The organism is Campylobacter sp. LMG 7929 (assembly GCF_024723595.1).
Classification (GTDB): domain Bacteria; phylum Campylobacterota; class Campylobacteria; order Campylobacterales; family Campylobacteraceae; genus Campylobacter_D.
In genome coordinates this window covers 1-57671 of sequence record NZ_JANQCY010000007.1, presented here as the reverse complement: position 1 = coordinate 57671, position 57671 = coordinate 1, and the positions used below count along the sequence as shown (strand labels likewise).

Annotated in this window: 54 protein-coding genes, 2 tRNA genes and 4 pseudogenes (1 of these 60 running past the window's edge); 23 read left to right on the top strand and 37 right to left on the bottom strand. The window is 29.3% G+C overall.

Features of this window, described 5'->3' with window-relative positions; translation table 11 throughout:
• Window positions 1–45, top strand: the 3' portion of a protein-coding gene (gene ciaB / locus CAMP5118_RS04695) for an invasion protein CiaB (RefSeq protein WP_263679087.1). It extends 1791 nt beyond the left edge of the window; only the last 45 of its 1836 coding nucleotides appear in the window; its start codon lies off the left edge, out of view; its stop codon occupies window positions 43–45.
• An 18-nt stretch (window positions 46–63) separates the two neighbouring features.
• Here ciaB and CAMP5118_RS04690 read toward each other — a convergent pair whose 3' ends face one another.
• From CAMP5118_RS04690 to CAMP5118_RS04595, 20 genes are all read right to left on the bottom strand, one after another.
• Entirely contained in the window at window positions 64–258 is a 195-nt protein-coding gene (locus tag CAMP5118_RS04690) for a hypothetical protein (RefSeq protein ID WP_263679088.1), read from the bottom strand.
• Window positions 251–1720, bottom strand: coding sequence for a Y-family DNA polymerase (locus CAMP5118_RS04685; protein WP_337216741.1), 1470 nt, complete (start codon window positions 1718–1720; stop codon window positions 251–253). Before CAMP5118_RS04685 ends, CAMP5118_RS04690 begins: the two co-directional genes overlap by 8 nt.
• Before the next feature lie 83 nt (window positions 1721–1803).
• Window positions 1804–1893, bottom strand: a tRNA-Ser gene (locus CAMP5118_RS04680).
• A gap of 49 nt (window positions 1894–1942) precedes the next feature.
• Complete coding sequence (locus tag CAMP5118_RS04675; protein ID WP_263679090.1) at window positions 1943–2497, bottom strand: PepSY-associated TM helix domain-containing protein; 555 nt, start codon at window positions 2495–2497, stop codon at window positions 1943–1945.
• A 62-nt stretch (window positions 2498–2559) separates the two neighbouring features.
• A complete protein-coding gene (pssA, locus tag CAMP5118_RS04670; protein WP_337216740.1) occupies window positions 2560–3270 on the bottom strand; it encodes a CDP-diacylglycerol--serine O-phosphatidyltransferase in 711 nt (236 codons plus the stop codon).
• The gene (locus CAMP5118_RS04665; RefSeq protein WP_337216739.1) at window positions 3267–3884 is read right to left on the bottom strand and encodes a phosphatidylserine decarboxylase; all 618 of its coding nucleotides are present in this window, start codon (window positions 3882–3884) and stop codon (window positions 3267–3269) included. The genes pssA and CAMP5118_RS04665 overlap by 4 nt, the downstream gene beginning before the upstream one ends.
• Window positions 3884–5806 (bottom strand): ATP-dependent zinc metalloprotease FtsH, encoded by a 1923-nt coding sequence (gene ftsH / locus CAMP5118_RS04660; RefSeq protein WP_263663426.1) that lies wholly within the window; start codon window positions 5804–5806, stop codon window positions 3884–3886. Before ftsH ends, CAMP5118_RS04665 begins: the two co-directional genes overlap by 1 nt.
• Entirely contained in the window at window positions 5806–6642 is an 837-nt protein-coding gene (locus tag CAMP5118_RS04655) for a 50S ribosomal protein L11 methyltransferase (RefSeq protein ID WP_337216738.1), read from the bottom strand. The genes ftsH and CAMP5118_RS04655 overlap by 1 nt, the downstream gene beginning before the upstream one ends.
• Before the next feature lie 12 nt (window positions 6643–6654).
• Window positions 6655–7032, bottom strand: coding sequence for a chemotaxis response regulator CheY (locus tag CAMP5118_RS04650; RefSeq protein ID WP_039619063.1), 378 nt, complete (start codon window positions 7030–7032; stop codon window positions 6655–6657).
• Between the two features lie 113 nt (window positions 7033–7145).
• Window positions 7146–8909 carry a UDP-N-acetylglucosamine 4,6-dehydratase (configuration-retaining) gene (pglF, locus tag CAMP5118_RS04645; protein WP_337216737.1) on the bottom strand — a complete coding sequence of 588 codons (1764 nt, stop codon included), beginning with the start codon at window positions 8907–8909 and terminating at the stop codon, window positions 7146–7148.
• 1 nt (window position 8910) lies between these two features.
• Window positions 8911–10071 carry a UDP-N-acetylbacillosamine transaminase gene (pglE, locus tag CAMP5118_RS04640; RefSeq protein WP_337216736.1) on the bottom strand — a complete coding sequence of 387 codons (1161 nt, stop codon included), beginning with the start codon at window positions 10069–10071 and terminating at the stop codon, window positions 8911–8913.
• Complete coding sequence (pglD, locus tag CAMP5118_RS04635; protein ID WP_337216735.1) at window positions 10068–10664, bottom strand: UDP-N-acetylbacillosamine N-acetyltransferase; 597 nt, start codon at window positions 10662–10664, stop codon at window positions 10068–10070. Before pglD ends, pglE begins: the two co-directional genes overlap by 4 nt.
• On the bottom strand, window positions 10651–11253 hold the full coding sequence (gene pglC / locus CAMP5118_RS04630; protein ID WP_039626890.1) for an undecaprenyl phosphate N,N'-diacetylbacillosamine 1-phosphate transferase: 603 nt from the start codon (window positions 11251–11253) through the stop codon (window positions 10651–10653). Before pglC ends, pglD begins: the two co-directional genes overlap by 14 nt.
• Window positions 11246–12373 (bottom strand): N,N'-diacetylbacillosaminyl-diphospho-undecaprenol alpha-1,3-N-acetylgalactosaminyltransferase, encoded by a 1128-nt coding sequence (gene pglA, locus CAMP5118_RS04625; protein ID WP_337216734.1) that lies wholly within the window; start codon window positions 12371–12373, stop codon window positions 11246–11248. Before pglA ends, pglC begins: the two co-directional genes overlap by 8 nt.
• Entirely contained in the window at window positions 12370–14508 is a 2139-nt protein-coding gene (pglB, locus tag CAMP5118_RS04620) for an undecaprenyl-diphosphooligosaccharide--protein glycotransferase (protein ID WP_337216733.1), read from the bottom strand. The genes pglA and pglB overlap by 4 nt, the downstream gene beginning before the upstream one ends.
• A gap of 1 nt (window position 14509) precedes the next feature.
• Window positions 14510–15610 carry an N-acetylgalactosamine-N,N'-diacetylbacillosaminyl-diphospho-undecaprenol 4-alpha-N-acetylgalactosaminyltransferase gene (gene pglJ / locus CAMP5118_RS04615; protein ID WP_337216732.1) on the bottom strand — a complete coding sequence of 367 codons (1101 nt, stop codon included), beginning with the start codon at window positions 15608–15610 and terminating at the stop codon, window positions 14510–14512.
• 1 nt (window position 15611) lies between these two features.
• Window positions 15612–16676 (bottom strand): GalNAc-alpha-(1->4)-GalNAc-alpha-(1->3)-diNAcBac-PP-undecaprenol alpha-1,4-N-acetyl-D-galactosaminyltransferase, encoded by a 1065-nt coding sequence (gene pglH / locus CAMP5118_RS04610; RefSeq protein WP_337216731.1) that lies wholly within the window; start codon window positions 16674–16676, stop codon window positions 15612–15614.
• The gene (pglK, locus tag CAMP5118_RS04605; RefSeq protein WP_337216730.1) at window positions 16673–18367 is read right to left on the bottom strand and encodes a BC-type lipopolysaccharide transporter PglK; all 1695 of its coding nucleotides are present in this window, start codon (window positions 18365–18367) and stop codon (window positions 16673–16675) included. Before pglK ends, pglH begins: the two co-directional genes overlap by 4 nt.
• The gene (galE, locus tag CAMP5118_RS04600) at window positions 18361–19347 is read right to left on the bottom strand and encodes a UDP-glucose 4-epimerase GalE (protein WP_039626879.1); all 987 of its coding nucleotides are present in this window, start codon (window positions 19345–19347) and stop codon (window positions 18361–18363) included. The genes pglK and galE overlap by 7 nt, the downstream gene beginning before the upstream one ends.
• 58 nt (window positions 19348–19405) lie before the next feature.
• Window positions 19406–20185 (bottom strand): 3'-5' exonuclease, encoded by a 780-nt coding sequence (locus CAMP5118_RS04595; protein ID WP_337216729.1) that lies wholly within the window; start codon window positions 20183–20185, stop codon window positions 19406–19408.
• 66 nt (window positions 20186–20251) lie between these two features.
• Here CAMP5118_RS04595 and waaC point away from each other — a divergent pair, with 66 nt between their 5' ends.
• The 4 genes from waaC to CAMP5118_RS04575 are packed head-to-tail and all read left to right on the top strand — an operon-like array spanning window position 20252 to window position 24748.
• Complete coding sequence (waaC, locus tag CAMP5118_RS04590; protein WP_337216728.1) at window positions 20252–21271, top strand: lipopolysaccharide heptosyltransferase I; 1020 nt, start codon at window positions 20252–20254, stop codon at window positions 21269–21271.
• Window positions 21268–22140, top strand: a complete 873-nt coding sequence (locus tag CAMP5118_RS04585; RefSeq protein WP_337216727.1) for a lipid A biosynthesis lauroyl acyltransferase — start codon at window positions 21268–21270, stop codon at window positions 22138–22140. The genes waaC and CAMP5118_RS04585 overlap by 4 nt, the downstream gene beginning before the upstream one ends.
• 8 nt (window positions 22141–22148) lie before the next feature.
• Window positions 22149–23696 carry a glycosyltransferase family 2 protein gene (locus CAMP5118_RS04580; protein WP_337216726.1) on the top strand — a complete coding sequence of 516 codons (1548 nt, stop codon included), beginning with the start codon at window positions 22149–22151 and terminating at the stop codon, window positions 23694–23696.
• Window positions 23693–24748 (top strand): glycosyltransferase family 4 protein, encoded by a 1056-nt coding sequence (locus CAMP5118_RS04575; RefSeq protein WP_337216725.1) that lies wholly within the window; start codon window positions 23693–23695, stop codon window positions 24746–24748. The genes CAMP5118_RS04580 and CAMP5118_RS04575 overlap by 4 nt, the downstream gene beginning before the upstream one ends.
• Here the strand turns inward: CAMP5118_RS04575 and CAMP5118_RS04570 are convergent.
• The gene (locus tag CAMP5118_RS04570) at window positions 24737–25942 is read right to left on the bottom strand and encodes a glycosyltransferase family 8 protein (RefSeq protein WP_337216724.1); all 1206 of its coding nucleotides are present in this window, start codon (window positions 25940–25942) and stop codon (window positions 24737–24739) included. The genes CAMP5118_RS04575 and CAMP5118_RS04570 overlap by 12 nt on opposite strands.
• Complete coding sequence (locus CAMP5118_RS04565) at window positions 25923–26882, bottom strand: glycosyltransferase family 2 protein (protein ID WP_337216723.1); 960 nt, start codon at window positions 26880–26882, stop codon at window positions 25923–25925. The genes CAMP5118_RS04570 and CAMP5118_RS04565 overlap by 20 nt, the downstream gene beginning before the upstream one ends.
• Window positions 26883–26955: 73 nt before the next feature.
• Here CAMP5118_RS04565 and CAMP5118_RS04560 point away from each other — a divergent pair, with 73 nt between their 5' ends.
• Both CAMP5118_RS04560 and CAMP5118_RS04555 read left to right on the top strand, forming a co-directional pair.
• Window positions 26956–28692 (top strand): glycosyltransferase, encoded by a 1737-nt coding sequence (locus tag CAMP5118_RS04560; protein ID WP_337216722.1) that lies wholly within the window; start codon window positions 26956–26958, stop codon window positions 28690–28692.
• A gap of 13 nt (window positions 28693–28705) precedes the next feature.
• Window positions 28706–29746 (top strand): beta-1,4-N-acetylgalactosaminyltransferase, encoded by a 1041-nt coding sequence (locus CAMP5118_RS04555; RefSeq protein ID WP_442863228.1) that lies wholly within the window; start codon window positions 28706–28708, stop codon window positions 29744–29746.
• Here CAMP5118_RS04555 and CAMP5118_RS04550 read toward each other — a convergent pair.
• From CAMP5118_RS04550 to CAMP5118_RS04540, 3 genes are read right to left on the bottom strand one after another with little or no spacing between them, the layout of a single operon-like run.
• On the bottom strand, window positions 29743–30909 hold the full coding sequence (locus CAMP5118_RS04550) for a nucleotide sugar dehydrogenase (protein WP_337216720.1): 1167 nt from the start codon (window positions 30907–30909) through the stop codon (window positions 29743–29745). The two genes, CAMP5118_RS04555 and CAMP5118_RS04550, sit on opposite strands and share 4 nt — an antisense overlap.
• Window positions 30910–30913: 4 nt before the next feature.
• The gene (locus CAMP5118_RS04545; RefSeq protein WP_337216719.1) at window positions 30914–31657 is read right to left on the bottom strand and encodes a glycosyltransferase family 25 protein; all 744 of its coding nucleotides are present in this window, start codon (window positions 31655–31657) and stop codon (window positions 30914–30916) included.
• A complete protein-coding gene (locus tag CAMP5118_RS04540; RefSeq protein ID WP_337216718.1) occupies window positions 31654–32460 on the bottom strand; it encodes a glycosyltransferase family 2 protein in 807 nt (268 codons plus the stop codon). Before CAMP5118_RS04540 ends, CAMP5118_RS04545 begins: the two co-directional genes overlap by 4 nt.
• A gap of 52 nt (window positions 32461–32512) precedes the next feature.
• Here CAMP5118_RS04540 and waaF point away from each other — a divergent pair, with 52 nt between their 5' ends.
• From waaF to CAMP5118_RS04520, 4 genes are all read left to right on the top strand, one after another.
• Window positions 32513–33427: a lipopolysaccharide heptosyltransferase II gene (gene waaF / locus CAMP5118_RS04535; protein WP_337216717.1), complete on the top strand. Its 915-nt coding sequence runs from the start codon at window positions 32513–32515 to the stop codon at window positions 33425–33427.
• Window positions 33428–33519: 92 nt separating this feature from the next.
• A complete protein-coding gene (locus CAMP5118_RS04530; protein WP_337216716.1) occupies window positions 33520–33822 on the top strand; it encodes an HU family DNA-binding protein in 303 nt (100 codons plus the stop codon).
• A gap of 96 nt (window positions 33823–33918) precedes the next feature.
• Window positions 33919–34821, top strand: a complete 903-nt coding sequence (gene cysK, locus CAMP5118_RS04525) for a cysteine synthase A (protein ID WP_337216715.1) — start codon at window positions 33919–33921, stop codon at window positions 34819–34821.
• A 12-nt stretch (window positions 34822–34833) separates the two neighbouring features.
• Window positions 34834–36219 carry a replicative DNA helicase gene (locus tag CAMP5118_RS04520; protein ID WP_337216714.1) on the top strand — a complete coding sequence of 462 codons (1386 nt, stop codon included), beginning with the start codon at window positions 34834–34836 and terminating at the stop codon, window positions 36217–36219.
• Here the strand turns inward: CAMP5118_RS04520 and tpx are convergent.
• Genes tpx through CAMP5118_RS04505 form a run of 3 tightly spaced genes read right to left on the bottom strand, consistent with a single transcriptional unit; the run spans window position 36216 to window position 39249 of the window.
• Window positions 36216–36734 carry a thiol peroxidase gene (tpx, locus tag CAMP5118_RS04515; RefSeq protein ID WP_263663449.1) on the bottom strand — a complete coding sequence of 173 codons (519 nt, stop codon included), beginning with the start codon at window positions 36732–36734 and terminating at the stop codon, window positions 36216–36218. The genes CAMP5118_RS04520 and tpx overlap by 4 nt on opposite strands.
• Window positions 36735–36746: 12 nt before the next feature.
• Window positions 36747–38090, bottom strand: a complete 1344-nt coding sequence (gene mgtE / locus CAMP5118_RS04510) for a magnesium transporter (RefSeq protein WP_337216713.1) — start codon at window positions 38088–38090, stop codon at window positions 36747–36749.
• Window position 38091: 1 nt separating this feature from the next.
• The gene (locus tag CAMP5118_RS04505; RefSeq protein WP_337216712.1) at window positions 38092–39249 is read right to left on the bottom strand and encodes a peptidoglycan DD-metalloendopeptidase family protein; all 1158 of its coding nucleotides are present in this window, start codon (window positions 39247–39249) and stop codon (window positions 38092–38094) included.
• 125 nt (window positions 39250–39374) lie between these two features.
• Between CAMP5118_RS04505 and CAMP5118_RS04500 the strand changes: the two genes are divergently transcribed.
• Genes CAMP5118_RS04500 through CAMP5118_RS04490 form a run of 3 tightly spaced genes read left to right on the top strand, consistent with a single transcriptional unit; the run spans window position 39375 to window position 42279 of the window.
• Complete coding sequence (locus CAMP5118_RS04500) at window positions 39375–40085, top strand: plasminogen-binding N-terminal domain-containing protein (protein WP_442863227.1); 711 nt, start codon at window positions 39375–39377, stop codon at window positions 40083–40085.
• On the top strand, window positions 40085–41467 hold the full coding sequence (locus tag CAMP5118_RS04495) for an FAD-linked oxidase C-terminal domain-containing protein (RefSeq protein WP_337216711.1): 1383 nt from the start codon (window positions 40085–40087) through the stop codon (window positions 41465–41467). The genes CAMP5118_RS04500 and CAMP5118_RS04495 overlap by 1 nt, the downstream gene beginning before the upstream one ends.
• On the top strand, window positions 41467–42279 hold the full coding sequence (locus CAMP5118_RS04490) for a YihY/virulence factor BrkB family protein (RefSeq protein WP_087685400.1): 813 nt from the start codon (window positions 41467–41469) through the stop codon (window positions 42277–42279). The genes CAMP5118_RS04495 and CAMP5118_RS04490 overlap by 1 nt, the downstream gene beginning before the upstream one ends.
• On the opposite strand, the pseudogene CAMP5118_RS04485 reads toward CAMP5118_RS04490, so the two are convergent.
• From CAMP5118_RS04485 to CAMP5118_RS04470, 4 genes and pseudogenes are all read right to left on the bottom strand, one after another.
• Window positions 42226–43484, bottom strand: a pseudogene (locus CAMP5118_RS04485) (ComEC/Rec2 family competence protein). The gene CAMP5118_RS04490 and the pseudogene CAMP5118_RS04485 sit on opposite strands and share 54 nt — an antisense overlap.
• Window positions 43481–44044, bottom strand: a complete 564-nt coding sequence (locus CAMP5118_RS04480) for a DedA family protein (protein ID WP_039668721.1) — start codon at window positions 44042–44044, stop codon at window positions 43481–43483. Before CAMP5118_RS04480 ends, CAMP5118_RS04485 begins: the two are co-directional and overlap by 4 nt.
• 8 nt (window positions 44045–44052) lie before the next feature.
• Complete coding sequence (gene rny, locus CAMP5118_RS04475; RefSeq protein ID WP_039628788.1) at window positions 44053–45606, bottom strand: ribonuclease Y; 1554 nt, start codon at window positions 45604–45606, stop codon at window positions 44053–44055.
• Window positions 45530–46159 carry a 5-formyltetrahydrofolate cyclo-ligase gene (locus CAMP5118_RS04470; RefSeq protein ID WP_263663456.1) on the bottom strand — a complete coding sequence of 210 codons (630 nt, stop codon included), beginning with the start codon at window positions 46157–46159 and terminating at the stop codon, window positions 45530–45532. Before CAMP5118_RS04470 ends, rny begins: the two co-directional genes overlap by 77 nt.
• Window positions 46160–46226: 67 nt before the next feature.
• On the opposite strand from CAMP5118_RS04470, the gene CAMP5118_RS04465 reads away from it, so the two are divergent.
• The 8 genes from CAMP5118_RS04465 (at window position 46227) to CAMP5118_RS04430 (ending at window position 54830) form a co-directional block, all read left to right on the top strand.
• Window positions 46227–46772, top strand: coding sequence for a TlpA family protein disulfide reductase (locus tag CAMP5118_RS04465; protein WP_337216710.1), 546 nt, complete (start codon window positions 46227–46229; stop codon window positions 46770–46772).
• Window positions 46772–47638, top strand: a complete 867-nt coding sequence (gene ftsY, locus CAMP5118_RS04460; protein ID WP_220517071.1) for a signal recognition particle-docking protein FtsY — start codon at window positions 46772–46774, stop codon at window positions 47636–47638. The genes CAMP5118_RS04465 and ftsY overlap by 1 nt, the downstream gene beginning before the upstream one ends.
• 3 nt (window positions 47639–47641) lie before the next feature.
• Complete coding sequence (gene radA / locus CAMP5118_RS04455) at window positions 47642–48982, top strand: DNA repair protein RadA (RefSeq protein ID WP_258108000.1); 1341 nt, start codon at window positions 47642–47644, stop codon at window positions 48980–48982.
• Window positions 48973–50481, top strand: coding sequence for a phytoene desaturase family protein (locus tag CAMP5118_RS04450; protein ID WP_337216709.1), 1509 nt, complete (start codon window positions 48973–48975; stop codon window positions 50479–50481). The genes radA and CAMP5118_RS04450 overlap by 10 nt, the downstream gene beginning before the upstream one ends.
• Before the next feature lie 62 nt (window positions 50482–50543).
• Complete coding sequence (locus CAMP5118_RS04445; protein WP_039668715.1) at window positions 50544–51224, top strand: F0F1 ATP synthase subunit A; 681 nt, start codon at window positions 50544–50546, stop codon at window positions 51222–51224.
• 122 nt (window positions 51225–51346) lie between these two features.
• On the top strand, window positions 51347–52765 hold the full coding sequence (gatB, locus tag CAMP5118_RS04440) for an Asp-tRNA(Asn)/Glu-tRNA(Gln) amidotransferase subunit GatB (RefSeq protein WP_337216708.1): 1419 nt from the start codon (window positions 51347–51349) through the stop codon (window positions 52763–52765).
• A 2-nt stretch (window positions 52766–52767) separates the two neighbouring features.
• Window positions 52768–53670: an NAD(P)H-dependent glycerol-3-phosphate dehydrogenase gene (locus tag CAMP5118_RS04435; protein ID WP_263724944.1), complete on the top strand. Its 903-nt coding sequence runs from the start codon at window positions 52768–52770 to the stop codon at window positions 53668–53670.
• Window positions 53667–54830: a metal-dependent hydrolase gene (locus CAMP5118_RS04430; RefSeq protein ID WP_337216707.1), complete on the top strand. Its 1164-nt coding sequence runs from the start codon at window positions 53667–53669 to the stop codon at window positions 54828–54830. The genes CAMP5118_RS04435 and CAMP5118_RS04430 overlap by 4 nt, the downstream gene beginning before the upstream one ends.
• Window positions 54831–54841: 11 nt before the next feature.
• Here the strand turns inward: CAMP5118_RS04430 and cetZ (CAMP5118_RS08085) are convergent.
• From cetZ (CAMP5118_RS08085) to CAMP5118_RS04410, 5 genes and pseudogenes are all read right to left on the bottom strand, one after another.
• Window positions 54842–55267 (bottom strand): annotated as a pseudogene (cetZ, locus tag CAMP5118_RS08085) (energy taxis response protein CetZ); the annotation flags it as partial.
• Between the two features lie 102 nt (window positions 55268–55369).
• A pseudogene (gene cetZ, locus CAMP5118_RS08080) lies at window positions 55370–56035 on the bottom strand (energy taxis response protein CetZ); the annotation flags it as partial.
• Window positions 56036–56202: 167 nt separating this feature from the next.
• Window positions 56203–56637, bottom strand: a complete 435-nt coding sequence (locus CAMP5118_RS04420; protein WP_337216705.1) for a hypothetical protein — start codon at window positions 56635–56637, stop codon at window positions 56203–56205.
• A gap of 18 nt (window positions 56638–56655) precedes the next feature.
• Window positions 56656–56741: transfer RNA gene (locus tag CAMP5118_RS04415), tRNA-Leu, on the bottom strand.
• Between the two features lie 27 nt (window positions 56742–56768).
• Window positions 56769–57092, bottom strand: coding sequence for a F0F1 ATP synthase subunit C (locus CAMP5118_RS04410; RefSeq protein ID WP_012661906.1), 324 nt, complete (start codon window positions 57090–57092; stop codon window positions 56769–56771).
• 197 nt (window positions 57093–57289) lie between these two features.
• Between CAMP5118_RS04410 and CAMP5118_RS04405 the strand changes: the two are divergent.
• A pseudogene (locus tag CAMP5118_RS04405) lies at window positions 57290–57671 on the top strand (sodium-dependent transporter); the annotation flags it as partial.

Below are 57671 nucleotides of genomic sequence, written 5' to 3'. Positions count from 1 at the left end.
ATTGATGAAAGTGGAGAGTTTGAAAAATACTCTAATACAAAATAAAATTTTATCAAGAAGAACTTAGCTTTCTTCTTGATATTTGCTATTTTCTAATGCTTTTTCCATATCTTTTTGCGTTTTTAAAATCGCTTTACTAAAACCATTTAGCACTGAAAATGGAGCAAATTGCGCCGCTCTTTTTTCTCTTGGTATTGGTGGGAATTGTTTTGATTTTTGATATTTTATATTTATTATATCTTTATAATCATCATGCATTATGTCCTCCTATTAAAGAAGTAATTTCTTTGGTTTCATTATCTAAGCTTGAAGCTTTTAAAATAGCCTTTTTACCAAATTTTTGCATGATTTGAAGTCTTGCTTTTTGAAGTTTTTCTTCTTTTTCAAGTTGATTTTTTTCTTGCAAAATTGCATTAAAATCACTAAATAAATTTAATTCTTGGAAATTTTCTTGTGCTTTGTCTGTGATATTATTTAAACTTAAGCTGATTTTTCTAATGCTTAAGTTTTTATTGCTGATTTTATAAAAAAGTTCCAAGGCTTTTTTATTGATGATTTTTAAAGAATGGGTAAAATTTTCTAAATTTATACTTCCATGAGCATTTTTAGGTATAGTTCTTCCATAATTATCTTTAGCAATAGCTCCTTTATAAGAAGCTAAAAGGTTTGAATTTTCTAAATTGCTTTTATCATATTGTATATCTAGCGTGATATGGTTTGTTTTAAGGTTATTTTGTATAAGTTCAAGCACTAAATGATCGACAAGTTCTTTTAAAACCTTTATTGTTTGATTATTATCATATGCAAAAGGTAAAACCTTAGCCATGACTTTAGAGTGATTTTGTGATTTGTAATTTTTAATATCTTTCATCGTGCAAGTTTCAATACCCCATGCATGATCGATTAATAATTCAGCATTAACACCAAAGTGTTTATAAAGCAAAGCTTCGTGTTTTAAAGAAAATCTTGCAAGATCTCCCATAGTATGAATGTTTAAATTTGCAAGTTTTAAGGCAATGCCTTTACCTATACGCCAAAAATCTTTTAAAGGTTTATGCTGCCATAATTTATATCTGTATAATTTTTCATCTAAAAAGGCTATAAGCAAGCCATTTTCATCTACTTGTTGTCTTTTAGCAAGTATATCCATAGCAATTTTAGCTAAGTATAAATTTGTGCCTATACCTGCTGTTGCAGTGATTTTACTTGTATGTAAAATATCAAGTAAAACCTTAGTAAGTAACTCATAAGCTGATAGTTTGTATTTTTCAAGATAAGAACTAAGATCAATAAAAACTTCATCAATAGAGTATATATGAATATCTTTAGCATCAAAATACTTCAAATAAATGCTGTATATTTTTGTGCTAAATTCTATATAAGTAGCCATTCTGGGCTTGGCGATGATGTAATCTAGTTCTAAATTTAAATCATTTTTAAGTTCTAATGTATCAAAACTTTTAGCTTTAAAGCAGTGTTTTTGAGTTTGTTTTAATCTTTCTTGGTTGATTGAGTGGATTTTTTGTTTAAACTCAAAAAGCCTTAATCTACCAGGTATATTGTAAGTTTTTAGTGCAGGTGAAACTGCTAGTATGATGGTTTTATCTGTTCTTGATTTATCTGCTACAATAAGATTAGTTGTTAAAGGATCTAAATTTCTTAAAACACACTCAGCTGAAGCGTAAAAAGATTTCAAATCAATAGAAGCATAAATTTGCATAGTATGTGAGCTTGCCTTTAAATTTATTATAATTATAACAGTAAAATTATTAAAATAGATGAAAGGAAATGGATTTTATAAGGTGGCGGACAGAGAGGGATTTGAACCCTCGAGACCCGTTAAGATCTGCACCCTTAGCAGGGGTGTGGTTTCAGCCACTCACCCATCTGTCCGTATTAAAAGGGAAAGTATATCTTATTGTTTATAAGATATACCTTAAATTTATACACTAAGATAAGCTATGATTAAAGTTATAACAAAACCAGCGCTTAAAACTGCGATTTGTTTACCCCTGTCTTTGCGTATAGCTATGATAGTGATTAAAAGTCCTGAAATATAAAGGATTATCATAGCAAGTGCAAAAGCTAGTCCAAGAACAGAAAAATACCACATGCCTTTATCTTTGTGAAGTAAAATCATATTTCCAAGTAAACTTCTTTCTTTTGTGATAATTTCATAATTATTTTCATCTATTTTGACAATACTTGCAGTATAGTTTATAGTGCCAAGCTCTATTCCATCGCCTTTTTTGTTAAGTTTTGGTTCCAAAGATGAAGGAAGTTTTAAGTTATTTTTCTTTAAAAAATCAATTAAAAATTCAGCTTCAGCGCCTTCTTGGACAATGGCTTGAACTTTTTGAGTTTGAATTTTAGCTCCACTTTCCCCATCAAAACCAGCTATATAAGCAAAACCAGTAACAGCATATAAAAATGCTAGTGGTAAGAAAAATAAGCTAATGTAAATGTGAATTTGTCTGAATAATTTGTTTTTATTCATTTTTACTCCTTTTTGAAAATAATGAGAAGTATATTGTTAAAAAGTGAAGTGAAAATAAAATTTTAATCTTTTTTAAATTTACGAGCTAGAGTAAAAAAACTTCGAATGATTCCATAAAGTACATATAAGCTTGCGACGATTAACGCACTTTCTAAAAAATACAAATAAAGCATGGAAAATAAGATTACTAAAAGGATTAATACTTTTAAAACATTTGCCCGTTTTAAATCAATTTTTTTAAAACTTGGATATCTTATATTGCTTACCATTAAAAAAGCTAAAAGCATTTGAATACATACTATCATCAAAGAAAAATCACGTAAAAAATCATAATATAAATAAGCACTTACCCATAAAGCACTTACAATTGCAGCTGTTGGTATAGGAAGTCCTATAAAAACTGAAGGTTCATAAGTACCTGTGGTGACATTAAATCTTGCTAAGCGTATAGCGCCAAAAACTACAAATAAACCGGCTATTAAGGAGCCAAAACGATCATATTCATAACCTATACTCATATAAAAAAGCATAGCAGGTGCAACACCAAAGGCTATTAAATCTGCTAGTGAGTCAAACTCAACTCCAAATTTAGAAGTAGAATTAGTAGCTCTTGCAACGCGTCCATCCAAGCCATCACAAATTAATGATAAAATGATATAAATTAATGCCTTATCAAAATTTTGATTAATAGAAGCAATCACTGAAATAATGCCTAAAAATATGGAAGCAGCTGTAAAAAGATTAGGTAAAATATAAATTAGTTTAAAATTCATGGATTTAAATACCCTATCAATGCACCAATGCGTACTTTATCGTTTTCATTTACGCAAATTCTAGTATCTTTTGGAAGCAATAAACTCACACTGCCATCAAACATAAAACCTATATTTTGTCCATGGTTTAAATGATGACCAAAATCATCAATATGAACTTTTCTATTTAAGGCGCCAAAAATGATGCGTAATGCCCATTGTTTGCCTTTAGAATGTGCTAAAAATAGCATTCTTTCGCCCATTAAATTTGTATTTTTCATAAATGGACATAAAAAAAGTCCGTGTCTTGGTCTAGTTTCTTCTATATCCATATTAAGTGGAGCTATGATGCTGCCTTGATGGGTGATATTGTTTATAATTTGCACTTCTATGCATTCGCCAAGCTCTTTATATGAGCTTGTTTTAATGCATTTTATTTTTCCTTCTATAGGAGCTATGATAGTATTTGGATCTGCTATATAATCGATTTTACTAGCTCTAAAAAGGCAAGCAAAAAGTATAAAAATACACCATAAAAGCCAAGAAAATCCCCATATAAATTGAGCTATTGCAAAAACTATAGCTAGAACTATGAGTAAATTCCAGCCAGCCTTTGCAATAAAATTTGTTTTCATTAGTTATCCTTAGTAACTTCTTGCTCTTTTTCTTCTAAGCGCGTTGGAAGATTGTTTTCTTCTTCATAGTTTTTAATAATCTCTCTTACTTTAGCACCATCAATAGTTTCTTCTTCATAAAGTGCTTGTACCATTACTTCTATAGCACCGCTATAAGTTTTTAAAATTTCTTTTACACCCGCATAGCGTTCATCTAAGGTTTTCTTCACATACTCATCTAAATCTTGAGCCATTTTATCAGAATAATCTTTGATAGTTTGTCCACCACTTAAGAAAGTATTTCTTTGTTTTTCAAGCACCATTAAACCTGCAATTTCACTCATACCATACATAGAAATCATAGCTTTTATGATGTCAGTTGCACGTTCAAGGTCATTGCTTGCACCAGTTGAAATTTCTTTAATGAAAATTTCTTCAGCTGCACGTCCACCTAAAAGTACATCAACTTCAGCCAAAAGCTCATGTTTTTGCATTAAAAATTTATTTTCTTCAGGAGTATTGAGCGTATATCCTAAAGCTGCTAAACCACGCGGTATAACAGAAACTTTACTTACTTTTTTAGCACCTTTTGTGGTTTCAGCGATTAAAGCATGGCCACATTCATGATAAGTTACGATTTTTTTCTCTTTATCATTAATTCTACGTGATTTTTTCTCAAGTCCTGCTATAGCTCTTTCTACTGCTTCAACTAAGTCTTTTTGTTCTACATGTTTTTTAGAATCTCTACCTGCAAGTAAAGCTGCTTCGTTAATGATATTTGCTAAATCAGCACCCGCAAGACCTGCTGTTAATCTTGCGATATCTTCTACTTTTACTTCAGGTGAAATTTTAACATCTTTCATATGAACTTTTAAAATATCACATCTGCCTTTAAAATCAGGCTTATCTACTAAAACTTGTCTATCAAAACGTCCTGGTCTAAGTAATGCTGCATCTAAGACTTCAGGACGGTTTGTCGCTGCTAGTACTATTACTGGCGAGCTTTCAGTACCAAAGCCATCCATTTCTGCTAGAAGTTGATTTAAAGTTTGCTCTCTTTCATCATTTCCACCCATCATGCCACTTGCTGCGCGTGATTTGCCTATAGCATCAATTTCATCTATAAATACAATAGCTGGAGCTTCTTTTTTAGCATTTTCAAATAAATCTCTAACCCTACTAGCTCCAACACCCACAAACATTTCTATAAAAGATGAACCTGAGACGCTAAAAAATGGTACATCAGCTTCGCCTGCCACTGCTTTTGCAAGTAAAGTTTTACCCGTACCTGGAGGGCCTACAAGCAAAAGTCCTTTTGGAATTTTTGCTCCAAGATTGATATATCTTTCAGGATATTTTAGAAAATCAACTATTTCTTTAACTTCTTCTTTTGCTTCCTCAACACCTGCAACATCATTGAATTTAACTTTTGGTTTTTCTGAATTTACAAGTTTTTTAGAGCTTCCTATACCAAGTATAGATCCGCCCATATTTTTTTGCATACGAGAGGCTAAAAACATCCATATACCAAAGAAAATAAATACCGGTAAAACCCAAGAAAGCAAGATATCTATAAACCAATTACTCTCGTTAAAAGCTCCATAAGAAACGCCTTTTGAATCAAGTAAAGGCACAAAAGTAGCATCATTTGGAACTTTTTTAGTAATATATACCATATTTCCTGCTTTAGACACAGCTTTTATGGTGGTTTGGCCTATATTAACTTGGGCAATTTGATTATTTTCAATTAGAGTTTTTAATTCAGAATAAGTAACTTTTTTGGTATTTTCTCCGCCCATAATACCCATGCTACCATCATCTGAAAATCCTTTAAATAAAAGAATCATCACAATGGCAAAAATAGCGAAAATAAAAATAGGGTTTTTATTGAAAAAGCTATTATTGTTTGGATTATCTTTTGGTTCGTTTGGTTTTTTATTCATTATTTTGTTTCCTTTTTGTAAGCTAAACTCAACCACTCTCCTTTGTGTTTACATTCTAACAAAGTCAAATTTTTGAATTTATCTTTAATTCTTTCTTCATATTTGTTTAAAATACCAGATAAGATTAAAATTCCACCTTCTTTGGTTTTTTCTTTAAGATCTTTTTCTAGTATGATTAAAATATCAGCAATGATATTTGCCACAACTATATCATATTTATGTAAGCTTTTATTAATAGAACCTACCCAAATATCATCAAAACTAACTTGATTTAATTTTGCATTTTCCTTGCTTGCAACTATGGCTAGCTCATCTGTATCACAAGCTTGCACTTTAGCTCCAAGCTTTGCCATGATGATACTTAAAATCCCACTTCCACAGCCTACATCTAAGCAAAATTTAGAATCATTTGTGTATTTTTGTAAAAATTCTATACAAGTGTAAGTGCTTTCATGATGTCCTGAGCCAAAAGCTAGGGCAGGGTCTATAATGATATTGATTTTATCTTGTATAGCTTCTTGCCAAGTGGTGTGAATGTGGATATTGTCAATGGTTAAAGCTTGTATGCCTTTTTTATACTCTTCTATCCAGTTTTTATTTTCTTTTTTTTCTAAATTAGAATGAAAATAAATCTTAGTATTAAATTTTTCACATAATTTTTGATGAAAGCTTTGCAAGGCTATTTGAATGAGTTTTATATCTTCTTCTGATCGTATATAAACGCCATCATTCTTTTCTTCTATGGCATCTATATCTAGAGAAAAAACAAGATCAAGGAATAAATCTAAATATTCCTTGTCTGTTTGAAAAAAAAGTTCGTAATAATGTGTTTGCATAAAAACTTATAATCAGCCTTCGTTTGTTCCTAAAACATCTTCAAGTTTTTCTTTTAATACTTGAGGTGTAAAAGGTTTTACAATATAGTTATTTACACCTGCTTTTAAAGCTGTGATAACTTCTGCCTTACCACCTTCTGTAGTTACCATGATAATAGGCATATCAGCATATTTTTCTTCCGCTCTTACTTTTTTTACTAATTCTAAGCCGTTCATTTCAGGCATATTCCAGTCAGTAATTAAAATTTTAATATCATCATTTTGTGAAAGCAAATCCCAAGCTTCAACTCCATGTTCAGCTTCTAAAACATCTTTATGACCTAATCTTACAAGAGTGTTTTTGATTATTCTTCTCATGGTAGAACTATCATCAACTACTAATAACTTCACTTTTTTTCCTTTGTCTTGATGTAATTACATAAAAGTGTAATTGTATCGTTTTTATTTTTATTAATCAATTAAAAGTTTATATTATACCATTTAAAAATAAAATTAGAATTTAATTACTCTCCATTTTTGTTATGATTAAACTCAGGCACAATTTCCTTTAAAACTTTTGCAGGATCTGTGCTTTGGAGTAATCTTTCTATTTCTTGATTTAAAATTTTTAAATCTTTAATTTCACTAGTGGTAACAAATATACTTTCATATTGAGTTTTCAAATCATCTTCATGGATTAAAAGCTCTTCGTAAAGTTTTTCACCTTTTCTTAGTCCAGTGATTTTAATTTCTAACTTTTTATTAGAAAGTAAAAGCATTTTTTTAGCTAAATCCATGATTTTAACAGGCTCACCCATATCAAGTACAAATAACTCCCCACCTTTGGCAATAGCTGCAGCTTGTAAAACAAGCTGCACAGCCTCATCTACTAGCATAAAATAACGCACTATATCAGGATGAGTAAGAGTAAGTGGCTCATTAGCCGCAATTTGAGCTTTAAATTTAGGTATAACACTTCCACTTGAGCCTAAAACATTGCCAAAACGTACACAAGCTACTTCAAAATTTTCACAACTTGAACTTAGTGCATAAAGCTCACAAATTCTTTTTGTACAACCCATGATATTAGTCGGTCTTACAGCTTTATCAGTGCTTATCATAACAAATTTAGCAACCTTGTAAGCTTTTGCAAGATCGATTAAATTTTTAGTACCTATGATATTATTTAAAATAGCTGAATGTGGATTTTGCTCACACAAAGGCACGTGTTTATAAGCTGCTGCATGCAAAATCAAATCTATGTTTTTTTCTTGTAAAAGTTTTTCTAGAGCCTCTTTGTCTAATATACTCATCATAATAGGCTCGATTTTTTCTTTATGCAAGCTTAATTCTTCATTGATTTTATATAAATTATACTCACTATGATCAAGCATGATTAAGTGTTTTGCGCCAAATTTAATGCATTGTTTACAAAGCTCGCTTCCTATAGTCCCACCAGCCCCACTAACTAAAACTACCTTATCTTTGATAAAATCAATCACGCAAGCATTATCTAAATCTTTTGGCTTACGTGCTAATAAATCTTCAATGCTTATATCTCTTGCTTCATTTTGTGTAAAAGAAAAAAGTTTTATATCATTAATCCCATAAGCAATAAGCTCATCAAAAAGCTTTTTGAGTTCTTCTTGCTCAAGTTTTAAAGCAATGATAGCAGTATGAATACCTTCGGCAGTATATTTTCTAATAGCTTCTTTTTCTTCAACTATAAATTTATCACAATAAGTACCTATTAAATTTTTACGCTCATCTACCACAGCTACGGGGAAAAGTCCTAAGCTTCCTTCTTTGGCTCCTTTTAATAAATGTAAAGCCTTTGAAGTGGCACCAACTACTATACAAGGATGTTCTTCATTATATTTTGGTTTTCTAAAATCAACTATCATTCTTTTGCTTATACGCAAACTTCCAATTAACATGCAAGATAAAACAAAGTCTATTCCTATAACGCTTCTTGGAAAAGGGTTAAAAAAATCATCATAAAAATAATAAATTGCTAAAAATACAAGTTCAGCTAAAGCTAAAGCAATGACTAATTTACGTGCTTCATTAAGTGAGAAAAATCTCCAAGCAACTTGATAAATTCTAAAAAAAGCTAGAAAAATGATTTTAAGTAAAATCAAAATCACAGCACTTTTCAACATACCTTCATAAAATTCACTTGGGATGTCTGCACTAAAGCGTAAAGAAAAAGACAAATAAATACTTATAACAAAAAGTAAAATATCAGCGCCTAGGAAAAAACCTAAGCGTTTGCTTTTATAATCCATCTTAGTCCTTTAAGGTGTTTAAGATTAAAGTAGAAACTTCCTCTACATCAGCTTTACTCATAGTAGTTGCGCTTGGAAGGCAAATTCCATTGCTAAAGAAAAACTCACTATTGCCATTTAAGTAAGCATCGCAGCCTTTGTAAAGTTCTTGTAAATGCATAGGCTTCCAAAGCGGACGACTTTCGATTTTGTTATCTTTTAAAACTTGTATGATTTTTAAAATTTTATCTTGAATTTGAACATTTTTATTTTCACATATACAATGTTTTTCATAAGTATTAAGTTTATTTAAATCAAAATCAAGTAAGGCAGTACTTAGCCAGCGATTTGACTTGGTATTTTCAAGTTCATCTAAAAAAGTAAAAGTTTCACTTAAAAATTCTTTATACCAGCTATAAATTTCACGCTTTTTACTCACTCTTTCTTCTAAAACTTCCATTTGAGCAGTACCGATTGCACCTAAGATATTACTCATTCTATAATTATAGCCATATTCTTTATGCTCATAATGAAGACAATTTTCTCTAGCTTGAGTGCTATAAAATCTTGCTTTTTCAAGATTGGTATGATTTTCACTTACAAGCATACCACCGCCACCTGTTGTGATGATTTTATTACCATTAAAAGAATATACCCCAAAATCTCCAAAAGTACCTAAAGCTTTATTTTTGTAAAAACTTCCCAAAGCTTCAGCAGCATCTTCGATTAAAAAAATCTCATTTTCTTTACAAATTTGGACAATCTCATCCATTTTAGAAGCATTACCATAAAGGTGTGTTAAAATGAGAGCTTTTGGTTTTTTAGGGCTTTCTTTGATAGCTTTTTTTAATAAATTGACATCTAAATTATAAGTTTCATCACAATCAATAAACACAGGCGTAGCGTTCATATAAGAAATAGGCGCTACTGAAGCTATGAAAGTAAAACTTGAAGCTAAAACTACATCACCTTCTTTGATGCCCAAAACTCTTAAAGCTAAATGAATAGCTGCAGTGGCTGCATTTAGAGCAAGTGCGTTAGAACTTTTTGTATAATCTTTAATACTTTGTTCTAAGGCATTAACAAACTCACCCAAAGGTGCTATATAATTACTTTCAAAAGCTTTATGTATATATTCTAATTCTTTTCCACTCATATGTGGTGCTGATAGAAAAAATCTCATTTTACCTCCTTTATTTTCTTAGCAGGAACTCCGGCATAAATGCCTTTAGAAGTTAAGTTTTTAACCACAACTGCTCCTGCGCCTAAGGTTATTTCATCATTTAAACTCATACAAGGAATAACGCTTGAATTAACTCCCAAAAAACAACGTTTTCCTATTTTTACATTTCCTGTTAGTTTAGCTCCAACGCTAATATGGCTAAACTCATCTACAAAACACTCATGCTCAATCACACAAGCAGTATTTAAAATCACACCTTTTGCAATGCTAGCTTTAGCATTAACTACGACATTTGGCATGATTAAAATACCCTCATCATCTAAAAAAGCACTTGGGCTAATAATAGCACTTTTGTGTATCAAATTTACTAATCTAAATCCATCTTCTTTTGCTTTTTTGAAAAGTTTTTCTCTAATAGAGTTTGCGCCAATAGCAATAAACATATCGTGTTTTTCTAAATTGGAGTGATATTTTAAGCCTTTATTATCATCTAAAAAGATGATTTTTTCATACCCTAAATTTCTAGCTACATCAGCACAGACTAAACCATGCCCACTAGAACCATATATATAAATACTTTTAGTTGTGTCCATTGAATTTATCCGTTGTAGCTACTCCTTCTTTATTAACCCCACTTCTTTTTAAAACTTTAATAATGGTCATAAAAAAGATTTTAAGATCAAATAAAAAAGAGCAATTTTGCACATATTCTACATCATATTTAAATTTTTGCTCCCAAGAAATAGCATTGCGTCCATTGATTTGCGCCCAACCTGTAATGCCTGGTCTTACATCGTGGCGTTTTTTTTGCTCTTGATTGTATAAGGGCAAGTATTCTACAAGTAAAGGTCTTGGGCCTATGAAGCTCATATCGCCTTTTAATACATTAAAAAGCTGTGGTAATTCATCTAAGCTCAAGCTTCTAACTAGTTTGCCAAAAGGCTTTAAGCGTAATTCGTCAGGAAGTAATTCTCCATTTTCATCGGTTTCATCACTCATGGTTTTAAATTTATAAATATAAAAAATTTTTTCATTTAATCCTGGTCTTGCTTGTTTAAAAAGCACACTTCCTTGAACAATTTTTAAAACAATGCCAATAAGCACTATAAAGGGTAAAAAAATAATCAATAAAATCAAAGCCAAAAAAAAGTCAAAAACACGCTTTAAACCATTTTTATACATTTATAAAACCCCTATAAAAATCAAGATATTTCAAAGCTATGATATTTTCATCATAATTTTGCGCTCTAAGAAAAGCATTTTGTGCTAAAGTATTTTTTAGTTTTTCATCTTCTAGTAAAACTGCGATTTTTTCGGCTAAATCTTTACTATCTTTGCATTTACAAATTAAACCATCTATGGCATTATCCACTGCCTCAATGCAACCCTCAGCATCACTTACCACGCACGCTTTTTTACAAGCTTGTGCTTCTAAAACCGTTCTTGGATAGCCTTCTTTATAGCTTGGTAAAACAAAAATATCGCATAAATTTAATAAATGTGCAATATCACTTCTTGCGCCAAGATAAAAAACATCATTTGAGTTTAAAAATTCTAATGGTGCACAAGATTTATTATCATCTCTTCCACCCACTAAAACAAAATTTGCCTTATCTTTTAAAATTTGACTTGCTTCATAAAATTCTTTAATACCTTTATGCCAAAGCGCTCTTGAAATCATTAAAACGATAGGCTTATTGGGCATATTGTGTTCTTTTAAAAAAGCTTGTTTTTCTTCTGTGCTAATTTTTAAAGGTAAAAATTGTTTTAAATTTAGCCCTACGGATTTGATGATTTTGATTTTTTCTTCTTTTAAGCCTAAATTTTTCATAAATAAAGCATTGCTTTCGTTGACAAAAATAAAACCATTAGCAAGTTTAAAAGAAATTTTATAAAGTAAATTAATACTCATTCTTACTAATTTGCTTTTAAAATCATCATCTATATAAAAACTTCCTAAGCCTTCAACCAAACCAAAAGTATATTTAATGCCCGCCATTTTAGCTGCTATGATACCTGTTGTATTGCTTTTGTGGGCACTTGTTTGTAAAAGATCTAAATTTAAACTTTTGAGTGTATTTTTTAAACTAAGTAGATTTTTAAAAACAATCAAAGGATTGACACTTGATCTAGCTAAATCATAAAAACAAACCTTATAGCCTAGTTCTTGTAATTTAATAGCAAAATCATCTTTTGGAGTGATGATTATAACTTCATGATTATTTTTTTCTAAAGCCCTAATGAGTGCAAGACGAAAATAATACACACTCATTGCGCTATGGGTTAAAATTCCTATTTTCATCTTTTTAGCCTATAAATTTTTGCTCTTGCATCATTAGTGACTTGTTCAAATAAATCTTGATCATATTGATTTAATAAAAACATTTGTATGTAGGCACTATTATAAAGACTTTCATCTAAAATCACAAAGCTTTTATATTCTCTTAAAAAGAGCAAATAAATTTGAGCTTTTGAATCAATTTCATTGTAATAAAATTTGCCATTAGTGATAGATTCTATATCCACAAAAGCTTTTAAAGGTATACTTGCACCTTCTACTTTTAAAGCTCTAAAATCATTAATAATTTCTACTCCATTATCAAGCATAACAGAACCTGTGGTTTTATCTTGAGCTATGGCATTAGCTTGGGAGAAAAATAAACTTTTTTCTTGCTCTCCATTGTCAGGATTTGTATTTGCAAATTGTGCTACCACAGGCATGATACGCAACATTCTATAAGGCATATAAATATATACATCTCTAGTTTTATTGGTATCAAATTTAAAATCTTTATCATTTAAACTTTCTAAAAAATCTTTAGCACTTGTTTGGTTATAATCTTTAACCATAGCTTTTAAAACATCAGGATAGTTTTCTTTGAAAGATTTTTCAGTGTATTCTACGCTAAGTCTTGCCATATTGGCTGCTGGAATTTGTTCTTTGCTTAAGACAAAAGATGAGAAAAAATTATCTTTTCCTAGGTGTTTTCCACCATCGATTAAGGTTTTTACATCGCTATAATAGCGTATTGGATAACCATAATCCCACCAAGCAACAACATAATCTTCTCTTTGAGCTTTATTTTTTAAATCATTTAAAATACTAGCTTCATAAGAAGTAAAAACAGTAGAGGATTTATAATAATAAATATGCATCAAAGCAGGGCTTATGCTAAAAAATGCAATGAGTATGAGTAAGATATTTTTATTTCTTAGACTAAGTTTGATTTGTTTTTTTTCTAAAAAATTAAAAAATACATATAAAAAATACCCAAAACCCAAAGCCATCACAGGAACTGCATAAATAGTAAATCTAAGTCCAGCTCTTAAAGCCATAAAACCTAGTGCAAGCATAGGTAAAGCCAAAAGCATACTTTTGTGATCTTTGCAAAGTAAGATAAAACCTATAAAAGAAAGGATAAATACTAAAACACTAGAGCTAATTCTTTGCATAAATACTTCAGGATCGATAGTATTTACTTCCATAATGGTTTCATTGACATTAAAATACACAAAGGCAGCATCTTTTAAATTTTGTACATCAGAAGCTTTAAAAACGTAAAATTTAAGTTGATATAAAACAGGATCTAAGCCACCACTTAAATGTAAAATCAAAATGCTAATAAAAATCAAAGCCCAAATCATATAAAAATTAATTTTTTCTTCTTTAAAAGCAAAAATAGCAAATAATAATACAATCAAAGCAAGTTTATATTGCCATGCTAGCATACTTAAAGCTATGATCATCAAAGCAATAGCTAGATAAAAAATCTTTTCTTTTCTATGAAATACTAAAGTATAAAGTCCAAAAAGTCCTATCATAGCAAAATTTAAAGAATAACTTGATGGATACCACCACAAATAAATCATGATGAAAATTGGACTTAAAAGTAGGGTGAAAATGTCTTTATTAATAGTTAAGCGTATAAAAGTAAGTAAAATAAGCATTGGTAAAACTAATACTAGCATATCTGTATCATAATACCCACTCATAGTGCGGTTATAATAACTATTTGCAATGCTTCCAAGTAAGGCTGCTATAAAGCCATAGGTAGTGAGTTTATACTCTCTTGCGATTAATATAATAGGCACAACAATCAAAGAAGCAAAAAAAGTACTCATATATAAAATAATACTTTCAAAGCTAAAAGGCAAAATACTATAAAGCCAGTAAGTCAAAGTAGAAAGTGAGCTTCCAAAATAAGATAAGTCATTAGGTTGATGAAAACCTGCTATCATATCTCTTGCACCTTCTGCAAAAGCATAGCCATCATTAGTGGTAATCATGAGTTGATCGTTAAAGAAAAACTCATAAAACTCACTTGCCCAAGCTACCCAGTATAATCTACACAAAACACTAAAAGCAAAGGCTATAAGGATTAAAATACAGGTATATTTTATAGAATTATTATCAGTGAAATTTTGTTGTAGTTTCATTTTATGCCTTGTTGAAAAATTCAAATAATTGCTTTGCTATGCTAATTTTATCAAATTCTTTTGCGCGCAAAAAAGCCTTTTGTCTATATGAAGTTTTTAATGCTTCATCATTGCACATTTTCTCTAAGCCTTCTTGCATGGCTTTTTCATCATCTACTTTTACTAAAAGTCCAAACTCATCATCTAAAAATAACTCCCTTGCGCCACTTTTATGATCAGTGCAAAGCACGGCAGTATTACAAGCTAGACATTCGATTAAAACATTGGAAAAACCTTCAAAACTTGAAGCAAAAGCAAAAAAGTCACATTTACTCATGTATTTATATGGATTTTTATCAAAACCTAGTAAAAAGACTTTGTCTTTTAAATTTAAAGTTTCTATTAAAGTTAAAAGCTCATCTTTTAAAATACCCTCGCCTAAAATGACTAATTTTAAATCAGTTTTAACTTTTGCATAAGCTCTTATAAGCATAGCATGATTTTTACCATGATCAAGTCTGCCAACACTTAATATAAAAGGATCTTTAAAGTTTATTTCTTCTTTAGATTTTTCTATAATGTTTTCTAAGTCTATGGCATTGTATAAAATATCACATTTTTTTGCCTCTATATTGAAATTTTGTATTAAATCTTCTTTGTTTCCTACAGAATTTGCTAAGATTAAATCTGCTTTATTGTAAAGTTTTTTAATAAGAAATTTATTGATAAAAGAATTTAGATTATTATGTTTATAAATCACACTTGGAGTAGTGCATTCATTGATAATAAGGGTTGATTTAAGTCCTAGAGATTTTGCCATTAACGCAATATAATTAGGTCTATTTAATAATACAAATTGCAAATTGATTTTTAAATCTTCGCAAAGCTTTTTGTATTTCATAGCTAGCAAGGGCAGTTTTAAAAATTTAGCTAAGTTACTTTCGCTTGGATTTGATTTTTCAAGGTAGTGGATATTAACCTCAGGAATATCATAGGATATTTTATCATTCATTAAAATCAAATGTACTTCATATTTTAAATTTAACACAGGTAATAGCGTAGATACAACCCTTTCAGCACCACCGCTTCCTAAAGAATAAATAAAAATTGCTAGTTTTTTCATGTTAAACCCTTACTTCTTTGATCAAATCAATCCATTTTTGTGCTACATTGGCCACTTCATAATCTTTACATCGTTGCTGTGCATTAAGCGCTAGTGTTTTTCTTAAATTTTCATCTTGCATTAAAAGGGCGAGTTTTTCGCTTAAAGCTTTTTCATCATCTAAATCTACTAAAAATCCATCTTTTCCATCATCAATTAAATCTTTATGACCGCTTGTGTATTTAGTGCTAATGCGCGCTACTTGATAATATAAACTTTCAAGCAAAACCGTTGGCAAGCCTTCTATGAAAGAGCAAAGGCAGATTATTTTTGCTTTTTTATAAAGTTCTTGCATATTTTCAACTTTACCTAAAAAATTAACCTTGATATTTAAATTCTTAGCTTCTTGTTCTAAATCTTGTCTTAATTCTCCATCGCCTGCTATGAAAAAATTGTATTGTTTTTGTAAATTTGTATCTAGCCTTGCTATGGCTTTTAAAAACATAGAAGCATTTTTATTATGATCAAGTCTGCCTACGAAAATGACATTGTTTTCTTTTTCTAAATTTTCTTTAATGGGGCTAAAATGACAAGGATTTGGCATATTGATAACTTTTTTAACAAAATTTTCATAGTATTTTTTATCATCATTACTTAGCACGGTTAGAGCATTTGCATGAGGAAAACTTATACGGCGTAAAAACTTCCAAATTTTAGATTTTAAATAAGTATAAGAGCTATGCTCGCTAATAATTAAAGGTGTATTAGAACCTTTATTTGCCCAAATGCAAGCAATATTAGTTGTATCTAAAAATGAGATAAAAACATCGCTTTTGTGGTCTTTAAGTGCTTGTTTTAAGGCTTTGAATTTTTTAATGCGTGAGGCTATTTTATTATAAAGAGTGGAAAAGTCAAACTGCTCTAGGGTAAAAAGTTTGATTTTTGGATCAAGCTTGTAAAAAGAGTCTTCTTTGTGAAATTTAATAATATTTATTTCATGATTTTTGCAAAGCTCATTAGCTAAAGTGACCAATACTCTTTCAGCGCCACCTGAATTTAAAGTAGCTATGATGAAAGTGATTTTCATACTTGTTCCTTTAAATGTCCATGTTTTACTTCAAATACTCTATCGCAACCTTGTATGGTTGAGAGCCTATGGGCTATGATGATGAGGGTTTTATCTTTTGAAATTTTATAGATTTCTTCCATGATTTTTGCTTCACTTTCTTGATCAAGAGCGCTAGTTGCTTCATCTAAAACTAAAATTTCAGGTTGTTGATAAAGCGCTCTTGCTATGGCTATTCTTTGTCTTTGGCCCCCACTTAAAAACGAACCTGAATCACCCACCTTAGTATGCACTCCATCTTCAAGTGAATTTACAAAGCTTTCAAGATTAGCTTGTTTGATTACCTTATGCAAAAGTGCTTCATCTATTTCTTCTCCAAAGCTAATATTTTTAGCAATAGAATCATTAAAAAGATAAATTTGCTGAGGTATGTAGCCAATTTTACTTCTAAAACTTTTTATATTGCTCTCATCAAGTTTAATTCCATCTACAAAAATAGCTCCATCACTTGGTTTTAAAAGTCCTATGATAAGATCAACTAAAGTACTTTTACCACTTCCACTTTTACCTATAAAAGCGATTTTTTCATTTTTCTTAAGCTCAAAATTTAAATTTTTAAATAAATTTTTCTTGCCCTTATAAGCAAAGAAAAGATTTTTCAAAACGATTTTTTCTTTAAATTTAATATTTTCATCGCCTAGTTTTTCTTCTTTTTCATTGAGTATATTATAAATAATATCTAAAGAGTTTTTATAATATGTGATTTCATTATAACTTGTGATGATACGATTAGCACTTGGCATAAGCCTATAAAGAGCTACTACGAAAATAGTAATGGTTGCTAAGATAGATGAGATATCACTTTCATATCTTAAAACTAAATACACCACAATAAAACAAAGCATACAAAAACCTATACCTTCAAGGTAAATTCTAGGAATGCTTGACATACTTTCATTGCTAATGTTTGCTTTGGCAAAAAGCCCACTTTGAATTTCATAAAGCTTTTGTGTGCTTTGTTCTTTGGTTTTGAGTTTGATGATTTTAAGATTGTTTAAATTTGCATTTAAAATTTCAAAATAATTTTTCATCGCCTCTTCTCTAGCTATAGAAGCTTTTTTTACCAAGGGTGAGAGAATTTTGATCAAAATAAAAGCATTTAAAAGTAAAAAAGCACTTAAAGCTAGGGTGATTTTATAGTTGATAATTAGCAATAAAGTATAAAGCAAAAACACCACAAAGCTTTCACTTAGCATAAGTAAAAAAGCGCTAATTAAAGTACTTAAATGAAAGACTTCTTGAGTGATGGTTTTTAAAAGTTCTGATTGATTTTTGTTAGTAAAATTTTCGTATTCAAGATGTAAGTATTTATCAAAAATACGACAAGCAAGGCTGTGATAACGCCCTTTAGAAAAACGCGCAAGCAAATGAAAATAAAAGGCATTCAAAAAGGCTCTAAAAATATAAAAGGCGATTAATATACAGCCAAAATAAGCAATAATCTTATAACTTGGCAAATTTAAATACTCATATATAGGTTGAAAATAGGAGCTTTTTTCTAAAAGCTCAAAATTACTCGCCACTGATACAAAAGGCATGATTAAAGAAATAGCAAAGCTTTCTATAAATCCTATAGAAATAGAAAAAATTAGTAAAGCAAATAAAAATTTCTTATCATGAGCATTGAGTATAAAAAAAAGTTTTTTTAACACTGTTTTTCCCACTCATAAGCACTTTTGCAGATTAATTCCAAATCATCATATTTTGGTTTCCAGTTGGTTAGGGTTTTGATTTTATCTGCATTTGAAATAAGCACAGAAGGATCCCCAGCTCTTTTTGGTGCAAGTTCTACTGTGAAATCCACCCCACTTACTTTTTTCATAGTTTCAATAACTTCTTTTACACTAAAGCCATGTCCATAGCCTACATTGAAAATATTACTTTCATTGTTTTCTAGGTATTCTAAAGCGGCTAAATGCGCACTTGAAATATCATCAACATGGATAAAATCTCTAATACAAGTGCCATCTTTAGTATTATAATCATCGCCAAAAATATAAAGTTTTTCTCTTTTTCCTGTAGCTACTTCAGCAGCAACCTTGATAAGCAAAGTAGCTTTTGGATAGCGTTGACCTATAGGATAACTCATGCAAGCACCTGCTACATTGAAGTATCTTAAAATGCAGTATTTAAATTCAGGATTAGCCATATTAGCATCTTGTAAGACTTTTTCGCTCATAAGCTTGCTTTGTCCATAAGGATTAATCGGTGCTAATGGGCTTTGTTCATCTACGATAGGAGTTTGTGGCTCTCCATAAGTCGCTGCGGTTGAAGAAAAAATGAATTTTTTCACACCTGTTTCTAAGCAAGTTTGGATTAGATTACTTGTGTTTGCGGTATTGTTCATATAGTATTTTAAAGGATTTTCCATACTTTCAGGAACTTCAATGCTTGCTGCAAAATGCACAATCGCATCAAATTTTTCTTCTTTGAAAAGTTTTTTAATCCCAGCATAATCGCTTAAATCTTGCTCAAAAAACTTAAAAGGTCTGATTTTAGAAAGTTCATCTAAACTTTTTTTACTGCCTTTTGAAAGATTATCTAATACACAAATTTCATGATTTGTTTCTAGAAATTGTTTTAAGGTATGAGAGCCTATGTATCCTGCGCCACCGGTGATTAAAATTTTCATTTTTATCCTTTTTGTGATATTTAATAATAGTTATTTTAATATACTTTTCTTAATTAATTTAAAACTTGCTCTTTTCTTTTTCTATGGCTTCTAAAAATGGCTTTTGATAGCTTTTATCACTATGTTTTTGCAAAAGTTCTTCTTTGAAATTTTCTAAAATATTAAGATAATCTTCTTGGGTTAAGTTGCCCTTGATAAGTTCGTATTTTAAAAATAGCATATAGGTGTTTAACACATCACTCTCGCAGTATTCGTGAATTTTTTCTAATTTGTTTTGATAAAAAAGTTCTAATACTTCATTTCCATGCACATCATACTTTCCAGGAAGTCCTGCCATAGCACAAAGTGTGTCAAGTTTTAAGCCTTTTTGGCCAAAACTTCCTAAAGATTCTAATAAATCACAGTGTTTATTTTCTACAAATTTGCTTTTGTAGTTATTCCATTTATCGCTTGCATCTAAATAAGCACTTGCGTTGATATTGTATTTTAATGCTCTTATAACAAGCAAAGGCATGTCATAGCTTTTGCCATTAAAACTTACAAGGCGGGGTTGGTGTTTGTCTATGAAGTTAAAAAACTCTTCTAGCATTTGCTTTTCATTTGCACCTTTGATTTTATTGACTTTGATGAAATTTCCAAATTTATCTGCAATCACTGCACAAATGCTTACAACTTTATGAAAAGGCAGGGGTAAAAATTCACTTCCGCTTTCTTCTTTTTGTCTTTCTAAAGCTTGCTTGCTAATGCTTAAATCATCGCCATTAAAATCATAAAGATGTTTTATCAATTCTACATCAGGAATACTCTCACAATCAAAAACGCAAATATATTCTTGCATGATAAACCTTTTTTTAAAAAAATCTTTGTTAAAATCATAACAGAAAATTTAAAAATAAAGTAGCATATGAAAATAGGTTTGGTTAAGTTATCCGCACTTGGAGATATCATCCATGCGGTAATTGTTTTACAATTTATTAAAAAGCATTATCCTAAGGCGAGTATTGATTGGTTTGTGGATACAAGATTTGCAGGATTGTTACAAGATCATCCAATGATCAATGAAGTATATGCCCTGCCTTTAAAAGATAGAAAATTCAAAGAAGTTTTTGCTATGCTTTTTGAAGCTAGGCAAAATAAATATGATGTTGTGATTGATCTGCAAGGTTTGATTAAATCTGCTTTAGTGAGTAAATTTTTATGTGCTAATACTTTTGGTTTTGATCAAGAAAGCATAAAAGAGGGCTTTGCGAGCAATTTTTATACGCATAAATTTGCGTGTAATTATGAAGAAAATATTATCGTGCGTAATCTTTCTTTGGTAGCTTATGTGCTAAATGAGCATTTTGATCATAGTGACATAGAGTTAAAACAAAGTTGTTTTAGTGTAGATGATGAGTTAAAAGAAGAGCTAGAACAAAGACTTTCTTTAAGTGAAAGTACGCCAAATATATTTATACATGTAGGCTCATCTATGCCTAATAAAATTTACCCAAAAGAGCGTTTGATACTACTTTGTAGAATGCTTTTAGAGTATTTTACTAGTGCAAAAATCATGCTTGGTTGGGGCAATGTTAATGAGTTTAATTTTGCTAAAGATATAGTTTTAAATTTAAAACATTTGAAAATAGAACTTGCGCCAAAATTAAGCTTAAGTGAGCTTTGTGCTTTAACTAAGGCAAGCGATCTAATCATCGGAAATGATAGCGGGCCTACTCATTTAGCCTTTGCATTAAACAAGCCTTCTATAACGATTTTTGGTGCTACTCCTAGTCAAAGAAATACCTATGAAACAAATATCAACAAAACAATCAATGCAGGTAAAAAAATACTGCATTCAAAACATATAGATAAGAGTGATTTTTGCATACAAAATATCGATGAAAAAGATATTTTTAAACTTGCTTGTGAGCTTTTAGAAAAATGATAAATTATGTATATCTAAGCCTTTTTTATATATTAAAAGCTCTTGTGAAGTTTTTGCCTTCAAGACTTTTAAACTCTTTTGCAAATTTGGTTGCTTTAATCACTTATAAGTTAAATCACAAACACCGCAAAATCGTTGACACAAACTTAAAAATTTGCTTTCCTGAAAAAGATCAAAAATGGCGTGATGAAACTAGCCTTAATATCTATAAAAATTTTGCTAAATTTGGGATTGATTTTATTAAAAATCAAAATGCAAGCAAAGAAGAAATTATCAATAAAATTTGCTTTGATGATGAGGAGCAAATTTTAAATATAATGCAAAGTAAAAGACCCTTGATTGTAACTACGGCCCATTATGGCAACTGGGAACTTTTGGCTTTGTCTTTTGGAGCTAAATTTCAAGGAATTTCCATAGTTGGAAGAGCGCTTGATAGTGTGATAATGGATAAAATTTTAAGTAAAAATCGCACGCAATTTAACATAGAACTTATAGAAAAAAAAGGCGGGCTTAAAAAAATGCTAAAATCCTTAAAAGAAGGCAGATCGCTTGGAATTTTAACCGATCAAGATGCGGTAGATGGTGAAAGTGTAAAAATACAATATTTTAACCAAGAAGTAAATTTCATAGCAGGTGCAAGTGTGCTTGCTAAAAAAACAAATGCTATGATTTTACCTTGTTTTGTGTATCAAAAAGATGAGAAATTTTTTGTAAAAACTTTTAAGGCTTTAGACGCAAGTAAGGCAAGTGTAGAAGAGCTTACTAAGTATCAAGCAAAGTGTTGTGAAGAGATGATTAAATTTAAACCTGATGAGTATTTTTTCTTTCATAAGAGATTTAAAAGATACAATCATGAGTTGTATTTATAGGATTTAAAATGGATTTAAAGCAAATTAGTGTGATAATGATTGTTAAAAATGCTCAAAAAACTTTAAAAGCTTGCTTGGAGTCTTTGCAAGAATTTGGCGAGATAGTTTTGATAGAAAATGATAGCAATGATGATACTTTGAAAATCGCTTATGAATTTAGTGAAAACTATAAAAATATCAAGATTTATCAACATAAATTTATAGGTTTTGGACCTTTGAAAAATTTAGCCATAAGTTATGCTAGCAATGATTGGATTTTTAATATTGACGCAGATGAGCTTGCTAAGAAAGAATTTTTACAAGAATTAGGGCAAATTGAGCCTAATAAAGAAGATATCATAGCCTTACCAAGAGAAAATTTATACAATGGAGAGTGGATTAAAGCTTGTGGGTGGTGGCCTGATCATGTAATGCGGGTGTTTAATAAAACCCATACTAGTTTTAATAAAAATTTGGTACATGAGAGTTTAATTTTACATGAAGAAAGCAAAAAGATTAAGTTGCAAAATGGTTTGAGACATTTTGCATTTGATGATATCGATAGTTTGTTAGATAAGCTTCAAAAATACTCTAAGCTTTGGGCTTTGCAAAATTTACATAAAGAAAGTGGTGTTTGCAAGGCATTGCTAAGAGGAATTTGGACTTTTTTTAGAAATTATGTTTTAAAAAAGGGAATTTTTTATGGTTATAAAGGCTTTATCATAAGTACTTGCAATGGTCTTGGAGCTTTTTTTAAATATATGAAATTATATGAGTTAAAAAAACAAAAGCCAAAAACTTGTGCTTTAATCATCACAACCTATAATCAAAAAGAAAGACTTGCTTTGGTGCTTGATAGCGTTAAAAACTTAGAGCCTTTACCAGATGAGGTTTTAATAGCTGATGATGGAAGCAAGGAAGATACGGCTAAACTTATACAAGCTTATCAGAAAGATTTTCCTTGTAAATTAGAGCATATTTGGCAAGAAGATGAGGGGTTTAGACTAAGTGAGATTAGAAATAAAGCTATTAAAACTTCCAACAGCGAATATATAATCGTTGTAGATGGAGATATGGTTTTAGAAAAAAGTTTTGTAGCTGATCATTTGAAATTTGCACAAAAAAAAGTATTTTTGCAAGGTTCTAGGGTGATTTTAAATGAAAAAGAAAGTAAAGAACTTTTAAGCAAAAATGATTTTAGTTTGGCATTTGACAAAAAGGGTTTTAAAAATCAAAGAAATATTTTTTTAGCTAAATGTATATATAAATTTTCAAAATTAACTAAGAATTTTTTTAAAAAATCACAACTTATTAAAGGTATAAGAGGCTGCAATATGAGCTTTTATAAAAGTGATTTTGAAGCCATTGAGGGATTTAATGAAAAATTTATAGGTTGGGGTAGGGAAGATAGTGAGTTTGTAGCTAGATTTTTATTTAATAATGGAGTGTTTAAAAGGCTTAAATTTAATGCCCTAGCTTGTCATATCTATCATGAAGAAAATAGTAAAAATATGCTCGAAATCAATCATCAAATTTATCTTGAAACTATAAAAAATGAAAAAGTGACTTGGAAATGAAAATTTTATTACTTATTGGGGATATCACTATAGGAGGTGGTGCTGAAAGGGTTGTCGTAAATTTAGCAAATGCGCTTTTTGAGCTTGGATACGATGTAAAAATTTTTAGTTTTTATAAACAAGGAGTTGATGTAGCTTATGAATTAAATGACAATATTAAAATAGATTACTTGCATAGTAAATCAAGAGCTGATGTAAAAAAAGAAAGATTATTTTATAAGTTATATTACAAGCATTATGAGAGTTTTTTGCTAAAACAAAGATATAAAGATATTGATGTGATGATTTTTAATAATTGTCCTCATTTTCCTTTCTTTAAAAATAAAAATACAAAATATATTAATTTTATTCATAATCATTTTAAAAAATATCGATTTAAAAATAATTATTTTGATACTTTAGTGGTGTTATCGGCCAAGCAAATTGATCAGTGGAGAAAATATCATAAAAATGTTTGGGTTGTACCAAATTTTTTACCTTATTTGTCTGATATAAATTCTACTTTAAGTCAAAAAAATATTTTAAGTATAGGTCGTATGACAGCAAATGATGAAAAAGGTTTTTTAAGACTTATTGAAATCTGGAAGCTTGTGCAAAAAAATGTAAAATACAAAGAATGGACTTTAACTATAGTTGGAGAAGGTGAGTTTAAAAATACTATAGAAAATAAAATAAAAGAATATAAGCTTGAAAATTCAATCATATTAAAATCTTTTACAAAAGATATAGAAAAAGAATATTTAAACACTAGTATTTATGTTATGACAAGCAAATGGGAGGGATTTCCTATGGTTTTAGTTGAAGCTAGTTCTTATAAAATTCCTTTGATTTCTTTTGATATCAATACAGGTCCTAGCGATATTATAGAAAGTGGTAAAAGTGGATATTTAATCGAGGATGGTGATTTGCAAGAATTTGCAAATAAGCTTTGTTTACTTATGGATGATGAAAATTTAAGAAAACAAATGGGACAAAGCACAAAAGAAAATATTTCTCATAACTTCTCTAAAGAAAAAGTTATACAAAAATGGCAAGAGTTATTAAACTCTTGATTTGTTTGCGTATTTTTTAAAATTTTTGAGCATTTTGATAGCTTTTAAAAAAACACTGAAGGTATTTTTTTGATTTTTTCTTGCATATAAAATACTTTCTCCAAGCATGCAACAAAGTCCAAAAATATCATCATTAATCTTTTGTGGTTTTTTTAAAATATACTCATCTTTTTTAGTATTATGTATCAAAGATGATATTTTTGCAAAATTAAAACTTTTTATAGCTTTTAAAAGCTCAAATCCTAAAGTACTATAAAGCAAATGATCTTTAATGTTTGCTTTTTGTTTGAGCAATTCTTCATTAAAAATAGGTGTTTTTTCTGCTATTTGCCACCAATAATCATTTATATTTTTACCTTGCAAATCTGTGTATGATTTTAAAAATTTCCAAGGTTTTTCTCCATAATGTAAAATTTTAGGTGTTTTTGCACTTTTGGTAAATTCATCTCTTGTGTAATTAAGTCTATTTGCTTGCTCATCTTTACATATAGCATAAAAAAGAGTAATGATATTGAAATTATACGAAAAATCAAGTTTTAGTTGATATTGTGGTTTTATGGTGGCGTTAAGTAAATCTTGATCTGCGGCTTTTATGTAGTAGCATTTACTAGCTAAATCCTCGCATTTTTGTTCTATATTGTGTTTTTTCCACTCTTTTAGATTGATAAGTAAAAAACCTGAATTAAAATAATTTTCATCAAAATGCAAAGTGTGTTTTTGGTTATTTTCTTTAAATTTTATTTTTGCGCGTTTGGAGCCAGGGTCGCCTACAACACCAGCTATTTTTCCTTCTAAATTAATAGTAAAAATTTCTCTTATATCACACAAACATAACATATCAGAATCTAAATATAAACAAGTATTTATTTCATCATCTAATATAGAATTTAATTTTAATCTATAATAAGGAAGTTTTGAGCTATGAGCAGCTCCGCTGATAGGATAATGTTTAAAATCATCATCATTTTGAATGTGAATTTGTATTTTGCATGGGAAAGTTAAATTAAGTTCTTGTTCTAATTTTTGAAGTTTATTTTTAGTATGATTGCTAATGGCATTACTTAAAATATGAAAATAATATATTTCGTTTTCTTGATAAAATTTATTTTTATCTGTATTTTTAATAATACTTGTAATCAAAACAGCTGTGTATTTAATATAATTTTCATCTGCACTAAAAACAATGTGATACATTTGCTTCCTTTAGGATATTTTTAACATTTTTTATTTGGATATTTTTTTTAATTTTAATTTTTTTTCTTTGTATTTTCAAAAAAATTTTTTCAAAAAAATTTTTATTTGTGTATTTATATGTTAAATCTATTTTATGGATGTTTAGATCATATATAGCGATTTTAAAAATCAGCGAATGAAGTTTATTTGTTTGATTTTGAGTAAGATTTGAAATTTTTTCTAAAACAAAAGATAAGTCATGAATATAGGATTTAATTTTATTAAGATCTTTTTTTTCTCTAGTTGATGAATTTTCATTTGAAATATTATAATTATATAAATATTGTTTTGTGGTGCCAAATGCATTTATAAATTTTAGACTATGTAAAACCAATAAAAAATCTTCAGCCATAGTATTTTTTTCATTTGGTTGAAGATTAATTGTATTGAAAGCTTTAAGATACAACTCTTTTTTTAGAACTTTATTGGCAATACTCCAACTAAATTTAGGATACCTTGAAAATAAAAAATAGCAAAAATTTTCATTATTATAAAATGCACTTTCAAAAAAATTCCATTCTTTTTTATAGTCGTCGCATTCATAATAATTAAAACATATCAAATCAACTTTTTGTTTATCTAAAATTTTAACACATTCTTCACAAGCATTAAGCTCTAGATAATCATCAGGATCTAAAAACATTATGTAAGGTGAAGTTGCCACTTTAACACCTTCATATCTTGCTCTTAAAAGTTTTAAATTCTCTTCATTATGTATGATTTTTATCCTATCATCTTTGCTAGCATATTCTTTAGCTATATCTATACTTTTATCATTACCACAATCATCTACAACAATGATTTCTATATCTTTAAAAGTTTGGTTAATACAACTTTCTAATGCTCTAGCAATATATTTTTCTACATTATAAGTTGGTAGTATGATGGAAATTTGACTCATGTTAATCCTAATGATTAATTATTTATAATATAATTTTATAATTATAACAAAATACAACTAAGGAAATAAGCTTATGAGTAAGAGAGTTGGAATAATTATACCAATTTATAATGTATCCTCATATCTAAAAGAATGTTTGGATAGTGTTGTCGATCAATCTTACTCTAATTTAGAAATTATTTTAATAAATGATGGAAGTACAGATGATAGTTTAGAAATAGCTTTAAATTATTTTAAAAATGATTCGAGAATTACACTCATTGATAAGCAAAATGATGGACAAAGTGTTGCAAGAAATATAGGTATTGATTATTTAAAAAATGCAGAAAAATTTAAAGAAAACGAGGATTTATTAAAAGAGTATAGAATAAATAAAATACATACACATCCAAATCATGCTATTGGTAAGATTGATTATGTTATGTTTTTAGATTCTGATGATTATTTGACTTTAAATTGCATTGAAGAGGCAATTAGACCTTGTATAGATTCAGATATTGATATTATATGGTTTAATAATTATAATGTGAATGAAGTTGAAGGTTTTATAGAAAATTTTACAAGATTAGAAAATCACGATTATACGCAAGAACAATGTATTACTTCTGGAGAATGGGCGAAAAAATGTTTAAAAATAAAAAAGATTAAAGATTTTGCTTTTGTATGGCAAGGTCTGATTAAATTTGAGTTTTTATGTACAATTAACTTGCAGTTCTTGTCACATGTTATTCATCAAGATCATCATTTTGGTATTCTTTTGTTTATGCAAAGCAGTAAAATTTATATACTACCAAAAAAACTACTTTTTTATAGAATTAGAGCTAATAGTAGTGTTAATCATGATAAAACTATAACAAAAGCAAATATTCCTTCTTATTTGAATGATATTTATAAAGAATTCTCATGCGATCCTATACAAGCTAAAATGTATCATAAAGCGAGTAGCTGGATGAAGCAAACTTTAGAGTTGGTTAAATTTTTAGATTCTACAAATAATAAGTATTTTCGAGCATTGTTGAAATATAAATTTTTACCAACTTATAGCAAAGAAGCTATAAAAATAAAAAATTTCAATAAAGATCCTTTAAATTTAAAAAAACAAATTCCTTACATAAAACCATATATAAAATCCAAGAAAATATTTAGAATGTTTATTGGTTTTTTTAATTTAAAAGAAAATATTGTAAAAAATACTAGACTAAATATAGAAGATCAAAAATATAGATATTTTTTCCCTATGTGTGCAACTAAAAATGAAATTAATTTATTTTTATCTTATGCAATCAGGTCAAAATATTATTTAGAATTTGGATGCGGTGGTAGTACTTTTGTAGTAGCATATTCTACTTCGGCTTGTATATATTCTGTTGAGTCAGATTTAAATTTTATAAATTTTCTATCTAAAAATGAGGTAATTTCGGCTTCATTGCAAAATTCTAGATTAAAATTTTTCCATGTGGATATTGGAGAGACAAAGGAATGGGGATATCCAAAATCATTAAATTGCAAAGATAAGTTTATTTTATATTCACAGTATGTTTTTTCGGTTATAAACCCATCTTTGATTGATTTGATTTTTATTGATGGAAGATTTAGAGTTGCTTGTGTATTAAATTCTATTCTAAATTGTCCAAAAAGTATTTATATAGTTCATGATTTTTTTAATAGAAAAGAAAAATATGGGGTAATATTAGATTTTTTAGATTGTATTGATAGTATTGATACTTTAGCTGTTTTTAAAGTTAAAGATAATATAGATGTTAGTCAGGTTAAGGAGTGCTATGAACGATATAAAAATATTGCAGATTAAAATATGTTTTTTAATGCGCAATGCTTTCTTTAAGTTTTGTTCAAAATTTTTTCCTATAAAAAAAATTCGTAAAAAAATTAATAATATTATATATGGTTATGCTGATATTTTCATCCCTAAAATTGTTAGAGATAAAATTAATAATAAAAGTAATCTTTATTATCTAGAAAAAAATAAAAAATTACAAATCGTTGATAATATTAAAATAAATAACAAAATCAATACAAGAGATAGGAAGAGGGGGGGGGTAAAGCACAGTGGTTTTTTTGAACTTGATATTCGCTCAAAAAATGTAAAATCGCCATTAAATCCTTGGGCTTTTATAAGAGTTTCCAATGAAATAATAACAATAAATTCTTCTTTGGAAAGTATTTTACCTGCTATACAAAGAGGTGTTATTGGCTATAATGATTGTGAGGATGGAAGCGAGGAGGTTATCTTAGAGTTTTGTAAAAAATATCCTTCTTTTGTTCCTATTAAATATCCTTATAAGATTGATACAGAAAATCCAAAAAGTGAATATAATAAACTTTATAGCTATTATAATTATATATTAAGCCATATTCCTAAAGATGAATGGATGGTTAAAATCGATGTTGATCATATTTATGATGCTAAGAAGTTGTATAAAAGTTTTTATATTCCAAAGAGTAACAAAGATGTTGTTAGCTATCCTAGGATTGATTTTTGTATTATAGATAGTCAAATATATATTTCAAAAAAAAGAGAATTTAATTCATTTTTATACAATCCCAATGATCATTGGTTGATTCAAAATCGTAATATTTTTTTTGAAGAATTTAGGTATATATTAAACAATAAAAATAGATCTATAGAGATGTTAAAAATACAAGAAAAAAATATATATCATGTTGAATTAAATAACTATCATTTGCCATACATTAAAATATCTAGAAGCAATATGGCAAAAACAATTAAATGGATTAATTTAAGAGTTTATTTAAAAGAGAATAAAATAAACCATTTTATAGATCCTATGATATTAACTGAAGAATATTTAATATTATTATTTCGCTATTTTAAAATAAATTAAAAATCACATTCAAACACGTCTGCTGTAAAAATTTTATATTTATAGTTACGGATTTTATCGTCTATCCTATTTGCTATGATAATATCACAAGATTCTATAAAATGTTCGAAATTATTTTCTATAGAAAATTCATCTGTTTCATCATTTAATAATGGCTCATATATAATCATATCAACATTGTAGCTTTTAAGATATTTTACAATATCAAGCATAACTGAATTTCTAAAATTATCTGAATCTTTTTTCATAATAAGTCTATAAATTCCAATTCTTTTTTGCTTGAGTGATAGTATAGTATCTTTTATAAATATTTTTCTAGTTTCATTAGTTTTTACAATGGCTTTAATTAGATTGTTAGGAGTATTTTTAAAATTTTGTAATAATTGCTTAGTATCTTTTGGTAAGCAGTAACCACCATATCCAAAACTAGGATTATTATAGTAATTTCCTATTCTAGGATCAGCACTAACACCCATAATAATATCTTTTGCGTCTAAACCATGTTTTCTAGCATATGTATCAATTTCGTTAAAAAATCCTATACGCATAGCTAAATATGTATTTGAAAAAAGTTTTATACTCTCAGCTTCTGTTGAATTTGTTAAGTACACTGAGATATCTTTTTTTAAAGCATTCTCTTGAAATAATTTGGCAATTTTCAACCCCTTTGATGATTTTTCTCCTACTATAATCCTACTAGGATGTAAATTATCATATAGAGCCTTACCTTCTCTTAAAAATTCTGGGCAAAATATAATATTTTCATAATTAAATTGTTTTTTGATCTTTTCCGTATATCCTATAGGAATAGTGCTTTTTATGATGATTGTTGCAGAAGGATTTATTTTTAATGCACTACTTATAACTTCTTCTATGCTTGAAGTATCAAAGTGGTTTAAATCTTCATTATAATTTGTTGGTGTAGCTATTATAATATAGTCTGTATTTTTGTAAACTATTTCTTGATTGGTATGAGCTTGGATGTTTAAAGGCTTATATTTTAAGTATTCTTCTATAAGATCATCTTGTATAACATTTTCTTTATTGTTGATTTTTTCAACTTTTTTATGGTCTATGTCTAACATAAAAACTTCGTGATTTTGGGACAATAAAACAGCATTAGATAAACCTACATAACCTATACCAACTACAGCTATTTTCAATTTTTTATCCTTGAAATATTTTTTTATTATATGTAATTTTTAAAATATAAAAATAAAATCTTATAATTTCTCTTATAATTTTAGAAAGTATGTTAAGTTTCTTTTTTCTTTGTGTTATGGTAGTTTCTACATGATTTAAGTCAAGTAAGAATGGCTTATAGATGATGTTTTGCATTTTATTATAATAATACATATCCATATAATCATCTACGGGCTTAAACCAATATTTCGCTTTTTTAATAAACTTTTTTGCAGCATTTGGGTGTATAAAATATCCTTGCGTGCCACCAGTATTCTCGTAACTTATGTAAAAATTGTTATTTAAATGGTGTATTCTTTTATCAAAAAGGTAATAAAATCTTATGTATTCATAGTTACTATTTAGTAATTTTTCAATGATATTTGAGTTGTTTAAAAACTCATCACTAAAGATGACATCATCTTCTAAAATGATGATAGGACTATTAAGTTCTTGACATTTTTTCCATAAACTATAATGAGATGCAAAGCATGATTTTTCACTATCGCTAAGTTCACGCCCAAGTACAAATTGACACCACCATGGGAAGTGACTTTTAAACTGAAAATGCTCATTTTTAGAACCATCGATGGCTTTAAAAAATTCAAATTCTAGTTGATTTTTTAAATTCGGATTATATGTGAAGAGTTTTTGAATTTGTTCTTGCATAAAATTTTTTCTATCTTCTGAGCGTTCTAGATTGATGATAAAAACTTTTACTTTTTTCAAACTCTACCCTCTAACCCTAAAATTTCTTTCTCTAAAACTTCTAATATTTTTTCATTAAAATGTTTATGTGAAAAAATATTAGCTAATTTTTTAATGCATTTTAAACTTTGCCTTTTGTGCTCGTAATTTTGCCATAAAATTTCTTTATTTTTGTTTTCATACCTACCATTTTCATTAAATTCATAGCGGTATATACATTCTTGCGACACCAAAAAACTTTCACTTAGTATAAAATTTATATAATTAAGAAGCACATCCTCCCCATAACAAAGTCTTTCTTTAAAATCAACATATTCAAAACTTTTTAAAATCAAATTTTTCCTATATACTTTTGCCCAAACACTCCAACAAAAATGTTTTTGCTTAAGTAAAAATTCCAAAAATTCATCTTTTTTAAAAAGCTCATCTTGCTTAAATCTATAAAATTTCTTAAATTTCACCCTATGCACATATGCATCAAACACTACTATATCTACATTTTTGATTTTTTCAAACCCAAGTTCACAAGCATTAAGCTCTAAATAATCATCAGGATCTAAAAACATTATATAGGGTGAACTTGAATTTAATACACCTATATTTCTACTAGCAAAAGTTCCTAAATTTTCTTCATTATGTATGATTTTTATCCTATCATCTTTGCTAGCATATTCTTTAGCTATATCTATACTTTTATCATTTCCATAATCATCTACTATGATTATTTCTATATCTTTAAAAGTTTGCTTAATACAACTTTCTAATGCTCTAGCTATATATTTTTCTACATTATAGGTTGGTAATATGATGGAAATTTGACCCATTTTAGCTCTTTATTTTTTGGTATAATTATAGCTTTTATTTTTAAGGAAAATCATGAATATTTTTATTAACCTTCCTACTTGGCTTGGCGATGCAGTAATGGCTAGTGCGGCTATTTACGCTATAAAAGAAAAATACCCCCAAGCTAAATTTACTTTTTATGGTTCTTTTGTAAGTACAGAGCTTTTTAAACGCTTTGAAAATGCTCAAATTTTAGTAGAAAATAAAAAGCAAAGATATAGGCAAATTTTACAAGCTAGAAAAAGTCTTGGTAAATTTGATTTAGCTTTTTCATTTCGCTCGGCATTTTCAAGCAAGATTATTTTAAATCTAATCAAAGCAAAGAAAAGATTTTATTTTGATAAAAATATTCTAAAAGAAGAACACCAAGTCTTAAAATACTTAAATTTCATAGAAAAAGCCTTAAATTTTAAAGCTACTTCAAATGCTTTAAAACTCCCTATAAAAGCAAAATCAACTCAAAAAATTTTAGGTATAAACCCAGGTGCGCATTTTGGAAGTGCGAAAAGATGGGAAGCAATCTATTTTGCAAGGGTAGCAAAAGAATTTAGCTCCACGCATCAAATTTTAATCTTTGGAGTAGAAAGTGAGAGAGAAATTTGTGATGAAATTGAACATTTTCTTTTAAAAGAAGGTATAAAGGCAAAAAATCTTTGTGGCAAAACTAGCATTTATACTTTATGTAAAAATATTTCTATGCTTGACTTGCTCATCACAAATGATAGTGGTCCTATGCATATAGGTGCAGCTTATGGGGTAAAAACGGTGGCTGTTTTTGGTTCTACTAAATTTAGTCAAACCTCGCCTTGGCAAGAAAATGCTAAAATAGCACATTTAAATTTAGCTTGTATGCCTTGTATGCAAAAGGTTTGCCCTTTAAAACACCATAAATGTATGAAAGATTTAAAGCCTGAAGTGGTAATAAATTTAGCAAAAACATTTTTTTAACATATTTTTCTTTGTGATTTGGGTTTAAACCTCTTGCAAAAGCTTGATAAATGTGTTAAACTTAACAATCATTTTTAATCAAGGAGCTTTTTATGACTAAAGCAGATTTTATTTCTCAAGTTGCTCAAACTGCTGGGCTAACTAAAAAAGATGCAACTGCAGCTACTGATGCAGTAATCGCTACTATTACTGATGTATTAGCTAAAGGTGATAGCATTAGCTTTATCGGTTTTGGTACATTTTCTGTAGCTGAAAGAGCTGCTAGAGAAGCTAGAGTGCCAAGCACTGGTGCTACTATCAAAGTACCTGCTACTAAAGTTGCTAAATTTAAAGTAGGTAAAAACCTTAAAGACGCAGTTGCTACTGCTAAAACTGCTAAAAAAGCTAAAAAATAATTCTTTGCGCAAAAGTTTCTAACTTTTGCGTTTTTCTTCATAGATTAAGTATTAATTTTCTTTTGATATTGTTTTTAAAAAATTACAAGGAAAACAATGTCAGTTTATAATAATATTTTAGATTGTATAGGTAATACCCCGATTATTTCTTTAAAAGAATTTGCTCCAAATCTTTATGCTAAATGTGAGTATTTTAATCCAAGTCATTCTATAAAAGATAGAGCAGCTATGGAGATGATAAAACAAGCTTTAAATGAAAGCAAGATTAATCAAGAAACAACCATTATAGAAGCCACAAGTGGAAATACCGGCATAGCTTTAGCAATGATTTGTGCAAGCTTAAAGCTCAAACTTATCATAGCTATGCCTGAGTCTATGAGTATTGAGCGTAGAAAAATGATGAGTTTTTTTGGTGCAAAGCTAGAGCTTACTCAAGCAAGCAAAGGTATGCAAGGAGCGCTTGATAGAGCTAATGAGCTTTTGAGTGAAATTCCAAATTCGTTTATGGTAAGTCAATTTGAAAATACCGACAACAAAAATGCACATAGAGAAAATACTGCTTTAGAAATTTTAAAAGCTTTACCTGATCTTGATATTTTTTTAGCAGGTTTTGGCACAGGTGGAACTATTAGCGGGGTAGGAGAAATTTTAAAAGAACACAATCCTAATGTCAAAATCATAGCCTTAGAACCTGCATCTTCGCCACTTTTGAGCCAAAATACCGCTGCAAGCCATAAAATCCAAGGTATAGGTGCAAATTTTATCCCTAAAATTTTAAATCAAAAAATCATAGATGAGATAGTTTGTGTAAGTAATGAAGATGCTATAAATACAGCCTTAGAGCTTGGTAAAAATGGCATAATGGCAGGAATTTCAAGTGGTGCAAATGTATATATGGCTAGAAAAATTGCTTTAGAAAACCCTGATAAAAAAATCTTAACTATGCTAAATGATACAGCCGAGCGATATTTGTCAACTGATCTATTTGCAAATTTATAATTTGGAGTATGTATGAGTCAAAATAATGAGCATTTTGATTTAGATCTTGAAAGGGCGATTTTAAGTTCTTGTATATATAGTGAAGATTCTTTTTTTAGTGTTTCTTCGGATATTGAAATTAATGATTTTTCACTCAAAGCTCATCAAGATATTTATAAAGCGATTTTAGCTTGTGTGAATGCAGGCGAGCCTATAAGTGCAAGTTTTATAAGAAAACATAAAAAAATAGATGAGCAAATTTTAGCTGAAGTTTTAGCCACTACTTCCATAGCAGATGTGAGCAAATACGCATATGAATTAAGAGAAAAATCCATCAGACGCCAACTTTTAAATTTTGCTTATACTATACCTACAAGGGTTAATGAAGATAAAAGCATTTCTCAAATTTCAGATGAAATAGGCAAAGAGATTTTTAATCTTACCAACCGTGTAAATAGTAATAGTATTAAAGATATGACTATGGTTATGTCTGAACTTATGGATGAGTTTAAAAAGCAAAAAGAAGCTGAAAATAAAGATATTTTGGGACTTGATACAGGTTTTAGCGAGCTTAATAAAATGACAAAAGGCTTTAAACCCGGCGATCTTGTAATTATCGCTGCACGCCCAGGTATGGGAAAAACTACAATTTGTTTAAATTTTATAGAAAAAACACTAAGACAAAATAAAGGCGTTGTAATGTTTTCACTAGAAATGCCTGCTACACAAATCATGCAAAGATTAATCAGTGCAAAAACTTCCATTCCTTTGCAAAAAATTCTAATCGCAGATTTAAACGATGATGAGTGGAGTAGGGTGGGTGATGCTTGCAATGAATATGCACAAAAAAATCTTTATATTTATGATAGCGGTTATGCTAGTATAGCTGATATTCGTTCGATTTTACGCAAAATTAAAGCTCAAGATGAGAGTATCGAGCTTTGCGTGGTAGATTATATCGGTCTTATGATGAGTAATTCAGCTTTTAATGATAGGCATTTGCAAGTGAGTGAAATTTCAAGAGGTTTAAAGCTTTTAGCAAGAGAATTAAATATGCCAGTAGTGGCACTTTCGCAATTAAATCGTTCATTAGAAAGTAGAGCAAACAAGCGTCCTATGCTTAGTGATTTAAGAGAAAGTGGTGCTATAGAACAAGATGCAGATACGATTTTATTTGTATATAGAGATGAAGTTTATAGAGAGCAAGAAGAAAAAGAAAGAGAAAATAAAGCCAAAAATGAAGGCAAGACTTATGAGAGAAAATTTATGCCAAATCCTGTGCAAGAAAAGGCTGAGCTTATTATAGGTAAAAATAGAAATGGCCCTGTAGGGCATGTGGATTTGCTTTTTTTGAAAGAAAAATCGTGCTTTATCGAAGCTCCAAAAGAAGATTTTGTGGTTACAAACTTTGAAGGTTAATTCAAAGGGTAACCATAATTTCTATGCATAAAAAGTTCTAAATCTTTAAAATCGATTTTTCCCATCAGCTCTTTTACGAGCTGTTTGTATACTATTTTTCCATCTTTAATTACAAAAGCTGCTCTTGCTAGCAATCCTGCAAATATACTATCATTTATTAATACCCCATAGTTTATGCCAAAATCTTTAAAGGCAAAATCACTTGCGGTTATAATATTATCAATCCCTTCAGTAGCACAAAAACGATCCATAGCAAAAGGTAAATCCATGCTAACAATAATAACTTCAATATTTTTCATAGAAGCTAGTCTTTTATTGGTTTCTTTGGCTTGTTTTGAGCATACTGGTGTATCTAAGCTGGGTAGAGTTAATAAAATTTGAGTTTTTCCAGGTGGTGCTATTTCTACTGGGGCAAGATTTTTGGTTCTTAGAACTACCCTTGGAGCATTATCTCCAACTTCTAGTTCAATTCCTGCAAGTTCTATAATTTGACCTTTATATGTAATGCTTGACATAATTTCCCTTTTTTATAATAAAATCATTTTTGCTAAAAGTAAGAAGCTAAAAAATCCCAAACCATCAGTAATCGCAGTAATCACTACACTTGATCCTACCGCAGGATCGATTTTAAATTTTTTCAAAGTTAGAGGTACAAAAGAACCTACAAAACCGGCTAAGGCTAGATTAATTAGCATTGATAAGGCTATAACAAGTCCCAAAAGAGCTGTTTTAAACCATATAAAGGCTATAATGCTCATAATACTAGCAAATATAAGCCCATTTAATAAAGAAATTCCACTCTCTCTTAATATAACTTTTTTAGCATCTTTAAATTCTACTTCATTGAGTGAGAGTTTTCTAACTGTTACTGCTAAAGCTTGTGAGCCTGTATTGCCTCCCATGGAAGCCACAATAGGCATAAGTACTGCTAGGGCTACAAGTTGTTCTATTTCACCTGAAAAAAGACTGATGATATTAGCTGAGATTAATGAAGTAGTAAGATTAATCATAAGCCAAAAAGCTCTAGCTTTAGCCGCTTTAAAAGCACTTTCTTCCTCAACATCTGCATCAACTCCGGCTAAGTTATAAATTTGTTCTGTTGCGTTTTCTTGGATTAAATCATGGATATCATCATAGGTAATTCTACCTAAAAGCACTCCATCATCATTTACAACCGCTAAAACACTCAAATCATAATCTTCTACTATATCAATAGCTTTTTGTATGTCTTCATGATCTTTTATGCTATAGCTTTTATATCTTTCATTATTGTTTTTAATAATATCTGCAAAACTTAGTTTAAAATCCCAAAGCAAAAGATCGCTTAGGTTGATAGCATTGCAAAGCTTTCCTTGATTATCTATGATATAAACTTGAAAAATTTGATCTACTTGTCCTGAGTGTTTTAAAATTCTATATCTTTTAATAGCTTTTTCTATACTCTCATCAATAGAAGCTGTAAAAATTTCTGTTTGCATATAAGCACCAGCAGTATTTTCATCATAATTTTTAAGGCGTAAAATTTCTTCTTTATCTTCTGAGCTTAAGCGGTTTAAAATGGCTAAAGTTTTTTGCGGATTTAGCTCTTCAAAGCGCTTAATTAAGTCTGTTGCATCATCACTTTCAAGCTCTTCTACTGCTTTTGCAATCTTTATAATGCTTAAGTGTTCTAAAATATCTTCTAAGATATGTTCAGGTGTTATAGTAGCTACATTTGCAAGTGTGTAAGTATCAAAAGATTTAAGAGTTTGCAAATAAAGCTCTTCGTTATATCTTTTGATAGTCTTTAGGGCTTCATTGGTTTCATAGGTGCTTTGATCTTTGGAAATATTTTTTAAAAGTTCTTGTGCTTCTAAAAAATCATTCATCATCTCAAAGCTCCATAGAATTTTCTATATTTTGTTCTTTTGGTGGATTTTTATAGTTTTCATCAATGCTTTGCAAGCGATTTTCATACTCTTTTGCCATTTTTAAAAATTCTTCTTTGTTTTTACCGCTTAGGCTTGATTTTGGAATTTTTACTATGGTTTCAGGATTAATTGCTTTGTTATTTAGATAAAGTCCAAAATGCAAATGTGGCCCAGTACTCATACCAGTAGAGCCTACATAAGCAATCACTTGGCCTTGTTTGACTTTTTGACCGCGTTTGATTTTTGCAAAACGACTAAGATGAGCATATAAAGTCATATAGCCTGATACATGCTTTACTTGTACAACCTTGCCATAACCACCTTTTGTCCCAACAAAGCTAATCGTCCCATCTCCTGCGCTCTTAACTGGAGTACCCGTTGGAGCAGCATAGTCAATACCTAAATGCGCTCTATAGCGTTTTAAGATAGGATGATATCTTGCCCTAGTAAAGCGATCTGAAATTCTTGTGTATTTAACAGGTTTGGTTAAAAAGAAATTTTCAAGTTCTTTTCCTTGAGCATTATAATAAGAATCTTTATATAAAAACACAGAATATTCTTTGCCTCTAATGTTAGCTAAAGCTGCTTGGATATTAATATCGCCAAAAAGTCTTCCTAATCTTCTTTTTTGCTCATAAATTAATACTACACTATCGCCTTTTCTGACATTTTTAAAGTTAACACTATTTTTAAAAGCTCTCACCATGGCTCTTGCTAAGGTTACACTGCCACTTTCATCATAAACATCTTGATAAGCTGAGTTGTTAATAGCTACGCGAATAGTTCGTTTTTCTTTAGTGTAAGAAATAGGAGTAAAACTCAATACGAATTTATTTTCAGTGTTTTTGTAAATATGAATTTGTAAATCATCGCTAATTGGGATTAAAACTTGCTCAAGTTCACCTTGTTCATCTTTTAGCATTTGGTATTTAACACCACTTGTGATTTCTGCACTTAGTTCTTTATCTTCTCCATCAAGATTATAATATAAATTAAGTGGTATAGAATGATCTTGTAAAAAATCAAGTAAAGTTTTGCCATTTTCCCAAGAAAGTTCTTCAACACTTGAAATAGCAAAAAGTTTTATGGATATAAGTAAAGATATGAAAATTTTTTTCATGATAATCTAAAGCCTTCTAAAATTTAAACATAAATTTGTATTTTACTTAATTTTTCTTACAATTTTGTAAGAAAAAAACAATATAATTTATTTTTACACTTTTTAAGGAGTATAAATTGTCAAGAATTATCTTAATGCTTTGCTGTTTTTTAGCATTTTTACAAGCTAAAAATTTTGATTTAATACAAACAAAACTTGAAAAAGTAGATGATATTTATGGTTATATAAAAGATGATCCTAGAATTTTATTGCACTCAAGTGGTATAGTTGTACATGAAATTGATACACAAAAATCTATCATTGCAAGAGCTAGTGTGATAGGGCGTGAAAATGGCTTGGTTAAATTACAATTTAAAGTTTTTGATATGCTAGCTCAAGATGCTATGCCTTTACCAAATGTATTGCCACAAGTAGGCGATAAAATAGTTTTAAATTATTTATATGATAGAGCCTTGATTATAGCTCCTGATAAAAATGTGTATGATTTTATAGCTCAAAAATTAAATGGACTTTATTTTTTACACCCTGATTTATTTGGTGCTCATATGATACAAGAATACCGCCAAACCCCAAGAAGATCAGATTTTAGATCTTTTTGTTCAAAAAATGCTGTAGGGCTTTTAGTAGTAGCTTTAGAAAATAAAGCTGAGATAGTTGATTGTCAAGACTTTGGCAAGATAGAAGAATTTACCATACCGCAAGCTCAAAGTTTGCAAATTCCATTTTATTCAAGAATTACAGGTTATAAAAGTGATATTTTTAGCTTAAATGATGAGGCTATTGGAAATTATTATGTATATTATGAAAAATTAATTAGCTTAACTAGAGAAAAATAATGCAAGAAATTCATCAAAAATTCTTTCAAGATCTTTTAGGGGTTGAAAATGCGCATTTTGATCCTATCCATAAAAGAGCGTATAGTTATGATGCCACTAAAAAGCATTACTTACCCGATGGAGTGCTTTTCCCAAGAGATGAAAATGATATTAGTCAAATTCTAAAATATTGCAATGAAAATAAAATCATCATCATTCCTAGGGGCTCAGGTAGCGGATTTACCGGTGGAAGCTTGGCTGTTAATGGTGGAGTGGTGCTAAGCTTTGAAAAACATATGAATAAAATTTTAGAAATTGATCTTGAAAATTTAGTCGCAGTAGTACAACCTGGTGTGATAAATATGGCTTTACAAGAAAAAGTAAAAGAATATGGTTTATTTTATCCGCCTGATCCTGCTAGCATGGAGTATTCTTCTTTAGGAGGAAATGTAAGCGAAAATGCAGGGGGTATGAGGGCTGCTAAGTATGGTATAACTAAAGATTATGTAATGGCCTTAAGAGCAGTTTTACCTAATGGAGAAATCATTAGAGCAGGTAAAAGAACCATAAAAGATGTAGCAGGTTATAATCTAGCTGGAATTTTAATAGCAAGCGAGGGATCTTTGGCTGTGCTTAGCGAGATTACTTTAAAACTAGTTGCTTTGCCAAAGTTTAAAAAGACAGCTATGGGGATTTTTAATAGCATTGATGAAGCAATGAATGCAGTTTATAAAACTTTAGCCAAAGGTGTAACTCCTGTATCTATGGAATTTTTAGATCAATTAAGCATACAAGCATTAGAGCAAAAATTCCAAAAAGGCTTGCCTATGGATGCGGGTGCGATTTTAATAGCTGATGTAGATGGTAATGTAGAAGAGGCTATTGAAGCAGATTTGAAAATCTTGCAAGAAAGTTTTTATGAATCTGGTGTAAGAGAGTTTAAAATAGCAAAAGATGAACAAGAAGCAACTAATATTTGGTTTGCTAGAAGAAATTGCTCTCAAAGCATAGCAATGTATGGAAATTTAAAACTTAATGAAGACATTACAGTGCCACGTTCAAAACTACCTGAGCTTTTAAAAGGCATAGCTGAAATTTCTAAAAAATATGGTTTTAAAATCCCTTGTTTTGGTCATACTGGCGATGGTAATGTGCATACCAATGTAATGGTAAGTGATAAAAACAATCCTGAATTAGTTAAAAAAGGTTATGAAGCTGTGGAAGAGGTGTTTAAGCTTACGGTCTCTTTAGGTGGGACTTTAAGTGGAGAGCATGGCATAGGCATTTCAAAAGCTCCTTTTATGAAGCTTGCTTTTAGTGAAGCTGAAATGGACTTAATGAGAAATATCAAAAAAGCATTTGATCCAAATAATATACTCAATCCTTTCAAAATGGGACTTTGATGAGTTTTAAAAACTTATTTAAAATTCTTTTAGCTTTAAGAGATAAAGAAATTTTAAATTATGCTGCAGCTTTGAGCTTTTATACTATCTTATCTTTAATACCACTTTTGTTTTTGTGTTTTTGGGTTTTTACCCAAATTCCAAGTTTTGAAATGTATCAAGAAAGAATTAAAAATTTAATTTTTACTTTTTTAATCCCAACTCAACAAGAATTAATCATACAGTATATCAATACCTTTTTAAAAAACAGCGTAAATTTAGGACTTATAGGGCTTTTGGCTATGGCCTTGACTTCTTTGGCTTTTTTTTCAGGTTATGATTATGTGATTAATAAGCTTTTAGAGGAAGATTCTAAAAGTCTTTGGCATAGTATAAGTTCTTATTGGACTTTAGCAACTTTAACTCCGCTTGGACTTGGTGTGAGTTTTTATATTTCAGGTTTTATACAAAAAACCTTAGATGATTTTAATATTGCTTTAAATTTTTTTGAGATTTTACCCTATGTGATTATATGGGCTTTATTTTTTGTCTCTTATTCAAGTTCAGTAAGCAAAAAAGGTGATTTAAAAACCTTACTTATTAGTTCTTTTGGCGCTTCTGTAATTTGGTATATTTCTAAGATGATTTTTGTATATTATGCTGTATATAATAAAACTTATTTAAATGTATATGGTTCTTTTTCTGTAATATTATTTTTCTTTTTGTGGATTTACATTTCTTGGATTATTTATCTTTTAGGCTTAAAGGCTTATTTGCTTTTAAATCAAGAAAATAAAGGGAATAAACCCAAGAGAAACTACAAAAAGAGCTAAGTATTTATTAAATATAGCGATTAAAGATAAAATTAAATAAATAAAATAAAACACAAAAGGTATTGATAGATTAATCGCATGCATTTTAAACTCAAAAAAATGCATTAGATATAAATCTAATAAATTTCCATAAGAAAAAATATGCAAGATTAAAACCAAAGGATAAAATACCACAAAGGTTAAGCTTAAAGGTATGGCTAAAAATTGCTGAAAGCTAAGTAGAGGAAAAAAAAGTATAAGACGGGGATAATCATTGCTAAAAAAGTCCAGATATTTAGCAAAAAAACATGAGTAAAATTTGAAAATTGATCTTTTAAATGATGAAGATATAAATAAATATAAAAAACTCCTAAAATAGAAAATAAAAACCCAACACTAAAAAGAAGTTTTGGAAAAATGCTAATGCAAAAGACTATACTTAAAAATAAAAATTTAAAACTAAGTATTTTAATATTTTTACTAAATAAATAAAAAGCAAAAAGACTCATCAGTAAAGCTCTTGTATAAGAAGGGCTATAATCTATTAAAAATATATAAAAAACTAAAAGCAAGAAAGCAAAAATACTAATATCAAGCTTTAAACTTCTATAAGGAAAATATCGTTTATGAAAAAAAGCATATAAAGGAGCAAAAATCAAAAAGCAAAAACTAAATAACAAGCCCAAATGATATCCACTAATAGCAATTAAATGTGCAATATTGTAAAAATTTACATCATTTCTAAGCTCACTTGATACATTTTTGGCAAAAAATAAAGCCCCATACAATTCTTTGACTTTTTCATTATGATGTTGATTTAAAAAATATCTTATTAGTGTATTTTCTTTTTGTGTTTTAGTTTTGTTAAAATCATAACTTGGTGCATAAAAACTTTTACTAAGATAATCTTTAAAGTTAATATTTTTAGTGATAATTCTAAGATTTATCATATCATTTTTACTTAAATTTAGATCTTTAAAGCTAGTGGTGTAAAAAATAAAATCAGAATTTTTGAGTTTTAAAACTTGATATTTTTTACCTTTTTTATTAGTTTTTTCATAAGAAGATAAAACGATGTTATCTTTAAGTAATAAATGCTTAGTAAGTTTAAAATTTTGATATTTTTTATACTCATAGATGAGATTTAAACTAAAAATTGCTAAAAAACACAATAATAAAATAAAAAATTCTCTATAAGTTTCTTTTATAGAGAATTTTAAACTCATTTTTTCTTAGAAAAGCGTGATAAATATAACCATATAATAAAAATTAAAGTGATTATAAAAACAGGAGCTATGTAAGGATAGTTGGCAAATGCTTCAAAAGCTTCTTTTAGGGTATTTCCAAAAATAAAACCAGCATAACCTAAAATAACAGCCCAAATTAAACTAGCTAAGGTATTGATGATAAAAAATCTTACAAAGCTAAATTTACAAAGACCTGCTGCTATAGGAATGATAGTTTTTACTCCATAGATAAATTTTTGCACTACTAAAAGCAAGTCACCGTATTTTTTGATTTTCATCATAGCAAGAGCGATTTTTCTTCTATGATTTTTAAAATAAGGCATTATGTCTTTTTTATAGTATTTTCCCAAGATAAACAACAAGGTTGAGCCTATGGTATTAGCTAAAAAGGCTAAAAATATACATAAATGCAAATCAAGTTTAGTAGAACTTGCACAAAGCACTCCTGCAGCAAGTATAGCAACCATACCTCCACCAAAAGAATAAAAAAATAAAATCAAATAGCCATAAGTACTTAGATTATCTATCATTTCTTGCATGAAAAACCTTATCTTGCAAAATCAATCGCTCTAAGCTCTCTGATAACATTAACTTTTATTTCGCCAGGGTATTGAACTTTTTCTTGAATCTCTTCAGCTATTTCTTTAGCTAAAAGCACAGATTCATCATCATTGACTAATTTTGCATTAACAATAACTCTAATTTCCCTACCAGCATTAATAGCATAAGCTTTTTTAACCCCTTCTTTACTCTTTGCTATATCTTCAAGTTCGCTCACTCTTTTTAAGAAGGCTTCTAAAACTTCACGTCTTGCTCCAGGGCGTGCAGCGCTTAGTGTATCTGCTGTACAAACTGCAGCTGATTCTATGCTAATAGCTTCTTCATGCCCATGATGAGCATAAATTGCATTAATCACAACAGGATGTTCTTTGTATCTTTTGCAAAGTTCAGCTCCTAAATCCACATGAGAGCCTTCAAATTCATGTGTTAAAGCCTTGCCTATATCGTGTAAAATCCCAGCTCTTCTTGCTAATTTTTCATCCCCGCCACACTCAGCTGCTATGATTCCAGCCAAATGTGCCACTTCTAAAGAATGTGCTAGAGCATTTTGGCCATAACTTGCTCTATATCTTAATTTTCCTATTAATTTAACAATTTCAGGATGTATATTATTAAGTCCTAAATCCATTACTATAGTTTGACCTTCTTCTAAGATATTATCTTCAAATTCTTTGCAAACTTTTTCATGAATTTCTTCTATTTTTGCAGGTTGAATTCTGCCATCTTCAACTAAAAGTTCAATCACTTTTGTAGCAATGGCGCGTCTATATAGATTAAAACAACTTACTATAATTGCTCCAGGTGTATCATCGATGATAATATCAACACCCAAAACCATTTCTAAGGTTTTAACATTTCTTCCTTCTTTACCTATAATACGACCTTTTAGCTCATCATTTTTGATATTTACCACATTAATTAATCTTTCAGCAGCAAATTCCCCTGCAAATCTTGAAGTAGCTTGCGCTAAGATAAAATTAGCTTTTCTTTTGGCTTCATTTCTAGCTTCTTCTTCGTATTTTCTAACAATATGAGCAATTTCAGCTCTTGAGTTTTCTTCTACTTTTTGTAAAACTATATTTTTTGCTTCTTCTTGTGTAAGACCAGCTGAATGTTCAAGAATTTTTAATACTTCACTAAGCTTTGTTTCATAATTTTGTTTTAAATTTTCATTTTCCTCATGTAAAGCTTTTATAGCTTGCTGTTCTTTTGCCAGCTTGTTTTTGTTTTCCTCATGAAGTTTTTCTTGATAATGAAGATTTTGTTCTTTTTTATTAAGCTCTTCTAGCTTAATAGAATGTTCTTTTTGAAGTTTTTGAATTTTTTCATCAAATTTTTTCTTTGCCGCAAATTCAGCTTCAGCAACCGAATTTTTAGCATCTTTAAGTGTTAGTTCAGCTTCATATTCAATGGCTTTTGCTTTTGCTTTTGCTTGCTCTAAAAAGATATTGAAATTTGCATCATTAATCTTTTTGGCGACTATATACCCAATCCCTCCGCCTATAAAAACGGCTATTAATGCGACTAATATTTCTATCATTGTTTTTAACTTTCCTAAAATATTTTTTATAAGGGTTTATATAAAAATTTCCTTTTATATCATGATCTTGGCTAAAAAATTGATCAGATTTTGCATCGATCATTTGCGTAAAAATAACCAAAGGTTTTTTATAAGAAATGCTTTCAAAAAACCTATCGTAAAAACCTTGACCATGACCGATTCTTCCTAATTTTGCATCTACACCTATTACAGGGATAATCGCAACATCAATGCGAGTTTGCAAAAAAGAATCTTTTGGCTCATACACCCCAAAGCTCTTTTTTTCAAGAGCTAATCTTAATTTTACTACCTTTAAACTTTTATCTTGCATAAATGGGACGAAAATTTGATATTTTTTTGTTAGAAAATGCCTGAATTTATAAAGATTAATTTCATATTTTAAAGGGATATATATAAGGATATTTCTACAATTTTTGCATAAATTTAGAATTTTCTTTATTTCTTGAAAAACCAAAAAATCCCTTTTGTATTGATACTTTAATTTTAAATGCATTTTGGATTTTTGTTTTATTCTAAAATTGTTTTTTATCAAGGCTTTCCTTAAAGTTTTTAACTTTTTATGTTATACTTTTAAGCTTAAAAAATCATAAGGATAAGATTTGAAATTTAAAATTTTTTTAGTAATTTTTATTATGATATTTTTTACTTCATGTTCGAGTGATAAAGAAAATTCTAGCATTGAAAATATAGACAATGCAAGTTTAACTCAAAGTGAAAATACTGATTTTACTTTAAAATTTTTAGATGGTAGAAAAATGTATGTAAAATATCATGAGCAAGCATTTAATTTTGATGATACAGCTAAAGCTAAATTGTTTGTTTTTTTTACGACTTGGTGTGCACCTTGTAAGGCTCAAATTCCACATTTAAATAATCTAAATAATAAATATCAAGATAGATTTGAAGTAATAGCGCTTTTTTTAGAAGAAAATAAAGAGCAAGAAATATTAACTTTTATAGAAGATGAAAAAATTAAATTTCCAGTAGCTATAGGAGAGAATAATTTTGTTTTTTCTAAAGTTTTAAATGTCAGTTCTGTACCAACAATGGTGTTATTTAATACAAAAGGTGAAAAGATTAAAGAGTATTTAGGGATAATCCCTGAAGAAATGCTAGATATAGATATACAAAAAGCGATAATGTGATGTTTGGATTTTTAAAAAATGGTTTGAAAAAAACCTTAGAAAGTATTCATTTAGTTAAGGCTTCAAATAAAATCATTACTAAAGATTTACTTGAAGAAATGCTTTTAGAAGCTGATGTGGCGTATGAGATAGTTGAAGAGATCATTTACTATCTTCCTCCAAATGATGAGGTTAAAAAGGCCGATTTAGAGCGTGTTATGGGAACTTATTTTATTTATGATAAGCCAGAACTTGCTAATGCCAAACCTTTTGTGGATTTGATTTTAGGTGTAAATGGAGTGGGTAAGACCACAAGCATTGCTAAAATGGCACATTTGCATAAAGAAAATGGTGAAAAGGTTATACTTGGAGCTTGTGATACTTTTAGGGCAGGAGCTATAGAGCAGTTAAAATTATGGGCGCAAAAATTAGATATAGATATCATAGCTACTTCACAAGGACATGATCCTTCAGCAGTTGCTTATGATGCTATTTCTAAAGCTTTGGCAAAAAACTATGATAGGGTTATTTTAGATACAGCAGGACGCTTGCAAAATCAAAAAAATCTTGCAAATGAGCTTGAAAAAATTGTTCGTATAAGTGATAAAGCTATGCAGGGAGCTCCTCATAGAAAAATCCTTGTACTTGATGGTACTCAAGGTGTGGCAGGAATTTTGCAAGCAAAAGCTTTTAATGATTTAGTAAAACTTGATGGAGTGATTATTACAAAACTTGATGGAACCGCTAAAGGTGGGGCTTTGTTTAGTATAGCAAGGGAACTTGAGCTTCCTATTTTATATGTAGGAGTAGGGGAGCAACTAGGACAAATTCATGAGTTTAATCCTAATGAATATGTTAAAACTTTAGTTGAAGAGATTTTTGCATAATTTATGGCTAAAAAACATATTTTATTTGAATGCCAAGCTTGTGGAAATCAACAAAGTAAATGGCTAGGTAAATGTCCTGAATGTGGTTCTTGGGATAGTTTTGTTGAGTTAAAGCAAGAACAAATTAAGGTTTTAAAAGAGTTAAATTCACTCTCAAACACTCCAAGTTCTGCAGTATGTATAAATGATGTTATAGCAGAAAATTTCACTCGCATTAGCACTGATGATAATGAACTTGATTTAGTTTTAGGCGGTGGGCTTGTTGTGGGCTCTTTGGTGTTAATTGGGGGTTCACCTGGGGTTGGAAAATCCACACTTTTATTAAAAATTGCTTCTAATTTGGCTAAAAGTGGTAAAAAAGTACTTTATGTAAGTGGAGAGGAGAGTAAATCTCAAATCAAACTGCGCGCAGATCGTTTGAATGCAAATTGCGAGAATTTATTTTTACTTACTGAACTTTGCTTGGAAGATATTTTAAGTGAGCTTTCTAAAAAAGATTATGAAATTTTAATTATTGATTCTATACAAACTTTATATTCTAATAAAATTACTTCAGCAGCAGGTAGTATTACTCAAGTTAGAGAAATTACTTTTGAGTTAATGCGCTATTCTAAGGCTAATAATATTAGCACTTTTATCATAGGTCATATTACTAAAGATGGAGCTATAGCTGGACCTAGAATTTTAGAGCATATGGTAGATGTAGTGCTTTATTTTGAAGGTGATGCTAATAAAGAAATAAGAATTTTAAGAGGTTTTAAAAATCGTTTTGGAAATATTTCTGAAGTTGGTATTTTTGAAATGACTTCTAAGGGTTTAATTAGTGCTAAAGATATAGCTAATAGATTTTTTACGCGTGGCAAGGCAGTAAGTGGTAGCGCTTTGAGTGTAGTGATGGAAGGAAGCAGAGCTTTAGTACTAGAAATTCAAGCCTTAGTTTGTGAGAGTGCTTACCCAAAACGCAGTGCAACAGGTTATGAAAAAAACCGTTTAGATATGCTCATAGCTTTACTTGAGAGAAAGCTTGAAATTCCTTTGGGTCATTATGATGTGTTTATTAATGTAAGTGGTGGGGTGAAAATTAGTGAAACTGCGGCAGATTTAGCGGTGGTTGCAGCGATTATTTCAAGTTTTAAAAACCGCCCTTTAAGCAAAGATAGTGTTTTTGTGGGTGAGCTTAGTTTAAATGGTGAGATTAAAGAAGTATTTTCGCTTGATGTGCGTTTAAAAGAAGCTAAAATGCAAAAATTTAAAAATGCCATAGTGCCTGTAAAACCTATGGAAGAACTTGGTTTAAAATGTTTTGTAGCCAAAGAATTACGTGAGGTTTTAGAATGGATGTAAAATTTGATGTAATTATTATAGGTTCAGGTCTTGGAGGCTTAAGCGCGGGTGCTTTTTTAGCTAGAAATGGTAAAAAAGTTTTAGTTTTAGAACAGCATTCTTTAATTGGTGGTTGTGCTACTTGTTTTAAAAGAAAAGGTGCTTTGATTGATGCGGGGCTTCATGAGATGGATCTAGGTGAAGCAAAAACTGATATGAAACATTTGGTTTTTGAAAAACTTGGTATAAAAAATAAAATTGAAATTTTACCTTTACCAAGCGCATGGAGTATTAAAAGTAAAAATTATAATCTAACTTTGCCTCATGGTATAGAAAACGTAAAAGAGGTTTTGAAAAAAGAATTTCCACAAGAAAGTAAAGGCATTGATAAATATTTTAAGGCTATAAAAACGCAAGCTTATGCTATTCGAAGGTTTCCTTGGGATTTAAAATTAAGTGAACTATTGTTATTTCCATTTAGCACTTCTTGGATATTTATCAAAAATAGATTGTTTAATAAAAAAGTTTATGATGTTTTAAATGCTTATATTAAAAATGATAAGTTAAAAAAGATTTTAAATGCAAATATGAGTTATTATCATCATGATAGTAAGGAATTTATTTTTAGTTTTCATGGCATTGCTCAAAAGCATTATTATGATGGTGGGGTATATATTAAAGGTGGTTCACAAGCTTTAAGTGATGCTTTGGCTGAGGTTATAAAAGAAAATCAAGGACAGGTTTTAGCTAAGGCTGAAGTTGTTAAAATACTCACAAAAGATCAAAAAGCTTATGGAGTAGAATACATTCAAAATAATCAAAAACACACCATCTATGCGCAAAATATCATTGCAAATTGTGATCCTTTAATCGTATATAAAGACTTGCTTAAAGATTTAAATTTAACCCAAGAAATCAAAGCAATAGAGTCTAAAAAGCGTGCTTGTTCTTTGGTAAGTGCTTATTTTATTTATGATAAAGATATTTCTAAAATTTATGAAAATATGGATTATTGCAATTTTATATTTGAAGATGATTTTTTAAATAGTTCATATGAAAATACTAATATTTTAAAACTAGATATCAAAAAAAGACCTATGGCTTTTGTGAATTATTCTAAAATTGATAGTGGTTTAGCTAGCGATAGATACATAGGTGTTGTAGCTTTTAGTTCAAATTATAGTGAATGGGATTTAAATAAACAAGATTATAAAGCTAAAAAAGAAGAGGTATTAAAAGCTATAGTGCAAAGACTAGATGAGATATTTCCAAATTTAAGCTCACACTTAATCCATCAAGAATTAGCTACGCCAAAAACTATACAAAGATATACTAAAGCTTATGAGGGTGCAATTTATGGATTTTCTCAAGATCAAGAAGGGGTTAAATACAGATTGCACTACAAAAGTAAAAGTATAGAAAATTTATATTTTGCTAATGCTTTTATATTTCCTGGAGGTGGTTTTACAGGTGCGATTTTGGGTGGATATTTTTGTGCTAATAAAATGAATTTTCATTAAAATATAAGCAATTTTTTTTTATAATATTAGCTTTGAAATATTTATTCTGCTAAGGATTTTTAATGAAAGATTTATTTTTATTTAGTTCTTTTATAGATTCTAGTCACACTTTTGCATACTTTTTTCATTTGGGTATAGTGGTTGTGATTTCTTTGATTTTAGCAAAACTTGCTACAAGATCCATGCAAATTGTCCCAAGAGGTAGTCAGAATTTAGCTGAGGCTTATATGGAAGGCATTTTAAGCATGGGTAGAGATACCATGGGTAGTGATGAAGCTGCTAGAAAATACTTGCCTTTAGTTGCAACTATAGGTTTTATGGTGTTTTTTAGTAATATTATAGGAATTATCCCAGGTTTTGAAGCTCCAAGTGCTAGTTTAAATTTTAGTGCTTCTTTAGCTATTATAGTATTTGTGTATTATCATTTTGAAGGCATTAGAACTCAAGGATTTTTTAAGTATTTTGCACATTTTATGGGACCTGTTAAAATTCTAGCACCTTTAATGTTTCCTATAGAAGTGGTTTCTCATTTTTCAAGAGTTATTTCTTTATCTTTCCGTTTATTTGGTAATATCAAAGGAGATGATTTATTCTTAGCAGTTATTTTAGCTCTTGTGCCTTGGGTTGCACCATTGCCTGCTTATATGCTTTTAACTTTTATGGCATTTTTGCAATCGTTTATTTTTATGATTTTAACTTATGTTTATTTAGCAGGTGCGACTGTAGTTGATGAACATCATTAATTTTTAAAAAGCAAAAAATATTTTTTGCTTTTTTCTTTTTAATATTCCTCTTTTATTCTTTTTTAAACTCTTTTTGAAATAAAAAACGCTAGAATAAACAAAAAATTCTAAGGAAAATTTTAATGTTTGAAGTTGTTATAGGACTTGAAGTTCATGCACAATTAAATACCAAAACAAAAATCTTTTGCTCATGTGCAACTTCTTTTGGAGAAAAATCAAATACTAATGTATGCCCAACATGTTTAGCTTTACCAGGTGCTTTGCCTGTATTAAATCAAGAAGCGGTGAAAAAAGCTATAGCATTTGGAAAAGCAGTTAATGCAACTATAAATAAAAAAAGTATTTTTAATAGAAAAAATTATTTTTATCCTGATTTGCCAAAAGCTTATCAAATTTCGCAATTTGATATTCCCATAGTAGAAAATGGTGAACTGTTTATCAATGTAAATGGAGAAAATAAACGCATAGGTATCACTAGAGCTCATTTAGAAGAAGATGCAGGGAAAAATATACATGAAAGTAATTTTTCAAAAGTAGATTTAAATAGAGCAGGTACACCTTTGCTTGAAATCGTTAGCGAGCCTGAACTTAGAAGTTCTGATGAAGCAGTGGCTTATTTGAAAAAGCTTCATTCTATTATAAGATTTTTAGATATTTCAGATGCAAATATGCAAGAAGGTAGTTTTAGATGTGATGCTAATGTTAGTATTCGTCCAAAGGATGATGATAAGCTTTATACTAGAGTGGAGATTAAAAATTTAAATTCATTCCGTTTTATCCAAAAGGCGATTGAGTATGAAGTAAAACGCCAAAGTGAAGCTTGGGAAGATGGAAAATACGATCAAGAAGTTGTGCAAGAAACAAGATTATTTGATACGGTTAATTTGGTTACTAGAAGTATGAGAGGTAAGGAAGATTCTGCTGAATATAGATATTTTCCTGATCCTGATCTTTTACCTGTAATTTTAGATGATGAAATGCTAAGTCAAAATATACCTGAACTTCCTGATGAGAAAAAAGCTAGATTTGTTAATGAATTAGGTATTAAAGAAAGCGATAGTGAAGTGATTGTTTCTTCATTAGAGCTTTGTAGATATTTTGAGTATTTAATTGGTCAAAAATTAAACCCAAAACTTTGTGTTACTTGGCTTACAACTGAGTTAATGGGGCTTTTAAAAGGTGAATTAACTATAGAAAACTCACCTATAAAACAAGAAAAATTAGCTGTTTTAATCAAACGCATAGAAGAAGGTGTTATTAGTGCTAAAGCAGGTAAGGATATTTTAGCTTATGTGTTTGAAAATACAGAAGTTGAAATTGATGATGCTATTGAAAAACTTGGTTTAAAACAAGTAAGCGATGATAGTGCTATTGAAAAGATTGTTGATGAAATTTTAGCAAACAATGAAGATAAAGTAGCTGAATATAAAAGTGGTAAAGATAAACTTTTTGGTTTCTTTGTCGGTCAGGCAATGAAAGCAGGCAAGGGTGCGTTTAATCCTGCTAAGGTAAATGAAATTTTAAAAGCAAAACTTGGTTAAATATGAAAATAGCAGTTATTGGTGCAGGAAAATGGGGAAGTGCTTTATATGATGCATTGAGTGTTAAAAATGAATGCGTGATAACTTCTTTTCACGAAAAAGATCTTTCTTATTTTGTTAGCACCAAAGAAGCTTTAGGGTATGAATATTTGGTTTTTGCTTTATATGCTCAAGGAATACATGAATGGCTTGCAAATAATTTTAAAGATTTAAATCAAAAAATTCTTGTAGCTTCTAAGGGTATTGATTGCAAAAGTTTAAAATTTATGGATGAGGTTTTTGGTGAGTTCATAAGTAGTGATAGACTTTGTTTTTTAAGTGGACCTTCTTTTGCAAGCGAAGTGCTAGAAAAAAAACCTTGTGCTTTGGTTATTAGTGGTAAAAATCAAGAACTTTGTAATCAATTTGCAAGTTTTTTTCCAAACTATATTAAAACCTATACAAGTTCTGATGTTAAAGGTGCTGAAATTTGTGGTGCTTATAAGAATGTTTTAGCAATTGCAAGCGGAGTTTGTGATGGCTTAAATTTAGGCAATAATGCAAGAGCTTCTTTAGTCTCAAGAGGTTTAGTAGAAATGCACCGTTTTGGGCAGTTTTTTAGTGCTAAAGAAGAAACATTTTTAGGACTTAGTGGGGCTGGAGATTTATTTTTAACAGCTTCAAGCAATCTATCAAGAAATTATAGGGTAGGTTTGAGTTTGGCTAGTGGTAAAAATATAAAAGATATTTTAATGGAGCTTGGAGAGGTAGCCGAAGGAGTGCAAACTGCTTATGCTATACATGCCTTATCAAAGCAATTTCAAATTTATACCCCGATTGTCAATGAAGTGGTTTTAATGCTAGAGGGTAAAAATGCTTGGGAATCTTTGAAAGATTTGATGTCATCAAAGGAGGAAATATCATGATTATCAAAAATGCAAAAATTTATGGTGAACAAGTACTTGATCTTAAAATAGAAGATGGAAAAATCACTCAAATTGCCAATGATTTAAATAATGATGAGTATATTGTTAATATAAAAGGCAAAACTTTGCTTCCTTCGTTTATTGATTTAAATGTTAGTTTGCTTGATAATGAATTTAGTATAGATAAATTATATGATCTTGAAAAAGCATGCTTAAAAGGCGGGGTAGGGACTATTGTTTTAAAAGATAGTTTAGAAGCTAACACTCAAGGCTATGCACTTTATTTTGATAAATTAAAATCTTTAGATATTAATGTTTTACCTACTATTAATGTATTAGATAAAACAGAAAAATTAAAAAATATTGCTACCTTAATTGATATGGGTGCAAAAGGTTTGGAGCTTTCAAGTACTTTAGGCGCAAATTATTTAAGACAGTGTATGCAATATGCTAATATGAAATCAACTCCGGTATTTTTAAAGTGTTTTGATGAGAGTTTTGATGATCATGGGGTGATGAATGATGGGCAAACAAGTTTTGAATTAGGACTTATAGGAATTAGCGATATAGCTGAGACTAGTGAAGTAGCAAAAATGAAAGAATTGGTGGAGTTTTATAAAAACAAAGCTTGTTTTAACTCTTTAGCAATTACAAGATCATTTGAATTATTACATGATCAATATAGTGAAATTTCAATCCATCATTTAATCAAAGATGAAAACGCTTGTGAAAATTTCAATACTCAAGCAAAAATTTTACCTCCACTAAGAGCAAAAAATGAATTAATAGGTCTTAAAAAATTATTTCAAGATAAAAAAATTACTTTCTTAAGTTCTTTGCATACTCCTAGCACTAAAAAAGATTTAGCTTTTGATGAAGCAGACTTTGGAGTTAATGCTATAGCTATGTATATGAGTTTATGTTTTACATATTTAGTAAAAGAAGGTATTTTAACTTGGAAAGAATTATGTGATTTTACAAGTTATAATCAAGCGCAATTTTTAGGATTAAACAAAGGTAAAATAGAACTTGGTTTTGATGCTGATTTAGTTGTATTTGAAGAAAATCTTTCTTTTAAAGGGGAAGGTTTATATGCAAATAATACCTTGCAAGGTAAGGTAGAAAAAAGCTTTATAGCGGGAAAAGTTTTTAGCTTTTAAGCTAAAAACTCTTATTTATTTTGCATAGCTTGTGCTACTTGAGCTGAGCTATTTCTAATTTTTTCCATACATTCTCTAGCTTCTTTGGCTAAATCCACGCTTTGATTTACGCCACTTAAGCCATCTTTAATGCTTTGTACAACTTCAGCTGTTACATTTCTGATAGAATTAATGGTGGTAGTAATTTCATTTACTGAATGTCCAGTTCTTTCAGCTAGATTTCTAACTTCATCAGCAACCACGGCAAAACCACGTCCATGTTCTCCAGCACGCGCTGCTTCAATAGCTGCATTTAGCGCTAAAAGATTGGTTTGATCTGCTATATCACTAATAGTTTGAATGATATTTTTGATTTCTTCTGATTGTTCATTTAATGATGAAACTAAATTACTACTATTATTCATCATCTCGGCAATATTTTGAATATTTTGAACCGTATTTTCTATAACACTATCACCTTCTTGAGTTAAATTATCATTTTGTTCTGCTAGCTCGCTAATGAGCTTTAGTTTTTCCTCATCTCTTACAACTTGCTCGGTAATATCTGTTGCAAATTTAATAACTTTATAAATTTCTCCATCATCATTTTTGATAGGATTATAGCTTGCTTCTAGATGGATTAGTTTATTGTTTTTACCAAAGCGTATAAATTTTCCTGATTGGAATTTACCACTTCTTAATTCTTCCCAAAAAATTGTATATTCTTTTGAGTTTCTAAACTTTTCCTCACAAAACATACTATGGTGTTTTCCTTTGATTTCATTTAGTGAATAACCCATAGTTTGAGTGAAGTTTTCATTAGCATTTAAAATCTCTCCATAAGGATTAAATTCAATAATAGCCATAGAACGATTAGCTGCATCTATGGTATTTTTTAAATCAAGCATTTCATAGTGTCTTTGAGTAATGTCATTGGCGAATTTAATAACCTTATATACTTTGTTATTTTGATCTAAAATAGGAAGATAATTAGCTTCAAGATAAATGTCTTTTCCACCTTTTGCGATGCGTCTAAAAAGACCATTTCTTGATTTACCACTTTTTAAATCTCTCCAAAAATCAACATAGCGTTGAGATTTTACTACTTCAGGTAAGCAAAACATACTATGGTGTTTTCCTTTAATTTCATCTAGAGAGTAATTCATAGTTTTTAGAAAATTTTCATTAGCACTCATGATGGTTCCATCTGTTTGAAATTCTATCATCGCCATAGTTTTGCTAATAGCATTAAGTATATCTTGAAAAGCTTGATTAGATTGTTCTAATTGAATAATTTGTTCATTGATTTTTTTCTTATTGACAAACATGAATTTCCTTTATAAAAATAGCTTAAAATTATAAAGTGTTTTTTGAAATAAATAATTTGTTTGTGTTAGTTTTTTGTTAAATTAGAAAATTTTTCTTGCAAAGAAGTTCTGATTGAATCATTAATCTCATCACTATTCTTTAAGTATTGTTCATTAAACTTTTCGAGATCTTTTAAAAAGTCAAAAAGAGCTTCTTCCCATAAAGCATTGCTTTTTTTACTTAAATTCATAGTTTGAATATGGTTAAGCTTTCTGCTCATATCGCTTAAATTTTCCAAAAATTTATCTTTATTATTTTCATTTTGAAGTGTAAAAGTGTTTTGCAAAAGATTGTTTTTGATATTTCTTATTTCTTCGTTAATAAGATCACAAAACTCAGGATAGATATCATTTTTAATGGGTTCAAGTAAGACTTGCTCATCTAATTTTAGTGTATATTTTTTAATAGCAAAAAAAAGAATTAAAAAAGCTATTGCACTAATTAAGAGATAAAAAACCATTTTTTAAAATTCCTTAAATGGTGCGGTTAGCGAGATTTGAACTCGCACACGCTGAGCGCACCACCCCCTCAAGATGGCGTGTCTACCAGTTCCACCATAACCGCATAAAGCCCTAAAAAGGGCTTTTATAATTAAGCTGCTACTAATGCTTGGAATGGATTAGCATAAAGAGCGATAAGAGCAATAACAAGTGCATAAATAACCTGAGCCTCAATCATCGCTAAAGCAATAAACATAGTAGTCATTAATTTACCACCAAGACCAGGGTTTCTAGCAGTACCTGCTATAGTTGCTGCTGCAGTATTACCCATACCAATAGCACCACCTAAAGCTGCAACACCAAGTCCTAAACCTGCTGCTAAGATAGAAAAAGAAGCTAACCATTGATTCATAGAGCCTTCAGCCGCAAATGCAAAACCACTTAAAGCTAGCATTAAAAATACGATTTTTTTCATAGTATTTCCTCGATATAAAATTTAAATCCTTTCGGCTTGCGTATCCCTACTCGTGATTTATAAAAGCGAAATTATATATTAATATAGCTTTAAAATTATTGAAATTTAAATTAATAAGCGTATTTTAAAATAAATTAAAGTTTTTTTTAGCTACATTAAATATTTTTCATGTATTTATAAAATTTAAGGCTATTTTTATGAATGATAAATTTTCTAAAATAGGTTTTGTATTAGCAGTGGCAGGTTCAGCTGTTGGGCTTGGAAATGCTTGGAAATTTCCAACTTTAGTAGGACAAAATGGAGGCTCAGCCTTTGTACTTTTGTATTTACTTTTGACTTTGGGTGTAGGTTTTGTGATATTTTTAGCAGAACTTGGCATAGGAAAACTTAGTGAAAAAGATCCTGTAAATGCTTATTATACTTTAGCACCAAAACACAAAAGAGCTTGGTCTATAGTCGGCTTTTCTTTAATAGGTGCTATTTTGATTGTTTCTTTTTATAGTGTGATTATAGGATGGATTGTGAAGTATGCTTATTTTGGATTTTTTCCTTTACCAAAAAGCATAGAAGAAAGTGGTG

Coding starts and splice junctions, on each gene's coding strand:
- CAMP5118_RS04560 (WP_337216722.1), top strand. CDS start 26,956: ATGAGTAAGAGAGTTGGAATAATTATACCAATTTATAATGTATCCTCA.
- CAMP5118_RS04690 (WP_263679088.1), bottom strand. CDS start 258: ATGCATGATGATTATAAAGATATAATAAATATAAAATATCAAAAATCA.
- pglF (WP_337216737.1), bottom strand. CDS start 8,909: ATGGATTATAAAAGCAAACGCTTAGGTTTTTTCCTAGGCGCTGATATT.
- CAMP5118_RS04410 (WP_012661906.1), bottom strand. CDS start 57,092: ATGAAAAAAATCGTATTTTTAATGCTAGCTTTAAGTGGTTTTGCATTT.
- CAMP5118_RS04435 (WP_263724944.1), top strand. CDS start 52,768: ATGAAAATAGCAGTTATTGGTGCAGGAAAATGGGGAAGTGCTTTATAT.
- CAMP5118_RS04420 (WP_337216705.1), bottom strand. CDS start 56,637: ATGGTTTTTTATCTCTTAATTAGTGCAATAGCTTTTTTAATTCTTTTT.
- pglC (WP_039626890.1), bottom strand. CDS start 11,253: ATGTATAAAAATGGTTTAAAGCGTGTTTTTGACTTTTTTTTGGCTTTG.
- pglH (WP_337216731.1), bottom strand. CDS start 16,676: ATGAAAATCACTTTCATCATAGCTACTTTAAATTCAGGTGGCGCTGAA.
- CAMP5118_RS04575 (WP_337216725.1), top strand. CDS start 23,693: ATGAAAATTTTATTACTTATTGGGGATATCACTATAGGAGGTGGTGCT.
- waaF (WP_337216717.1), top strand. CDS start 32,513: ATGAATATTTTTATTAACCTTCCTACTTGGCTTGGCGATGCAGTAATG.
- CAMP5118_RS04490 (WP_087685400.1), top strand. CDS start 41,467: ATGAGTTTTAAAAACTTATTTAAAATTCTTTTAGCTTTAAGAGATAAA.
- CAMP5118_RS04430 (WP_337216707.1), top strand. CDS start 53,667: ATGATTATCAAAAATGCAAAAATTTATGGTGAACAAGTACTTGATCTT.
- waaC (WP_337216728.1), top strand. CDS start 20,252: ATGAAAATAGGTTTGGTTAAGTTATCCGCACTTGGAGATATCATCCAT.
- CAMP5118_RS04555 (WP_442863228.1), top strand. CDS start 28,706: ATGCGCAATGCTTTCTTTAAGTTTTGTTCAAAATTTTTTCCTATAAAA.
- CAMP5118_RS04655 (WP_337216738.1), bottom strand. CDS start 6,642: ATGCAAACACATTATTACGAACTTTTTTTTCAAACAGACAAGGAATAT.
- CAMP5118_RS04675 (WP_263679090.1), bottom strand. CDS start 2,497: ATGAATAAAAACAAATTATTCAGACAAATTCACATTTACATTAGCTTA.
- CAMP5118_RS04580 (WP_337216726.1), top strand. CDS start 22,149: ATGGATTTAAAGCAAATTAGTGTGATAATGATTGTTAAAAATGCTCAA.
- CAMP5118_RS04480 (WP_039668721.1), bottom strand. CDS start 44,044: ATGCAAGAAATGATAGATAATCTAAGTACTTATGGCTATTTGATTTTA.
- CAMP5118_RS04585 (WP_337216727.1), top strand. CDS start 21,268: ATGATAAATTATGTATATCTAAGCCTTTTTTATATATTAAAAGCTCTT.
- CAMP5118_RS04570 (WP_337216724.1), bottom strand. CDS start 25,942: ATGTATCACATTGTTTTTAGTGCAGATGAAAATTATATTAAATACACA.
- CAMP5118_RS04540 (WP_337216718.1), bottom strand. CDS start 32,460: ATGGGTCAAATTTCCATCATATTACCAACCTATAATGTAGAAAAATAT.
- pglB (WP_337216733.1), bottom strand. CDS start 14,508: ATGAAACTACAACAAAATTTCACTGATAATAATTCTATAAAATATACC.
- pglJ (WP_337216732.1), bottom strand. CDS start 15,610: ATGAAAAAACTAGCAATTTTTATTTATTCTTTAGGAAGCGGTGGTGCT.
- CAMP5118_RS04495 (WP_337216711.1), top strand. CDS start 40,085: ATGCAAGAAATTCATCAAAAATTCTTTCAAGATCTTTTAGGGGTTGAA.
- CAMP5118_RS04520 (WP_337216714.1), top strand. CDS start 34,834: ATGAGTCAAAATAATGAGCATTTTGATTTAGATCTTGAAAGGGCGATT.
- CAMP5118_RS04595 (WP_337216729.1), bottom strand. CDS start 20,185: ATGCAAGAATATATTTGCGTTTTTGATTGTGAGAGTATTCCTGATGTA.
- CAMP5118_RS04505 (WP_337216712.1), bottom strand. CDS start 39,249: ATGAAAAAAATTTTCATATCTTTACTTATATCCATAAAACTTTTTGCT.
- CAMP5118_RS04450 (WP_337216709.1), top strand. CDS start 48,973: ATGGATGTAAAATTTGATGTAATTATTATAGGTTCAGGTCTTGGAGGC.
- mgtE (WP_337216713.1), bottom strand. CDS start 38,090: ATGATGAATGATTTTTTAGAAGCACAAGAACTTTTAAAAAATATTTCC.
- CAMP5118_RS04685 (WP_337216741.1), bottom strand. CDS start 1,720: ATGCAAATTTATGCTTCTATTGATTTGAAATCTTTTTACGCTTCAGCT.
- CAMP5118_RS04565 (WP_337216723.1), bottom strand. CDS start 26,882: ATGAGTCAAATTTCCATCATACTACCAACTTATAATGTAGAAAAATAT.
- CAMP5118_RS04530 (WP_337216716.1), top strand. CDS start 33,520: ATGACTAAAGCAGATTTTATTTCTCAAGTTGCTCAAACTGCTGGGCTA.
- tpx (WP_263663449.1), bottom strand. CDS start 36,734: ATGTCAAGCATTACATATAAAGGTCAAATTATAGAACTTGCAGGAATT.
- pglE (WP_337216736.1), bottom strand. CDS start 10,071: ATGAGATTTTTTCTATCAGCACCACATATGAGTGGAAAAGAATTAGAA.
- CAMP5118_RS04445 (WP_039668715.1), top strand. CDS start 50,544: ATGAAAGATTTATTTTTATTTAGTTCTTTTATAGATTCTAGTCACACT.
- pssA (WP_337216740.1), bottom strand. CDS start 3,270: ATGAATTTTAAACTAATTTATATTTTACCTAATCTTTTTACAGCTGCT.
- gatB (WP_337216708.1), top strand. CDS start 51,347: ATGTTTGAAGTTGTTATAGGACTTGAAGTTCATGCACAATTAAATACC.
- ftsY (WP_220517071.1), top strand. CDS start 46,772: ATGTTTGGATTTTTAAAAAATGGTTTGAAAAAAACCTTAGAAAGTATT.
- cysK (WP_337216715.1), top strand. CDS start 33,919: ATGTCAGTTTATAATAATATTTTAGATTGTATAGGTAATACCCCGATT.
- CAMP5118_RS04665 (WP_337216739.1), bottom strand. CDS start 3,884: ATGAAAACAAATTTTATTGCAAAGGCTGGCTGGAATTTACTCATAGTT.
- galE (WP_039626879.1), bottom strand. CDS start 19,347: ATGAAAATTTTAATCACCGGTGGCGCAGGATACATAGGCTCTCATACC.
- radA (WP_258108000.1), top strand. CDS start 47,642: ATGGCTAAAAAACATATTTTATTTGAATGCCAAGCTTGTGGAAATCAA.
- ftsH (WP_263663426.1), bottom strand. CDS start 5,806: ATGAATAAAAAACCAAACGAACCAAAAGATAATCCAAACAATAATAGC.
- rny (WP_039628788.1), bottom strand. CDS start 45,606: ATGATAGAAATATTAGTCGCATTAATAGCCGTTTTTATAGGCGGAGGG.
- pglA (WP_337216734.1), bottom strand. CDS start 12,373: ATGAAAATAGGAATTTTAACCCATAGCGCAATGAGTGTGTATTATTTT.
- pglD (WP_337216735.1), bottom strand. CDS start 10,664: ATGGACACAACTAAAAGTATTTATATATATGGTTCTAGTGGGCATGGT.